Source organism: Halomonas sp. I1, assembly GCF_032334135.1.
Lineage (GTDB): Bacteria > Pseudomonadota > Gammaproteobacteria > Pseudomonadales > Halomonadaceae > Halomonas.
Window position 1 is genome coordinate 1 of sequence record NZ_JAVXUS010000025.1, and the last position, 50,402, is coordinate 50,402.

The 50,402-nt window shown below is 63.0% G+C and carries 45 protein-coding genes; 19 read left to right on the forward strand and 26 right to left on the reverse strand.

Features of this window, described 5'->3' with window-relative positions; translation table 11 throughout:
* Window positions 1–219: 219 nt before the first annotated feature.
* The 6 genes from RSO41_RS17460 to RSO41_RS17485 are packed head-to-tail and all read right to left on the reverse strand — an operon-like array spanning window position 220 to window position 7,608.
* Window positions 220–2,034 (reverse strand): monovalent cation:proton antiporter-2 (CPA2) family protein, encoded by a 1,815-nt coding sequence (locus tag RSO41_RS17460; protein WP_315620525.1) that lies wholly within the window; start codon window positions 2,032–2,034, stop codon window positions 220–222.
* A 28-nt stretch (window positions 2,035–2,062) separates the two neighbouring features.
* Complete coding sequence (locus tag RSO41_RS17465; protein ID WP_315620526.1) at window positions 2,063–2,269, reverse strand: DUF3565 domain-containing protein; 207 nt, start codon at window positions 2,267–2,269, stop codon at window positions 2,063–2,065.
* 17 nt (window positions 2,270–2,286) lie between these two features.
* Window positions 2,287–2,694: an NUDIX domain-containing protein gene (locus RSO41_RS17470; RefSeq protein WP_315620527.1), complete on the reverse strand. Its 408-nt coding sequence runs from the start codon at window positions 2,692–2,694 to the stop codon at window positions 2,287–2,289.
* A gap of 47 nt (window positions 2,695–2,741) precedes the next feature.
* The gene (locus RSO41_RS17475; protein ID WP_315620528.1) at window positions 2,742–3,368 is read right to left on the reverse strand and encodes a CerR family C-terminal domain-containing protein; all 627 of its coding nucleotides are present in this window, start codon (window positions 3,366–3,368) and stop codon (window positions 2,742–2,744) included.
* 3 nt (window positions 3,369–3,371) lie between these two features.
* Window positions 3,372–6,485, reverse strand: coding sequence for an efflux RND transporter permease subunit (locus tag RSO41_RS17480; protein WP_315620529.1), 3,114 nt, complete (start codon window positions 6,483–6,485; stop codon window positions 3,372–3,374).
* A gap of 7 nt (window positions 6,486–6,492) precedes the next feature.
* Window positions 6,493–7,608 carry an efflux RND transporter periplasmic adaptor subunit gene (locus RSO41_RS17485; RefSeq protein ID WP_315620530.1) on the reverse strand — a complete coding sequence of 372 codons (1,116 nt, stop codon included), beginning with the start codon at window positions 7,606–7,608 and terminating at the stop codon, window positions 6,493–6,495.
* Window positions 7,609–8,157: 549 nt separating this feature from the next.
* On the opposite strand from RSO41_RS17485, the gene RSO41_RS17490 reads away from it, so the two are divergent.
* From RSO41_RS17490 to RSO41_RS17505, 4 genes are all read left to right on the forward strand, one after another.
* Window positions 8,158–8,931 (forward strand): SDR family oxidoreductase, encoded by a 774-nt coding sequence (locus RSO41_RS17490; protein ID WP_315620531.1) that lies wholly within the window; start codon window positions 8,158–8,160, stop codon window positions 8,929–8,931.
* Window positions 8,932–9,046: 115 nt separating this feature from the next.
* Window positions 9,047–9,304, forward strand: a complete 258-nt coding sequence (locus tag RSO41_RS17495) for a hypothetical protein (RefSeq protein ID WP_315620532.1) — start codon at window positions 9,047–9,049, stop codon at window positions 9,302–9,304.
* Between the two features lie 58 nt (window positions 9,305–9,362).
* Entirely contained in the window at window positions 9,363–10,544 is a 1,182-nt protein-coding gene (locus RSO41_RS17500; protein ID WP_315620533.1) for a low temperature requirement protein A, read from the forward strand.
* Between the two features lie 4 nt (window positions 10,545–10,548).
* Window positions 10,549–11,466, forward strand: coding sequence for a LysR family transcriptional regulator (locus tag RSO41_RS17505; protein ID WP_315620534.1), 918 nt, complete (start codon window positions 10,549–10,551; stop codon window positions 11,464–11,466).
* On the opposite strand, the gene ada is transcribed toward RSO41_RS17505, so the two are convergent.
* Together ada and RSO41_RS17515 are read right to left on the reverse strand one after the other, a co-directional pair.
* Complete coding sequence (gene ada, locus RSO41_RS17510) at window positions 11,439–12,551, reverse strand: bifunctional DNA-binding transcriptional regulator/O6-methylguanine-DNA methyltransferase Ada (RefSeq protein WP_315620535.1); 1,113 nt, start codon at window positions 12,549–12,551, stop codon at window positions 11,439–11,441. The genes RSO41_RS17505 and ada overlap by 28 nt on opposite strands.
* Window positions 12,552–12,663: 112 nt before the next feature.
* Window positions 12,664–14,721 carry a TonB-dependent receptor gene (locus RSO41_RS17515; RefSeq protein ID WP_315620536.1) on the reverse strand — a complete coding sequence of 686 codons (2,058 nt, stop codon included), beginning with the start codon at window positions 14,719–14,721 and terminating at the stop codon, window positions 12,664–12,666.
* Between the two features lie 214 nt (window positions 14,722–14,935).
* Between RSO41_RS17515 and RSO41_RS17520 the strand changes: the two genes are divergently transcribed.
* Genes RSO41_RS17520 through RSO41_RS17530 form a run of 3 tightly spaced genes read left to right on the forward strand, consistent with a single transcriptional unit; the run spans window position 14,936 to window position 16,086 of the window.
* Complete coding sequence (locus tag RSO41_RS17520; RefSeq protein WP_315620537.1) at window positions 14,936–15,646, forward strand: virulence RhuM family protein; 711 nt, start codon at window positions 14,936–14,938, stop codon at window positions 15,644–15,646.
* Between the two features lie 30 nt (window positions 15,647–15,676).
* Window positions 15,677–15,934 (forward strand): type II toxin-antitoxin system death-on-curing family toxin, encoded by a 258-nt coding sequence (locus RSO41_RS17525; RefSeq protein WP_315620538.1) that lies wholly within the window; start codon window positions 15,677–15,679, stop codon window positions 15,932–15,934.
* Window positions 15,931–16,086, forward strand: a complete 156-nt coding sequence (locus RSO41_RS17530) for a hypothetical protein (protein ID WP_315620539.1) — start codon at window positions 15,931–15,933, stop codon at window positions 16,084–16,086. Before RSO41_RS17525 ends, RSO41_RS17530 begins: the two co-directional genes overlap by 4 nt.
* Before the next feature lie 116 nt (window positions 16,087–16,202).
* Here the strand turns inward: RSO41_RS17530 and RSO41_RS17535 are convergent, their stop codons facing one another.
* The 3 genes from RSO41_RS17535 to RSO41_RS17545 all read right to left on the reverse strand — a co-directional run bounded on the left by RSO41_RS17535 (window position 16,203) and on the right by RSO41_RS17545 (window position 21,054).
* A complete protein-coding gene (locus RSO41_RS17535) occupies window positions 16,203–16,517 on the reverse strand; it encodes a hypothetical protein (RefSeq protein WP_275288458.1) in 315 nt (104 codons plus the stop codon).
* Window positions 16,518–16,775: 258 nt separating this feature from the next.
* Complete coding sequence (locus tag RSO41_RS17540) at window positions 16,776–18,026, reverse strand: ribonucleotide-diphosphate reductase subunit beta (protein ID WP_315620540.1); 1,251 nt, start codon at window positions 18,024–18,026, stop codon at window positions 16,776–16,778.
* 121 nt (window positions 18,027–18,147) lie between these two features.
* A complete protein-coding gene (locus RSO41_RS17545; RefSeq protein ID WP_315620541.1) occupies window positions 18,148–21,054 on the reverse strand; it encodes a ribonucleoside-diphosphate reductase subunit alpha in 2,907 nt (968 codons plus the stop codon).
* A gap of 439 nt (window positions 21,055–21,493) precedes the next feature.
* Between RSO41_RS17545 and RSO41_RS17550 the strand changes: the two genes are divergently transcribed.
* Both RSO41_RS17550 and RSO41_RS17555 read left to right on the forward strand, forming a co-directional pair.
* The gene (locus RSO41_RS17550) at window positions 21,494–22,210 is read left to right on the forward strand and encodes a winged helix-turn-helix domain-containing protein (protein ID WP_315620542.1); all 717 of its coding nucleotides are present in this window, start codon (window positions 21,494–21,496) and stop codon (window positions 22,208–22,210) included.
* The gene (locus RSO41_RS17555; RefSeq protein WP_315620544.1) at window positions 22,210–23,853 is read left to right on the forward strand and encodes an ATP-binding protein; all 1,644 of its coding nucleotides are present in this window, start codon (window positions 22,210–22,212) and stop codon (window positions 23,851–23,853) included. The genes RSO41_RS17550 and RSO41_RS17555 overlap by 1 nt, the downstream gene beginning before the upstream one ends.
* A gap of 24 nt (window positions 23,854–23,877) precedes the next feature.
* On the opposite strand, the gene RSO41_RS17560 is transcribed toward RSO41_RS17555, so the two are convergent.
* Window positions 23,878–24,792 carry a LysR family transcriptional regulator gene (locus RSO41_RS17560; protein WP_315620545.1) on the reverse strand — a complete coding sequence of 305 codons (915 nt, stop codon included), beginning with the start codon at window positions 24,790–24,792 and terminating at the stop codon, window positions 23,878–23,880.
* A 104-nt stretch (window positions 24,793–24,896) separates the two neighbouring features.
* On the opposite strand from RSO41_RS17560, the gene metE reads away from it, so the two are divergent.
* The 3 genes from metE (at window position 24,897) to RSO41_RS17575 (ending at window position 28,916) form a co-directional block, all read left to right on the forward strand.
* Window positions 24,897–27,203, forward strand: coding sequence for a 5-methyltetrahydropteroyltriglutamate--homocysteine S-methyltransferase (gene metE, locus RSO41_RS17565; RefSeq protein ID WP_315620546.1), 2,307 nt, complete (start codon window positions 24,897–24,899; stop codon window positions 27,201–27,203).
* A 122-nt stretch (window positions 27,204–27,325) separates the two neighbouring features.
* Window positions 27,326–28,072 carry a COG3650 family protein gene (locus RSO41_RS17570; protein WP_315620547.1) on the forward strand — a complete coding sequence of 249 codons (747 nt, stop codon included), beginning with the start codon at window positions 27,326–27,328 and terminating at the stop codon, window positions 28,070–28,072.
* Window positions 28,073–28,313: 241 nt separating this feature from the next.
* Window positions 28,314–28,916 (forward strand): FMN-dependent NADH-azoreductase, encoded by a 603-nt coding sequence (locus RSO41_RS17575; RefSeq protein ID WP_315620548.1) that lies wholly within the window; start codon window positions 28,314–28,316, stop codon window positions 28,914–28,916.
* Between the two features lie 225 nt (window positions 28,917–29,141).
* Here the strand turns inward: RSO41_RS17575 and RSO41_RS17580 are convergent, their stop codons facing one another.
* Both RSO41_RS17580 and RSO41_RS17585 read right to left on the reverse strand, forming a co-directional pair.
* Window positions 29,142–30,275: a metal-dependent hydrolase gene (locus tag RSO41_RS17580; protein ID WP_315620549.1), complete on the reverse strand. Its 1,134-nt coding sequence runs from the start codon at window positions 30,273–30,275 to the stop codon at window positions 29,142–29,144.
* 7 nt (window positions 30,276–30,282) lie between these two features.
* Window positions 30,283–30,822: a DNA-3-methyladenine glycosylase I gene (locus RSO41_RS17585; protein ID WP_315620550.1), complete on the reverse strand. Its 540-nt coding sequence runs from the start codon at window positions 30,820–30,822 to the stop codon at window positions 30,283–30,285.
* An 81-nt stretch (window positions 30,823–30,903) separates the two neighbouring features.
* Between RSO41_RS17585 and RSO41_RS17590 the strand changes: the two genes are divergently transcribed.
* A complete protein-coding gene (locus tag RSO41_RS17590; protein WP_315620551.1) occupies window positions 30,904–31,344 on the forward strand; it encodes a VOC family protein in 441 nt (146 codons plus the stop codon).
* Between the two features lie 160 nt (window positions 31,345–31,504).
* On the opposite strand, the gene RSO41_RS17595 is transcribed toward RSO41_RS17590, so the two are convergent.
* Entirely contained in the window at window positions 31,505–31,909 is a 405-nt protein-coding gene (locus tag RSO41_RS17595; protein WP_315620552.1) for a DoxX family protein, read from the reverse strand.
* 133 nt (window positions 31,910–32,042) lie between these two features.
* On the opposite strand from RSO41_RS17595, the gene RSO41_RS17600 reads away from it, so the two are divergent.
* On the forward strand, window positions 32,043–32,486 hold the full coding sequence (locus RSO41_RS17600) for an META domain-containing protein (RefSeq protein ID WP_315620554.1): 444 nt from the start codon (window positions 32,043–32,045) through the stop codon (window positions 32,484–32,486).
* A gap of 75 nt (window positions 32,487–32,561) precedes the next feature.
* Here the strand turns inward: RSO41_RS17600 and RSO41_RS17605 are convergent, their stop codons facing one another.
* On the reverse strand, window positions 32,562–33,500 hold the full coding sequence (locus RSO41_RS17605) for a tetratricopeptide repeat protein (RefSeq protein WP_315620555.1): 939 nt from the start codon (window positions 33,498–33,500) through the stop codon (window positions 32,562–32,564).
* A gap of 187 nt (window positions 33,501–33,687) precedes the next feature.
* Between RSO41_RS17605 and RSO41_RS17610 the strand changes: the two genes are divergently transcribed.
* Window positions 33,688–34,617 (forward strand): LysR family transcriptional regulator, encoded by a 930-nt coding sequence (locus tag RSO41_RS17610; RefSeq protein ID WP_315620556.1) that lies wholly within the window; start codon window positions 33,688–33,690, stop codon window positions 34,615–34,617.
* A gap of 139 nt (window positions 34,618–34,756) precedes the next feature.
* Here the strand turns inward: RSO41_RS17610 and RSO41_RS17615 are convergent, their stop codons facing one another.
* The 9 genes from RSO41_RS17615 to RSO41_RS17655 all read right to left on the reverse strand — a co-directional run bounded on the left by RSO41_RS17615 (window position 34,757) and on the right by RSO41_RS17655 (window position 44,567).
* Window positions 34,757–35,536 (reverse strand): transporter substrate-binding domain-containing protein, encoded by a 780-nt coding sequence (locus RSO41_RS17615; protein WP_315620557.1) that lies wholly within the window; start codon window positions 35,534–35,536, stop codon window positions 34,757–34,759.
* Between the two features lie 225 nt (window positions 35,537–35,761).
* Window positions 35,762–36,649, reverse strand: coding sequence for a VOC family protein (locus RSO41_RS17620; protein ID WP_315620558.1), 888 nt, complete (start codon window positions 36,647–36,649; stop codon window positions 35,762–35,764).
* A complete protein-coding gene (locus tag RSO41_RS17625) occupies window positions 36,646–38,214 on the reverse strand; it encodes an aldehyde dehydrogenase family protein (RefSeq protein WP_315620559.1) in 1,569 nt (522 codons plus the stop codon). The genes RSO41_RS17620 and RSO41_RS17625 overlap by 4 nt, the downstream gene beginning before the upstream one ends.
* On the reverse strand, window positions 38,211–39,167 hold the full coding sequence (locus RSO41_RS17630) for an NAD(P)-dependent oxidoreductase (RefSeq protein ID WP_315620560.1): 957 nt from the start codon (window positions 39,165–39,167) through the stop codon (window positions 38,211–38,213). Before RSO41_RS17630 ends, RSO41_RS17625 begins: the two co-directional genes overlap by 4 nt.
* Complete coding sequence (locus tag RSO41_RS17635) at window positions 39,164–40,483, reverse strand: TRAP transporter large permease (RefSeq protein ID WP_315620561.1); 1,320 nt, start codon at window positions 40,481–40,483, stop codon at window positions 39,164–39,166. Before RSO41_RS17635 ends, RSO41_RS17630 begins: the two co-directional genes overlap by 4 nt.
* Complete coding sequence (locus tag RSO41_RS17640; protein ID WP_315620563.1) at window positions 40,480–40,968, reverse strand: TRAP transporter small permease; 489 nt, start codon at window positions 40,966–40,968, stop codon at window positions 40,480–40,482. The genes RSO41_RS17635 and RSO41_RS17640 overlap by 4 nt, the downstream gene beginning before the upstream one ends.
* A gap of 54 nt (window positions 40,969–41,022) precedes the next feature.
* Window positions 41,023–42,021: a TRAP transporter substrate-binding protein DctP gene (gene dctP, locus RSO41_RS17645; RefSeq protein ID WP_315620564.1), complete on the reverse strand. Its 999-nt coding sequence runs from the start codon at window positions 42,019–42,021 to the stop codon at window positions 41,023–41,025.
* A 57-nt stretch (window positions 42,022–42,078) separates the two neighbouring features.
* Entirely contained in the window at window positions 42,079–43,263 is a 1,185-nt protein-coding gene (locus tag RSO41_RS17650) for a M20 aminoacylase family protein (protein ID WP_315620565.1), read from the reverse strand.
* An 11-nt stretch (window positions 43,264–43,274) separates the two neighbouring features.
* A complete protein-coding gene (locus tag RSO41_RS17655; protein ID WP_315620567.1) occupies window positions 43,275–44,567 on the reverse strand; it encodes a DUF3100 domain-containing protein in 1,293 nt (430 codons plus the stop codon).
* 274 nt (window positions 44,568–44,841) lie between these two features.
* Between RSO41_RS17655 and RSO41_RS17660 the strand changes: the two genes are divergently transcribed.
* The 4 genes from RSO41_RS17660 (at window position 44,842) to RSO41_RS17675 (ending at window position 47,862) form a co-directional block, all read left to right on the forward strand.
* Window positions 44,842–45,699 (forward strand): ABC transporter substrate-binding protein, encoded by an 858-nt coding sequence (locus tag RSO41_RS17660; RefSeq protein WP_315620568.1) that lies wholly within the window; start codon window positions 44,842–44,844, stop codon window positions 45,697–45,699.
* Between the two features lie 62 nt (window positions 45,700–45,761).
* Window positions 45,762–46,430 carry an amino acid ABC transporter permease gene (locus RSO41_RS17665; protein WP_275288482.1) on the forward strand — a complete coding sequence of 223 codons (669 nt, stop codon included), beginning with the start codon at window positions 45,762–45,764 and terminating at the stop codon, window positions 46,428–46,430.
* Between the two features lie 34 nt (window positions 46,431–46,464).
* Window positions 46,465–47,190 carry an amino acid ABC transporter ATP-binding protein gene (locus RSO41_RS17670; protein WP_410000356.1) on the forward strand — a complete coding sequence of 242 codons (726 nt, stop codon included), beginning with the start codon at window positions 46,465–46,467 and terminating at the stop codon, window positions 47,188–47,190.
* 3 nt (window positions 47,191–47,193) lie between these two features.
* Window positions 47,194–47,862, forward strand: coding sequence for an amino acid ABC transporter permease (locus RSO41_RS17675; RefSeq protein ID WP_315620570.1), 669 nt, complete (start codon window positions 47,194–47,196; stop codon window positions 47,860–47,862).
* Window positions 47,863–47,999: 137 nt separating this feature from the next.
* Here RSO41_RS17675 and RSO41_RS17680 read toward each other — a convergent pair whose 3' ends face one another.
* Window positions 48,000–50,006: a VWA domain-containing protein gene (locus RSO41_RS17680; RefSeq protein ID WP_315620572.1), complete on the reverse strand. Its 2,007-nt coding sequence runs from the start codon at window positions 50,004–50,006 to the stop codon at window positions 48,000–48,002.
* Window positions 50,007–50,402 lie beyond the last annotated feature (396 nt).

The window sequence follows — 50,402 nt, forward strand, 5'->3', positions numbered from 1 at the left end:
CCGCAGATCCAACCCCTGGGCAGACCCTGGAAAGAGAGTTCGAACACCAGGATTGGCCGGTATTCGATCGGTGCTACGACCTACGAGCAACGAGCTACGAGCTACGAGCTACGAGCTACGAGCTACGAGCTACGAGCTACGAGCTACGAGCCGGGCGGCGCCAACATACTGCTCGCCGCTCGCCGCTCGCCGCTCGCCGCTTGCCGCTCGCCGCTCGCCTCACGCCTCATGCCCCGGCGGTGGGGCTTCGGTGACCACGTCTTCGTCGGCTTCGAACAGCTCTTCCAGTTCCTTGGCGGCCTGCTGCGCGGTCTGGATCTGTCGGGCTTCGTCGCCGAAGGTTTCCATCTGGCGCATCAGGGTGGTCGCGTCGTGGCGGCGGAAGGTGTCCACTGTATGCTGTGCGCGCTGACGGTCGATGCCGAGTGCCACCAGGACCTCCCGGGTCAGCTCGAGGCTGGCCGGCAGCAGGTCGCGGACGATGTCCTGGACACCCGCACGCATCAGCAACTGGGCGTGATGGCGGTTGCGGGCCCGGGCGAACAGGCGCAGCCGCGGGAAGCGGCGTTGTACGCGCTGAACGATGCGCAGCGATGCCTCGACATCGGAGATGGCGATCACCAGGATGCGGGCCCGGTCGGCGCCGGCGGCTTCCAGCAGGTCGAGCCGAGAGGCGTCGCCGAAGTAGATCTCGTTGCCATAGCGGCGCACGAAGGCGACATGTTCGGCGTTGATGTCGAGAATGGTATAGGGAATGTTCAGCCCCTGCAGCGTACGTCCGATGATCTGACCGAAACGGCCGAACCCGGCGATGATGATCTCCGGCGAGGTGTCGGCAGGGCGGTCGTACTCGTGCTTCGGTGTGGCCGGCGCGAACCGTGGTCGGACCAGTCGAGCATGGAGCTGGAAAAGCACCGGCGTGGCGGCCATCGACAGCGAGACCACCAGGATCAGCAGACCGACCAGGTCGGGCGCCAGCAGGGTCGCGGCGCCGGCGGCGGTGAGCAGCACAAAGGCGAATTCGCCGCCCTGGGATAGCAGCGTGCCGAGGTTCAGGGCATCGCGCCAGTCGGTGCCGTAGGCGCGGGCGGCGATCACCACGCTCGACCACTTGGCCACTAGCAGCAGCGCCGTAAGGCCCAGCACCAGGCCGGGGCGTTCGGTCAGCAGGCCAATCTGGGCGGTCATGCCCACGGCCATGAAGAACAGCCCCAGCAGCAGGCCGCGGAAGGGCTCGATGTCGGCCTCGATGCTGTGCCGGTACTCGGAGTCGGCCAGCAGCACGCCGGCGACGAAGGCGCCGAGGGCCATGGACAGGCCGGCCAGCTCCATCGACAGGGCGGCGCCGATCACCACCAGCAGGGAGGTGCCGGCGAACACCTGCCGGCTGCGCGTGGCGGCGGCGAAGCGGAACAACGGCCGCAGCAGGTAGCGCCCGCCGACAATCAGGGCAATGAAGGCACCCACGCCGATCAAGGCATCGCGCAGCATGCTGTCCCAGCCGTCCGCCATGGCGGCACCACCGGCCAGCAGTGGAATGGCGGCCAGCACCGGGATCGCCGCCATGTCCTGAAAGAGCAGCAGCGCGAAGCCGAGGCGGCCATGTCGCGTGGTCAGTTCGCCCTTCTCGCCGAGCAGCTGGAGCACCAGGGGCGTGGAACACAGTCCCAGGCTGAATCCCGCCACCAGGGCGGCGGGCGGTGAGAGCCCCAGCATCAGGGCGAGGCCGCCCAGCGCCAGGCTGGTGATCAGCATCTGCAGGCCGCCGAATCCGAATACCGGCTTGCGCATCAGCTTCAGGCGAGCGGGCTTGAGTTCCAGGCCGATGACGAACAGCAGGAAGACGATACCCACTTCGGAGAACTGCAGCACCGCTTCGGCGTCGGGGACCAGGCCCAATACCGAGGGGCCGATGATGACGCCGGCGATCAGGTAACCGAGGACCTCGCCGAGGCCGAGACGCTTGGCCAGCGGCACGATCAGCACGGCGGCAGCGAGGAAGATCAGGCAGTTGTAGAGCAGGTCGATGGCCACGCGATCACTCCGTCGATGGGGCAGGCATTCAATGTCGGTCCCGAGGTTCTCCACGCTCGCACTTGCGGCACGCCAAGGCGAGGCCGAGTCGAGAGCGACGTCCTTCTTCGGTCAATACCCAGGGGCGTTCGGTCCAGGGGGGCTGATGCCGTACGTGCTGGTCGTGGCCGCAGGCGAGTTCCGCCACCCAGTGGCCTTCCTCGTCGCGATGATAGCCGATGATCGCCTGATGCATCTGTCGGGCGTGGTGATTCAGGCCGCCGGGGCACCAGCCCGGGGAAGCACCACATCCCGGGTCAGGGGCGCCAGCGGCAATGTCAGGGCAGTGTCGGGCGTTGCCCAACGCAGCTCGGCGATCTCCGCGGCGGCCCGGGGCGGGCCGTCCAGCTCAACACGAAACAGGTGGGCGCTCAGCTGGTGGCCGGGCTCGTTGGCCGCCGGGGCGGTGAACTCGCCGAGGAACTCGAGGCGGCGGGGCCGACACCCGAGTTCCTCGAACACCTCCCGTGACAGAGCGTCAGCCGGTGACTCTCGGGGCTCGATCTTGCCACCGGCCTGCATGAAGGCGGTGGTATCGTGCTTGCGGACCAGCAGCAGGCGTCCTGTCTCGTCTTCGATCAGGGCGGCGGCGATATGCAGAGAGGGCGCGGCGGCGGGCATGGCGGACTCCGAAGGTGATGACCGCGCCATTCTAGCATTGTCGGTCGTCAGGCCGGGATATCGTAGAGGCGCAGGTGCGAGACGACCACGTCTTCGATGGTGGTCAGGGTATCGGCATCGAAGGACGTCAGGGACAGGCGTCGCAGCAGCGGCTCCCGCGCGATCAGGAAGAACACCATCTGGCCGACCAGAGTGTGGGTTTCGAGCGTCGTGATCGGATCATCGGCGTCGCGCCCGGTGAGGCGGGCGATCAGTTGGCTCAGTGTCACCTGGATCACGCCGAAGGCCTGATCCTGCAGGATGTCGAAGGCCTCGCTGGGGTGGACCTGCTCACGCATCACCATCAATAACCAATGGCGGCACTCGACGTCCGTGGCGAAGGTCCTCACCATGCGACGCACGATGACCTCGAGGGTCGCTCGGGCGGTGTCTCGGTCGTCGGGGGAAATGAGGGAGTCGTCGATGCCCAGGCGTTCGCGCAGCGCCCCGGCGATGTGGCGGGCCGCGGCCAGGTAGAGGCCGTGCTTGTTGTCGAAGTAGTAGGCGATGGAACCGATATTGGCCCGGGCCTCGTCGGCCAGCATGCGGGTGGTGGTGGCCTTGTAGCCGTACTCGCCGAACAGCCGGATGCCGGCCTGGATCAGGCGGTCTCGGGTGGTGTCCTCGGTGGTCATGGTTCAGGCACCTCCGTCGTGGTCGGCGGTGTCGATGCCGAAGAAAAGGGTGTAGAGCACCGGCACGACCCCGAGGCTCATGATGGTACCGATGCCCAGCCCGAAGGCCATGGCGGCAGCCATGCCGTAGAACAGCGGGTCTCGACCGGCGATCAACGGTAGAAAGCCCAGAATCGTGGTAATCGCCGACATCAGGATCGGCCTGAGCCGGCGCGCCGAGGCACGAACCACGGCATCCCGGGCGGGGGCGTCGGCGGCCAGGGCGCGGCGCTCGATGTCGATGCGATCGATCAACACGATGGCATTGTTGATGATGATGCCGGCCAGGCTGTAGAGGCCGAGCATCACCATGAAACCGAAGTCGGCCCGAGTGGCCAGTAACCCCAGGGCTACGCCGACGATCACCAGCGGGATGGTGGCGACGATCAGCAGGGGGCGCTTGAAGGAGTTGAACTGGGCGACCAGCAAGATGAAGATCAGGCCGATGCACAGCGGCAGGTTGGCCTGCAGTGCCGCCTGGCCTTCTGCCGACTCCTTCACCACGCCGTCGAACTCGATCCAGTGGCCGGGCGGCAGGTCCGCCTCGAGTGCCCGCAGTGCCGGCTCGACCCGGGGAACCATGTCCTCGGCGGTGAGGTGCCGGTTGCGCCCCTCGACGGTGATGGTGCGCACCAGGTTCTCGCGGTCGATCCGGTAGTAGCCGTTGTCCAGTCGGACTTCGGCGACCTGACTCAGGGGTACGCCCTCGCCGGCAGCTTCCACGGGGTAGACGGTCAATGACTCGAGACGCTGGATGCTGGCGCGTTGTCGTTCGTCGTAGCGCATCATCACCGGGATGATGTCGTCGCCTTCGCGGTAGTGGCTGAGGTGGTAGCCGTCGATGGCGCTGCTCAGCGAACGAGCGACATCCTCGGAGGTGATGCCGGCGCTGCGGGCCCGGGCCTGGTCGACGTCGATGGTCAACGAAGGGATACGCGCCTCCCAGCTCTGGCGAATGTCCTGCGCGCCATCGACGTCGCCGAGAATGGCTTCCACTCGCTTGGCAGCGTTGAACAGCACCTCTCGATCCGGTCCCTTGACCTGAACCTGGAGCAATGTGCTGTCGGAGGGGCCCAGGAACATTCGGGTGACCTGGGGCGAGAGGTCCGGGTGGTGAGTGGCCAGGTAATGGCGTGTCGCGCGGATCACTGCGTCGACTCGGTCACGGTCGGCCACGTTGAGTACCATGAACCCCTTGTTGGGTGCCGGGTCGATGGGCGTCAGCGACAGCACGAAACGCGGACCACCGAAGCCCGAGTAGGCGGCCACGCTGGTGAGGTCGTCACGTAACGACGGCGTTTCGAGCAAGGCCTCGCTGAGCTCGCCGACGCGTCGGTCGGTGGCATTGGCGGCGATATCCGAGGGGAAGTCGATGGTCACCAGAACCTGGCTGCGGTCCGAGTCGGGAAAGAACTTCTGGGGCACCAGTTGCATCATGCCTACGCCCCCTGCCAGGGCCAGCCCCATGAGAGTCAGGAAAATCGTTCGGTGATGAAGCACGCGTCGCAGCAGCCGGGCGTAGCGCTCCGATACCCAGCGGAACAGTCTATCGGACAGGGTCGGGGCAGTGTTGTCTTTCCGCGCCGTGACGGGCGCTTTGAGGAATCGGTGGCACAGGGTCGGCGTCACCGTCAGCGACAGGAACCAGGAGCTCAACAGGGTGATGGCGATGACGATCGAGATCGAGCGGGTATACTCGCCGGCGACATGCTCGGCCAGCATCAGCGGCAGGAAGACCAGAATGGTGGTCAGGGTCGAGGAAAACAGCGGCATGGCCAGCTCGCCGCCGGTCTCGGCCAGTGCCTGATCCCGGGTGGCGCCGGCCTCCAGCCGGGTCTTGAAGTCCTCGGCGATGACGATGGCGTTGTCCACCAGCAGGCCCAGGGCGATCACCAGGGTGGCCAGGCTGGCTCGCTGCAGGGTCATCTCGGTCAGACCCATGATCGCCAGGGTGACCAGCATGACCGCAGGAATGATCGATCCGACGATCAAGCCCGTGCGCAGGCCGAGGAACAGCACCACCACGGCGAGCACGATGACCAGCGTCTGCATGACGCTGGATGTCACTCCGTAGACAGCGTTGGCGACCTGCTCGGGCTGGAAGGTCATGATATCGAGCGCATAGCCGGCCGGCAGCGTGTCGCGCACTTCGTTCAGGCGTGTTTCGATGGCGCGGCCATAGTCGAGCACGCTTTCGCCCTCGAGCATGGAAATGGCGAAGACGATGGCCGGCTTGCCGTTGAAGTAGGCGGTACGGTTGGCGGGGTCCTCGTAGCCGCGCTGAATCTCGCCCAGGTCGCGTAGCCTCAGGGTACCGCCTTCGGGCAGGCGGATTTCGGTGTCGCCCAGGGCATCGAGGTTCTCGAACTCGCCGGTCACCTCCAGGGCCAGGCGTTGCTCGCCGCTTTTCAGCACGCCGCCCGGTGGGTAGATGTTGCGACTCTGGATCTGGCCTGCCAGCTCCGAGGGAGACAGGTCGAGCTCGGCGAGACGCGCTTCGCCGATGTCGATGAAGATGCGTTGCTCCTGGATGCCGAGCAGCTCGACCTTCTTGGTGCCCTCCACGCCGTAGAGGGCGGCGCGGACGTGTTCGGCGATCTCCTGTTGGTCGGCCTGGGGAAAGTCGCCAGCGGTCAGCGCTGCGGTGACCACCGCCACATCGCCGAAATCGTCGTTGATGACCGGGTCCTGGGTACCCTCGGGCAACTGCGGCGTCGTCGCCTCGACCTTCTTGCGCAACTCGTCCCAGATCTGTTCGAGATCGAAGTAGCGGTCCTTGATTTCCACATGCAGAATCGAGCGGCCGCGCATGGACGTCGAGCGGATGCGCTCCACCTCGCCGATGGTGCGGATGCGCTCTTCCAGGGGCTTGCTGATGTTCTGCTCCACCTGTTCCGCCGGCAGGCCCGGATAGTCGGTGGTCACCAGCGCTTCACGAATGGTGATCTCCGGATCCTCCCGAGCCGGCATGGCGAAATAGCTGAAAATGCCGTAGAGCATGGCCACCAGGGTGGCCAGGTAGAGGACGGGTCGGCGTCGGTGGGCGAGCTGGCTGAGGTTCATGGTGGCCCCGGTCATGGTCGAGTCAGTTGTAGCGTTCCGGCCCCTGGTCGAGCAGGCTCACGACCTGTCCCGGGTCGACGAATTCGGTACCCCGGGCGACGATGCGCTCGTCCGGCGCCAATTCGCCGCGCACCTTGGCGCGTTCTTCGCCGATATCGACCACCGTCACCTCGACGTTCTCGAGGCGGCCATCCTCGTCGATACGCAGGACGTGCGCATGTTGCTCGTCGTCATAGACCAGGGCGGTGAGGGGAATGGGAAGAAGAGAGGCGTCTTGCGCTGCGCCAGCCAGCGATAGCTCGACTTCGGCGGTCATGCCGGCACGCACACCCTCGGGTGGTTCATCCAGGGAGAGAATGACGGGATAGTCGTTGGAGGAGCGAGGCTGGGTGCCCAACTGGGTGAGCGTGGCCGGCAGGGTGCCGCCACCCAGGGCGGGGAAGCCGATGCTGTGGGTCGTACCGGTCGACAAGGCGTCGACCAGGGTCTCGGGCACACTGGTTGCTACCTCGAAGCCTTCTCGGTCGGAGATGATCTCGAGAATCGCCTGGTTGGCGGCGACCCGCTCCGAGGGTTCGGCCTGGCGCGCACTGACCGAGCCCTCGAAGGGAGCGTTCAGCGTGGTCTGCGCGAGGTCGCGTTCGGCCAGCTCCTGGGCGGCGACGGCAGACGCGTGGCGCGATTCGGCGGTATCCAGTCCCGCCCGGGCAGTGTCGAGCTGTGTATCGCTGACGTAGCCCTTCTCGGCGAGGCTCGACTGGCGACGATAATCCTGGCGTTTCTCGATCAGCGAGGCCTCTGCCTCGCGGGCCTCGGCTTGACGTTGCCGAGCCACCAGGCGATAGCGTTCGTCATCGAGGGTGGCCAGGGGGGCTCCGGCCTCGAAGCGGTCGCCTACATCCACGGCAATACGCTCGATCTTGCCGGCAATCTCGAAGCTCAACGTGGCGCGCTCGGCGGCCTGGACCCGCCCGGAGAGGCGGGTGATGTCGGCGCCGTTGCCGGCCTGAATCACATGGCTGTCTACTACCGTTGGTATCTCGGCAGTGGATGAGGTGTCCGGCGAACAGCCGGCCAGCGGCAAGACGAGACCGAGCAGGAGCGAGACAAGCGTCGGCGATCGGTACGCGCGGGGCATGGTGGGCGATCCTCGAGTGCGGAACGGTCAGGCGCTGTCGAGGCGCCTGATGTCTCGAGGCAGTGTATTAATCAAATGATTAAATCGCAAGGCAGAAAAGAGTGAAGCACTCCGTCAGGGGGCCGTCGATGTCATCGGCCGGCCTGCTGGACCGGTGTCATGCCGGCTGCAGGCTCGGCCCTGGGCCAAGGGGCCTCAGTTGTCTTCCGGCTTCCTGTAGTGCCCGGGCACCGTGACACGGTCGCCATTGGCTGTCTGACGTACGTGGGTCGGGACGTAGACGCGCTTGATGACGCTCTTGCGATCACTCATGGGAACCTCCTTGCTTGCCATCAACGCCATGGTTCGACCGTACAGTAGCCATAAAAGCGGGTGAGAATCAATATTGTTTTTAAAAGAGAGACGAGGCGTTGTCTGAGTGGGCATGGGCACCGTCCATGGATTGTTGGTTACTCATGGATGCTGTTGGCAGAAATAGCGCATTATCTTGCCTGCGTCGCCACCTAGACTGTGTAGCCGTCACTGACTGGTACAGAAAGGAGGCACTCCATGGTGGATCGTACACTCGACGGCAAGGTGGTCCTGATCGCTGGCGGCGCCAAGAATCTCGGTGGCTTGCTGGCGCGGGATCTCGCGGAACATGGCGCTGGCGCGGTGGCCATTCACTACAACAGTGACGGCACGCGCCAGGCCGCCGAGGAAACCCGGGATGCGGTCAAGGCGTTGGGCGCTGATGCCGACCTCTTCCAGGGGGACCTGACCCATGCCGATAATGTCACCGCGCTCTTCGACGCGGTTTCTCGCCGGTTCGGCAAGGTGGATATCGCTATCAATACCGTGGGCATGGTGCTCAAGAAGCCGATGCTGGAGATCAGCGAGGCCGAATACGACACCATGTTCGACATCAACGCCAAGAGTGCCTTCTTCTTTCTCAAGGAGGCCGGGCGTGTGCTGGAGGATCACGGCAAGATCGTGACGCTGGTGACCTCGCTGCTCGGCGCCTTCACGTCCTTCTACTCCACCTATGCCGGTGGCAAGGCGCCGGTGGAGCACTTCACTCGGGCGGCAGCCCAGGAGTTTGGCGAGCGCGGCATCTCGGTGACGGCGGTCGGGCCCGGCCCCATGGATACGCCCTTCTTCTATGGCCAGGAAGGCGAGGAGGCCGTGGCCTTCCACAAGAGCGCCGCTGCCTTGTCGGCATTCAGCAAGACCGGGCTGACGGATATCGAGGATGTGGTTCCGTTGATTCGTCACTTGGTGACCGATGGCTGGTGGATGACGGGTCAGACCCTGTTGACCAATGGCGGCTATACCACCAAGTGAGCCGGAGTAGGCCAGGCAGGACGCCTGGCCTTGCTGTGCTCTGCGTTCTGCGGTACGCCTGTCGGCATTCAACGGCTAAGCTAGGAAACATGTCATTGGCTTTCAGGGAGGAAAGATGCGCACCTTGTTGATTCTGTTGATAGGCATCGTGGCGGTGTGGCTGCTCGTACGATACTGTCCGCGGGCGCATCGGCGCCCAGCAGCGGCGGCATTTTCACTGGCCTGGCTGGTGGCCTGTGGCTGGAATCTCGCCATCGGCCTTTCACATGGCTATGCGCTCGGCGAGGAACTGGCGATTCACGCCGTGTTGTTCGCCATACCCGTCGGACTGGCGTGGTGGCGCCTCGGGCGTCGAGCACCCCCCGCTTCGTGAGAGCCCGCTTTGCCGGAATGACGTCCATTTTCGTTTTTCGCGTCGATTGGGAGTCTGCATGACATCGGAACGTCCCCATCCCTTGATGCGGCCTCGTGATGGGCATGAGGCCGCCGTCAGCTATGTCGAGCTGCTGTTTGACCTGATCTATGTGTTTGCCATCATCCAGGTCTCGCATTTCCTGCTGGATAACCTGAGCCTGCTGGGCGCGGCCCAGGCGCTGGTGTTGTGGTTTGCGGTCTGGCTGGGCTGGCAGTACAGCGGCTGGGTGACCAACTGGTTCGACCCGGACACCACGCCCATCCGGTTGTTGCTGTTCGTCACCATGGCCCTGGCTCTGCTGATGGCGGCGGCGCTGCCGGAGGCCTTTGGTTCCCGTGGCCTGGTATTCGCCGGCTGTTTCGCGGCGATGCAGGTGGGGCGCTCGTTGTTCATTCTGTGGAGCCTCAGAGGGCATGGCCTGGCCGACTTGACGGCCAACTATCAACGTATTCTCGGCTGGGGCGCTCTGGGCGCCGTGTTCTGGCTGGCAGGCGGCCTGGCGGAAGGGCCGATGCGTCTCGTTCTCTGGGCGCTGGCAGTCGCCTGTGAATACGTGTCGCCGATGTTCGGCTTCCGCCTGCCGGGGCTGGGGCGTTCCTACACACGGCACTGGAATATCGAGGGCGGCCATCTGATCGAGCGGTGTGCGCTGTTCATGATCATCGCGCTGGGCGAGACGATCCTGATCACCGGGGCCACCCTGGCCGGTGTCGGCGATTGGAGCCTCGGTACCCTGCTGGCCTTCGGCGTCGCCTTTCTGGAGACCGTGGCCATGTGGTGGGTGTACTTCCACATCGCCATTCGTGATGCCTCCCGGGTGATTACCGAATCCGACGATCCCGGCCGGATCGGCGCCTACTTCCATTATGTGCACGTCATCATTCTGGGTAGCGTGATCCTCTGTGCGGTCGGCAGCGAGCTGGTGATCGCTCATCCGGTCGGACACCTGACGGCCACGGTGACGAATGTACTGCTGGCCGGTCCCATGTTGTTCCTGGCGGGCATGGCGATCTACAAGTTCGTCGTCTACGGGCGGCTACCGTTGTCTCACCTGGCCGGTCTGGTCCTGATACCCGTACTCCTGTTGTCCCTGACGGTTTCGCACAGCCCGCTTGTGTTGCAGGGAGTCAGCGCCGTGCTGCTGCTGGGCGTGGGCACCTGGGAAATGCTGTCGCGACGCGGTGTACTGCGGATCTGATGTCATGGACAGGATCGATCAGTGGCGGGCCTTCATCCGGGTAGCGGAGATGGAAAGTTTTACGCGGGCCTCCGTGGCGCTGGCGTGGCCTCGGGCGACCGTGTCGCTTGCCGTGCGGCGAGTCGAGGAAACGCTCGGTGTGCGGCTGTTGCATCGCACCACGCGCAAGGTGCGGCTGACACCGGATGGTGAATGTTTCCTGCAGCGGGCCAGGGCCCTGGTGGCGGAAGCGGAGGAGCTCGAGCGACTGTTCCGGCACCCGAGCGAGGAGGCCTCGGGAAGACTGGTCGTCGATGTGCCGAGCCGCGTGGCCCGGCGACTCGTCGCGCCGGCGCTGTGGCAACTGCTGGAGCGGCATCCCCGGTTGCAGGTCGTTCTGGGGGCCACGGATCGCCATGTCGACCCGGTGGCCGAGGGCGTCGATTGCATCGTGCGTTTCGGATCGCTTCCAGACAGCGATCTGGTCGCGCGCCGGTTGGGGCGGGTGGCGTTGGTGAACTGCGCCAGTCCCGACTATCTCAAACGCCACGGAATGCCTCGTCAGGTCGAGGACCTCGCCACCGGGCACCTCATGGTGGGATATGTCGCGCCGCATAGTGGTCGCGAAGAAAGCTTCGAGGTGGTCGAAGAGGGGCAGGTCCGGAATGTCGAGCTATCGAGCCGGGTCGTGGTCAACAATGCCGAGAACTATATTGCCTGCTGCCGGGCCGGGCTCGGTCTCATCCAGGTACCGCGTTTCGATGTCGACGACCTGCTCCGCGGTGGTGAGCTTGTCGAGGTCTTGCCCCAGTACCGAGCCGAGGGCCTGGAGGTCTCGCTGCTGTATCCGCATCGTCGGCATCGCGCGGTGCGCATCGATGTCTTCATGGACTGGTTCGCCGCCATCATGGCGCCCTACTTCGAGACGTCCTCGCCGTCGTGATCTCTCGGGTGGTCGACCTCCCGGTCCAGCAGGGTGCGTTTGCGTTCGATGCCCCAGCGATAGCCGGAGAGGTCGCCGTCCCGGCGTACGACCCGATGGCAGGGAATCGCCACGGCCAACGGGTTGGCCGCGCAGGCTCGGGCAACGGCACGCACTGCGGCCGGTGAACCGATGCGCTCGGCGATCTTGGTGTAGCTCGCGGTAGAGCCGGCGGGGATCTCGCGCAGCGCCTGCCAGACACGTTGCTGGAAGGCCGTGCCACGGATGTCCAGGGGCAGCTCGGTGCCCAGAGCGGGATCGTCGATCAGGCCGACCACTCGAGCGATCCAGTCCTTGAAGTCGTCTCCGCCGGCCGTGAGCTCGGCCCGCGGGAAGCGATCCTGGAGGTCGCGGACCAGGGGGGCGGGGGCGTCGCCCAGCAGAATGGCGCAGACGCCGCGCGTGCTGCACGCCACCAGAACCGAGCCCAGCGAACACTCGCCAACGGCGAAGCGGATGGTGGTATCTCGACCGCCGCCCTTGTAGGCCGTCGGTGTCATGCCGAGCATGGCGTCGGCATTCTCGTAGAAGCGGCCGCTGGAGCGGAAGCCGGCCCCATGGATGGCCCGGGTGACGTCGCCGTCCGGGGTGTTCAGCGCCTCGCGTACCCGACGCGCCTGGTGTGCCCTGGCATAGGCCTTGGGGGTGAGGCCGGTGACGGCCTTGAAACGGTGGTGCAGGTAGGAAGGACTCAGTCCGACCCGCTCCGCCAGTTCGAGCAGCCCGAGCGGCTCGTCGGCCTGCTCGATGATCCGGCAGGCCCGTTCGACGAGTGCGGCGATCGGCGTGTCGGCCGAGGGGGCATTCGGCGCGCAGCGCTTGCAGGGGCGGTAGCCTGCCGCCTCCGCGTCCTGCGGGCTGTCATGGAAGGAGACGTTCTCCGGTTTTGCCCGACGCGACGGGCAGGAGGGGCGGCAATAGACGCCGGTGGTGAGCACCGCGTAGACGAAGCTGCCGTCCGCAGAGGCGTCACGCTGGAGCACCGCCTGCCAGCGGCGGTCGCGCTCGGTGTCGATGGGGCGCTGTGTTGCCATGGTGAGGGTCATCCCGGTGTCCTCTCATTGTGGGTCATGTGCCGAGTAAAGGACACCGGGAGGGGCGGCGCACTCCGCTGCTGACTTTTCAATCTCGCTCAGCCGGGTGCGCAGGGTCGGGCGGTCAGAAGGTCAGCTCCAGGCCCGCATAGACACTGCGGTCCGGTGCCGTGGAGAAGTAGCGCCCGCGCTGGTCGTTGATGACGATATTGTCGTAGTGCTCGCGGTCGAACAGGTTCTGCACGCCGACGTAGGCCTTGAGCAGGGTATCGTTGCTCAGCCGCCAGCTGTCGCCGGCGCGCAGGTTGGCCAGCCAGACATCATCCACCTTCACACTGTTGGCGTCGTCGGCATACATCGAACCGACGTAGCGGGTCTCCAGGGTGGCGAAGCGCTCGCCGGTGCCCTGCCAGGTCAACTGGTTGACCCAGGTACGCTCGGGCAGGCCCGGGATGCGGTTGTTGGCGTGATCATTACCGGCGTCGTCCACGTAGTCCTGGAACTCGTAGCGCGCCAGCGTCAGGGCGCTGTCGAGCCGCCAGTCGTCGGCGAACTGCCAGCCCAGAGCCATTTCCAGGCCGTCCTGACGGCTGCGTCCGGCATTGCGATAGAAGTCGCGGCCATCGCTGTTCTTGTAGGCAATCAGCGAGTCGCGCACCCGGGTCGAGAACAGCGCGATGTCGTAGTCCAGGCCGCTGTCGATGAAGTGGCCGCGCAGGCCGAGCTCGCGATTCCAGGCCTTCTGCGGCTCGATATCGGGGTTGAAGCCGCCGACGCCGGCCGGGTTGGCGAACTCGGTGAAGGTCGGGGTCTCGTAGGCGGTACCCACCGAGAGGTAGGCCTGGTGGTTGGGCAGGTAGCGATAGTTCACCCCGGCGCTGCCACTCCACTGGTCGAAGGTGCGATCGCCGCTGTTGTCGCCGTCGCTCAGGTAGTCGTCATCGATGTCGAAGTCGATGTGGTCGAAGCGGGTGCCGAGCGAGAGGGTCCAGCGGTCGGTCAGGTCGAGGTCGCCCTGGGCGAAGGCTCCCAGTGAGGAGGCTGCCTGGGTCTCGTCGGCGACGCGGTCCTGATGGTCGCCGTCGATGGTGACGTCGTCGCGGTGGCGGTCATCCTCCTGGCGGGCCACCTCGACCCCGGCGACGTAGCTCAGCGGCAGTCCGCCGAGCGACAGGGACTGGCGATATTCGGCGTTGGCACCGTAGTAGTCGCGGTCATAGGCGACGAAGCTGTCGCCGGCATAGGCGAGCTGCTGTGCGAAATCGCGCTGCAGATAGAAACCGCGCAGCGTCAGCTCGCCCGGGCCGGCGGCGCGGTCTTCATACTCGAGGCCGAGGACCTGTTGGTCGACCGTCTGTCCGGCGTCGATGCGGGTCGGCGAATAGAAGTTGCTGTCGATCGTGCCTTTCCGGTCCTCGGACACGGCCTCGGCGGTCAAACCGCCAGGATCCTCCGAGCGCGGGTTGTCGAGCAGGTTGACGATGGCGGTGAGGGAACGGTCGTCGTCGAGCTGGCGCTTCAGCTTGGCGTTGAGCAAGTATTTCTCGACGTTGCTGTGGTCGCGATAGCCATCCATGTCCAGCGCCGAGACGCTGACATGGTGCGACCAGGGGCCGTCGACGCCACCGTGGCTGACGTTCAGCTTGCGATAGCCGTCGCTGCCGCCTTCGACGCGCAGGCTGGCGCCGGGATCGCTCTCGCCGTCGGCGGTGGTGACGTCGATCACCCCGCCGGCGGCGTTACCGTACTGCACCGCCGCCGGGCCACGAATGACCTCGATGCGCTGGGCGCTGTCGAGGTCGATGGCGTCGAGCTGGGCCTGGCCGTCGGGCAGGGTGTAGGGAATGCCGTCGACCCGCACTCTGATGCCCCGCACGCCCCAGGGAGTGCGAGCGCCGAAGCCGCGGATCGACACCCGTTCGCCCTGGACGAAGTTGTGGCGATTCTGGAGGTAGAGGCCGGGAACGGTGGCCAGTGCTTCGCCGAGGCGCTCACGCTGCTGGCCCTGGGCGATCGTCTCGCGATCCACCACCGAGACGGCGGCGGGGGTATCGTAGAGTTCGCGGTCGAGGCGCGGGGCGCTGACCTCGAGGGGATCCAGCGTGACGGGTTGGGCCAGGGCCATTCCGGAAACGCTCAGGGTACCGGCGACGAGGAGGAAAGGCACGGCACGGTGGGGCATGAGGCAACCTCAAGATGCGTAGACAGGTAAGATGCGTAGAAAGATAGTGCGCAAATTATCTCACCGGAGCGCCTCGACAACAAATCGGACCATTGCTTTACAATGGACCGGGAAGGAAAGCCTTTTCTAGCTCAGTCAAGTGGCTATCCGCCGTCTTGACGAGCAGGCCTATCGCGCTTGAGGAGGCTAATCACCTCAGCCAAGGGTAGCTGGAATGACGGAAGACAACCCCATTCTCATTTATGAGGGCGCCGACAGGGCCGTCGAGGTACGGTTGGATGCCAGTCAAGCGACAATCTGGATGACTCAGGCGCAAATGGCGGATTTGTTTGACGTCAAGCCGCAGAACATCACCATGCATCTGAGGAACGTCTACGAGGAAGGCGATCTGGTTGAAGAGGCAACCTGTAAGGATTTCTTACAAGTTCAGCGGGAAGGCGCGCGCGAGGTCAAGCGCAAGCGTAAGCACTATAGCCTGGATGCGGTGATTTCAGTCGGTTATCGGGTCAGCTCAGCGCGGGCGACCGACTTCAGAATATGGGCCACCCGCATCCTGCGCGAGCATCTTACCCAGGGCTGGACGCTGAACCAACAGCGCTTCGAGGAGAATGCCCGTGAACTGGAAGCCGCGTTGGTTCTGGTGCGAAAGACAGCTCAAAGCCCCGCACTGGACACCGATAGCGGTCGCGGGCTGGTGGATATAGTCAGCCGCTATGCCCAGACCTTTCTGTTGCTGCAACGCTATGATGAGGGCCTGTTGGCCGAGCCGCGAGCCCAGTCAGGCGGCACGCTACCGGCTGTGGCGGAGGCACGTGCCGCGCTGGATGGGCTCAAGGCCGAGCTGGTGACGCGCGGCGAAGCTACCGAGTTGTTTGCCCGCGACCGGGGCGATGGCCTGGCGTCGCTGCTGGGCAACCTGGACTAGAGTGTATTCGGCGAGCCTGCCTATCCCAGCGTGGAAGCCAAGACCGCGCATCTTTTGTACTTTGTCATCAAGAATCATCCGTTCGCCGATGGCAACAAGCGCAGCGCTGCCTTTCTATTCGTGGATTTTCTCCACCGCAATGGCCGTCTGCTCAATGCCGACGGTGAGCCGATGATCAACGATGTGGGGTTGGCTGCCCTGACCCTGCTGGTGGCCGAGTCCGCCCCTGGCAATAAGGAGACCATGATCCGCTTGATCATGAACATGCTTGCGGGAGCCGACCAGTGAGTGACGCTACTGGTGTTGGTGAGCTGGATACCGGCAAGCTACCGCAGTTGATCGAGCTGAAGTATCGCAGTGTGGGAGATGCGATCAGAGAGTTGGGGCCGGCGGACCAGATCCGTGAGGTGTTTGTCGGGTTTCAGCGGCATTTGTACTGAGGCCCTTTTATTTCTCGATGCAAATGTTGGTCGGGACTTCTCCAGGAATGCATGTCGTGCTATCGAAGGTAGGTGAAGGTCCACCATCCCCATGAGCGGGGATGGTGGCGGGAGGTTCAGTGGTAGCGCCGGGCCTCGTCCTCGAGGCGCGTGAAGCGGACCGGCGGGCTGTACTCTTCGCCTTCGGGGGCGCGTTCGGGGGCGGGCCTGACGCGCCAGCCTCGATGGGTCGCCCACTCCTTGAGCCCTCGATAGTCGAGCAGCGGGTACTCGCGGGTGTAGGGATTCGGCGATGACGAGGGAAAGGCGTAGGCCACATGCGGATAGTGGGCGAAGGCGTCTTCGCCACCATGCGCGGCCAGGGCGCGATCCAGGGCCGACTGCCAGTCATGGGCGTCGCGTCGGGTGCCGTTAGCTTGGGATACATGCATCGGATTGCCCTCCATTGATACACCTGTGCCAGGGCCTTGCCCGGACGGCGTGGGTGCCGGTGGCACCGGGGCTGCCGGGAGCCATGAAAAACGCCCCGCCCGGCGGGACCGGGTGGGGCGTCATCATCGGGGAGGAGCCGGGGCACTGAGTGGCCCGGCTCCCGTGCGACGGAGGCCGGTGGGTATGCACCATGAGGTGCGGTCGCACGGTGAATGTCGAGGCTGCCACCATCTTGATGCCTCCCGCCGATGAGCTGGTCAGTCCCAGCTCAGTGCGCCGCCGACCTGATATTCGGTGACGCGGGTTTCGAAGAAGTTCTTCTCCTTGCGCAGATCGATGATCTCGCTCATCCAGGGGAAGGGGTTCTGTGCACCGGGGTATTGCTCCTTGAGGCCGATCTGGGCCAGGCGACGGTTGCAGATGAAGTGCAGGTACTCTTCCATGATCGCCGCGTTCATGCCCAGCACGCCGCGCGGCATGGAGTCGCGGGCGTAGGCGATCTCCAGCTCGGTGCCCTCGATGATCATCTGGGTGCATTCATCCTGGAATTCCGGCGTCCACAGGTGCGGGTTCTCGATCTTGATCTGGTTGATCATGTCGACGCCGAAGTTCAGATGCATGGACTCGTCGCGCAGGATGTACTGGAACTGCTCGGCGACGCCGGTCATCTTGTTGCGACGGCCCATGGAAAGGATCTGGCTGAAGCCGCAGTAGAAGAAGATGCCCTCGGTTACGCAGTAGAAAGCGACCAGGTTGCGCAACAGTTCCTGATCGGTCTCCGGGGTGCCGGTGTGAAAGTCGGGGCGCGCCAGCGACTGGGTATGCTTGAGGCTCCAGGCGGACTTGGCGGCGACCGAGGGCACCTCGCGGTACATGTTGAAGACTTCGCCTTCGTCCATGGCCAGCGACTCCACGCAGTACTGGTAGGCGTGGGTATGAATGGCCTCCTCGAAGGCCTGGCGCAGCAGGTACTGGCGGCACTCCGGATTGGTGATCAGGCGGTAGAGCGCCAGCACCAGGTTGTTGGCGACCAAGGAGTCGGCCGTGGAGAAGTAGCCCAGGCTGCGTTCGACGATGCGCCGCTCGTCATCGGTGAGGCCATCGGCGCTCTTCCACAGCGCGATGTCGGCGTTCATGTTCACTTCCTGGGGCATCCAGTGGTTGGCGCTGCCATCCAGGTATTTCTGCCAGGCCCACTCGTACTTGAAGGGCACCAGCTGGTTGAGGTCGGCGCGGGCGTTGATCATCTTCTTGTCGTCGACCTCGATGCGCGCCGCGCCCATCTCCAGCTCTTCCAGGCCGGCGGCCACATCGAGCTCGTCGATGGACTGTCGGGCACGGGTCAGGCGGTCCTGCTCGGCGACCTGGTAGGTGCCGGCGCTGTCGCGGACCTCTGCCGTGGCGGGCGCCTCGGGAGCGGGCTGGGCCGCCGGTTGGGGAGCGGGGGCCGGCTGGGGCTGCTCGGCAACCGCGCTGTCGTCTTCGTGAAAATCGTCCCAATCGATCATGAGTCGTCCTGTTCTATCGCTGGTGGCGTCAACGCATGACGCGGGTCGCTATCTTTGTTGGCTTCGAGCTTCGAGCCACTCGCTGCTCGAAACTCGTCGCTCGTGACTGGCGCGAAGCGCCTTACTGACAGGCCTCGCAGCCCAGCTCGTCGATCTCGCCCGCCGAGGGCGCCCGGGAGCCGCTGCCGCTCTTGCCCTGCAGGAAATCGTCGACGCCGCGTGGCTCCTGTGCCTGGGGCGTGGCTTCGGGGGCGGGCGCCGGGGCCGTGGACGGCGAGGCGTTGCTCACGGCATTGAGATTGCCGCGATCGACCGTGGACTTCTCCACTGAGGTGGCGCCCAGGGCGCGCAGGTAGTAAGTGGTCTTGAGGCCGCGGAACCAGGCCATGCGATAGGTCACATCGAGCTTCTTGCCGGAGACGCCCTGGATGTAGAGGTTCAGCGACTGGGCCTGGTCGATCCACTTCTGGCGACGCGCGGCGGCCTCCACCAGCCACTTGGGCTCCGTCTCGAAGGCGGTGGCGTACTTGGCCTTGAGGTCCTCGGGAACGCGGTCGATGGCCTGCACACTGCCGTCGTAGTACTTGAGGTCGTTGATCATCACCTCGTCCCACAGACCGCGATCCTTGAGGTCGTTGACCATGTAGGCGTTGACCACGGTGAACTCGCCCGACAGGTTCGATTTCACGAACAGGTTTTGGTAAGTCGGCTCGATCGACTGCGAGACGCCGCAGATGTTGGAGATGGTCGCGGTCGGGGCGATGGCCATGACGTTGGAGTTGCGCATGCCCTGGCTGGCGATCTTGTCGCGAATGCGCCCCCAGTCCTGGGTGGCGGAGGTGTCGACCTCGATGTACTTCTCGCCGCGCTCCTGCTTCAGGTTCTCGATGGAGTCGATGGGCAGGATGCCTCGGCTCCACAGCGAGCCTTCGTAGCTTTCATAGTGCCCGCGTTCGGCGGCCAGATCGCTGGAGGCCTCGATGGCGTGGTAGCTGACCAGCTCCATGGAGGTGTCGGCGAAGGTCACGGCCTGCTCGGAGGCGTAGGCGATGTCCTGGGCATAGAGGGCATCCTGGAAGCCCATGATGCCCAGTCCCACCGGACGGTGCTTGAAGTTGGAGCGCTCTGCCTGGGGCACCGCGTAGTAGTTGATGTCGATGACATTGTCGAGCATGCGCACCGCGGTGCGTACGGTCTTCTTCAGCTTGTCGCCGTCGAATTGGCCACCCACCACGTGCTGGGCCAGGTTGATGGAGCCCAGGTTGCACACCGCGATCTCGTCGGGGCTGGTATTCAAGGTGATCTCGGTGCACAGGTTGGAACTGTGGACCACGCCGGCATGCTGCTGCGGACTGCGCAGGTTGCAGGGGTCCTTGAAGGTGATCCACGGGTGGCCGGTCTCGAACAGCATTGACAGCATCCGGCGCCACAGGTCCTTGGCGCGGACGCGCTTGAACAGCTTGAGTTGGCCGTTGCGTGTCATCTCCTCGTATTCCTGGTAGCGCTTTTCGAAGGCGGCGCCGTACAGGTCGTGGAGGTCCGGGCAGGTGGCCGGTGAGAACAGCGTCCACTCGCCATCGTCGAAGACACGCTTCATGAACAGGTCCGGCACCCAGTTGGCGGTGTTCATATCGTGGGTGCGGCGGCGGTCGTCGCCGGTGTTCTTGCGCAGCTCGAGGAATTCCTCGATGTCGAGGTGCCAGGTCTCGAGGTAGGCGCAGACGGCACCCTTGCGTTTGCCGCCCTGGTTGACGGCCACGGCGGTATCGTTGACGACCTTGAGGAAGGGCACCACGCCCTGGGACTTGCCGTTGGTGCCCTTGATGTAGGAGCCCAAGGCGCGCACCGGGGTCCAGTCGTTGCCGAGGCCGCCGGCCCACTTGGAGAGCAGGGCGTTGTCACGAATGGCGCTGTAGATGTTGTCCAGGTCGTCCGGCACCGTGGTCAGGTAGCAGGAGGAGAGCTGACTGCGCACGGTGCCCGAGTTGAACAGTGTCGGCGTGGAGGCCATGTAGTCGAAGCTGGAGAGCAGCTCGTAGAACTCGATGGCGCGTGCCTCGCGGTCATCCTCGTTGAGTGACAGGCCCATGGCGACGCGCATGAACATTACCTGGGGCAGCTCGTAGCGCACCTCGTCGCGGTGGATGAAGTAGCGGTCGTACAGGGTCTGCAGGCCCAGGTAGGTGAACTGAGCGTCGCGGGTGTGATCCAGGGCGTCACCCAGTCGCTCGAGGTCGAACTCGGCGAGCTGCGGGTCGAGTTGTTCGAACTCGATGCCGCGGGCGATATAGGCCTGGAAGGCCGGCTTGTAGAAGTCGGCCATCTCCTGGTAGGTCGCTTCGTCGGCGATGCCCAGGAACGACAGCGCTTCACGGCGCAGGTTGTCCTGCAGCAGCCGTGCGGTGACGTAGGTGTAGTTGGGATCCTTTTCGACCAGGGTGCGCGCGGTCATCATCAGCGCCTGGGAAACGCCGTCGACGGTCACGCCGTCGTAGAGGTTCTTCAGCGAGTCCTCGACGATCTTGGCCGGTTCGACATTGGCCAGGTTCTCGCAGGCGTCGAAGACCAGGGTCTCGACCCGGCCGAGGTCCAACGGGCGGGTGCTGCCATCGGGGGCGGTGACGTTCAGCGATGGATGCGGCTTGGCGATGTCGGCGCCGGACTCGGCCCGGGCGCGCGCATGTTCCTCGCGGTAGAGCACGTAGGCGCGTGCCACTTTTTGCTCGCCGGCGCGCATCAGGGCAAGCTCGACCTGGTCCTGGATGTCTTCGATATGCAGGGTGCCGCCGTCGGGCATGCGACGCAGGAAGGCCTGCTCGATGTTCTCCGAGGCGCGCTGGACGAAGTCACGGACCCGCGAGGAGGTCGCGGCATTGTCGCCTTCCACGGCGATGAAGGCCTTGCTCAGGGCCACCGCGATCTTGCCGCCATCGAAGGACACCACGTCGCCGGTGCGCTTGATGACACGCAGCGTCTGCGGGGCGGTAACGGAGACGGACGGATGGTCCGGGGTAACGGGGGTATCCATGGCGCCGGGGTTCCCTACCTTAGGAGTCGAAAAATGGGTGGTGAAGACCGCCGTTGAGCGGTTGTTGACAGGATTTTTGAAAGTTGCTAAGGGCACACTATCTTGTGCGCCAGTCCAGTTGGAACACAAGATAGTGTGCTTTTCTCAGGGCTTCAAGTGGATAAGTTGTGGATGATCTGTGGCCATCCAGGGGGCGTTTTGCGGGGTCTCGACGAGCCCCCATGGTTGAGCCGATCATGCGGTTTCAGTGTGTCCCTGGTTCGAGCGTAAGAGGCGTATGTCGAGTATCCTTTATCCTTGGCGCGTCCTTTCCTGCCGGCAAGGGTGCCGCCAGCCCGGCGCCGATCATTGTCGGGCCTCTGGACGGAGGCGCCTGTTTCGGGTGTCGTGCAGCGACGCTCCGTTGACCGATCACTGCCTGTCGAGGTGACGACCGAGAATGGAAGCTAGCGTAGACCCCCCTGGCATGGAACATGTACTGATCATCGAAGACGATGAGCGGCTGGCCGAGCTGACCCGAGACTACCTGGCGGCCAATGGCTTTCGTGTGACGCTGGAGGCCGATGGTGCCCGAGGGGTGCAAGGCATCCTCGATCTGCAGCCGGACCTGGTGATCCTCGACCTCATGCTGCCGGGCGAGGATGGTCTGTCGATCTGTCGACGGGTGCGCTCGGAGTACCCCGGTCCGATCCTGATGCTCACCGCCCGCACCGATGACATGGACCAGGTGCTGGGGCTCGAGATGGGAGCGGATGACTATGTGGCCAAGCCGGTACAGCCCCGGGTGCTGCTGGCGCGCATGCGGGCTCTGTTGCGTCGCACTGAGCCGCTGGGTAGCGGTAATGCCGAGGCCCGCCTGTTCTTTCATGACCTCGAAATCGACAGTGGCACGCGTGAGGCTTGGTTGGGAGGCGAGCGTATCGATCTGACCAGTGCCGAATTCGACCTGCTCTGGCTGCTCGCCAGTCACGCAGGGCGTGTACTGACACGGGAAGAGATCTTCGCGCAACTGCGTGGCATCAAGTACGATGGCCAGGATCGTTCCATCGATGTGCGGGTGTCGCGGATCCGGCCCAAGATCGGTGACGACCCGCATCATCCGCATCGCATCAAGACGGTGCGCAGCAAGGGCTACCTGTTCGTTCGAGACGCCTGATGCCTCTGTTTCGCATGCTGCCGCGCGCCTTGGTCGACAGCACTTTCCTGCGGGTCTATGTACTGCTGGCTCTCGCCCTGTTATTGGCCATCGGGCTGTCCCTTTCGGCCATTTCGCTGGTCGACAAGGTGCGTCTGGAGCAGTACCGCGAGCGGTTGGCCGAGGTGCCGATGACGCTCTTCGCCGAACGCCTGGTGGCCATGCCCGAGGCACGTCGGGCTGCCTGGCTGGCGAAGAGTGGCGAGCGGCTCGACATCGACCTGACCCTGCATGAGCGTCGCGATTATCCACTGGGGTATTTCGAACGTATGCGCCTGTCCGAAGGCCACACCCTGGTGCGTCGTACCACGAACGGGACCTGGGAGCTGCATCGTCGGCTACCCGGCGACTCCCGCCTGTTGCGAGCCGAAATGGGCGAGGTGAGCGAGGCACAGTTGAAAGGGCTGGTACGCGTGCTGGCGGCGTGGTTGCGGGGGCTCGAGCCGGAGGTCCGGCAAGATTGGCTGTCGCGCCTGGGCAATCCGGCAGTGCCCTTGACGCTCGAGGCCCCACCGCCGCCTCGGGATACCATCGCGTGGCGCGATGGAGCGCAGGAGGGCGACATCGTGACACGCTTGTACCCTGCGGACGGCGCATTGTCGCTGTATCTGCGAATCCCCGGGGCGTCTCCGGAGACCGGCTGGCTCGCCATCGGTCCGCTACGTCCCTATCAGTCACCGTCTGTTCCGGTGCTGTCGCTGGTGGTGGTGATGGTGCTCGGTATCCTGGCGGTGGTCATTTATCTGATCGTGCGTGGCGTGGAATCGCGCATGACGCGCCTTGAACAGGCCGCTACGCGAATTGCCGGTGGACGTCTGGATACCCGCGTCAAGGTCCACAGCGGGGACTTCCTTGGGCGTCTGGGGATGGCCTTCAATGGCATGGCGGCGCAGGTCCAGTTATTGCTGCGGGCCCAGCAGGACATGACCCGGGCGGTATCCCACGAGCTGCGCACGCCAGTGGCGCGGATTCGTTTCGCGGTCCAGATGGTCGAGGACATGACCGATGATCCTGCGGTGCAGCGCCAGTTGCGCGGCGTGGATGACGATATCGCCGAGCTGGATGCCCTGGTCGATGAAATCCTCACCTATGCGCGGCTCGACAGTCATGCCGCCAATGGCGTGGGGTTCGAGACCGAGCCGGTGGCGGCGCGCGCTCTGGCCGAACGGGTCATCACGTCCTTGAGAGATCTGCACGATCATCTCGATATCGCGCTAGTCGCCGGCCCCGATGTCGAGGTGACGGCCGAGCCTCGCTATCTGCAGCGTGCCTTGCAGAATCTGGTTAGCAACGCCTGCCGCCATGCGGCATCCCGGGTCCGGGTGAGCGTGGAGGGGGAGGTCGGTCTGGTACGCTTCGATGTCGAGGACGATGGTCCCGGGGTGCCGGAGCGTGCACGTCGCGAGATATTCAAGCCCTTCGCTCGCCTCGACGACAGTCGCGACCGACGATCGGGCGGCTATGGTCTGGGCCTGTCCATCGTGAACAAGGTCATGGCCTGGCACGGCGGCAGCGTGATGGTGGATACCAGTCCGGCACTGGGCGGGGCGCGCTTCACCCTGCTGATGCCTCGGCGAGACACCTCCGCTGTCCGGGACGCATGAGCGCTTGTCGGGAAGGAGCGCTTCTCAAGCCGGTTTGATGCCCTCCAATACCGCGAAGGAGGTTTCCCGGGCAGTGCGCAGGAAATCTTCCATCCAGGGAGCCTCTCTGGTGTCTTCGCGGATTGCCGCAAACAAGGTGCTCCACACGCCATGCTCACCGAGTGCCACCGCCTTGACGTAGTCGCGCTCCAGGTACTCGGTCAGTGCCCAGTTGGGCAGCGCGCAGACGCCCCGGCCGCTGGCCACCAGTTGCATCATCATGATGGTCAACTCGGCGGTACGTATCTCCTTGGGCTTGACGCCGGCGGGGTCGAGGAACTGGGTGAAGATATCCAGGCGGGCATGCTCCACGGGGTAGGTGATGAGTGTCTCCTCGACCAGGTTGTCCGGGGTCACGAAGTGACGGCCGGCCAGGGAATGCTGTCGGGAGACCGCAAGCAATCCCTCGTAGCGAAACAGTGGCTCGTAATGGACGCCGGGCAGCGGCTGTGGATCAGCGGTGATCACCAGGTCGAGTTGCTCACGGGCCAGCGCCGGAAGCGGATCGAAATGATGGCCGCCGGGAATATCGACCTCCACCTCGGGCCAGTGGTCGCGGAAATGGTCCACGGTAGGCATCAGCCACTGGAAACAGCTATGGCATTCGATGGCCATGTGCAGCCGGCCCTGCTCGTTGCCAGCCAGGCGTGCCAGGTCGCGTTCGGCCATGCGTACCTGGGGCAGTACCTGTTCAGCGAGGGCCAGCAGACGTAGGCCGGCGCGAGTGAAGGTGACCGGCCGGGTCTTGCGCAGGAACAGCGGGCTGCCCAGCCGTTCTTCCAGGTCCTTGATCTGGTGGGATAGCGCCGATTGGGTCAGATGTACGCGTTCGGCGGCCTCCACCAGTGAGCCGGCATCTCGCAGGGCGATCAGGGTACGGAGGTGGCGAAGTTCGAGCATGATCGTGAGCTTTTTTCATGTTCAGGATTAATAAGTTTAGTTTGATTCAGTCGTAATGGCTAGCGAGACTGGTCGCGATCAATCAAACCGCTCAGGACTCCACCATGACGCTGACACACGTACTCGGTTATCCGCGCATAGGCGCGGATCGCGAACTGAAGAAGGCTACCGAAGCTTATTGGAAAGGCGATCTTGGTCGCCAGGCGCTCGAGAACGAGGGCCGCGAGCTGCGCAAGCGCCATTGGGCGGCGCAGCGTGACGCCGGCCTCGATCTGGTCACCGTGGGTGACTTCGCCTTCTATGACCAGGTGCTCAATGTCTCGGTGTTGCTGGGCGCGGTGCCGGCGCGATTCGGCGCCGAGGACGAGCTGGCCGGCGGGGAGGTCGATCTTGACACTGCTTTTCGCATGGCCAGGGGAAGGGCGCCCAGCGGCGAGCCTGCTGCCGCCTGTGAGATGACCAAGTATTTCGATACCAACTACCACTACCTGGTACCCGAGCTGCATGCCGATCAGCGTTTTCGACTGGCCAGTTCGCGCCTGTTCGACGAGGTCGAGGAGGCGAAAGCGGAGGGGCATGCGGTCAAGGTGGCGCTGACCGGCCCGCTGACATGGCTGTGGCTGGGCAAGGGGCGTGGCGATCAGGCTGAGGACGTCGATCGCCTCGCGTTGCTCGACGGGGTGCTGGACGTCTATGGGCAGGTGCTCGCCAGGCTTGCCGACCAGGGCGTCGAATGGGTGCAACTCGACGAGCCCGCCCTGGTGCAGGATCTGCCCACAGACTGGAAGCAGGCGTTCGAGCGTGCCTACCATCAACTGCAATCGGCGCCGGTGAAACTGCTGCTGGCCACCTACTTCGGTGGTCTGGGCGATAACCTGTCGCTGGCCGTCGGCCTGCCGGCGGATGGCCTGCACCTGGATGCGGTTCGGGCGCCGGACCAGGTCGAGACGGTGGTCGACCGACTGCTGCCCCACAAGGTGCTGTCGCTGGGCGTCATCGATGGCCGCAATATCTGGCGGGCTGATCTGGTGGCGTTGCGCGAGCGCCTGGCGCCGCTCAAGGCGCGCCTGGGCGAGCGCCTCTGGGTGGCGCCGAGCTGCTCGCTGCTGCATGTGCCGGTGGATCTGGCTGCCGAGACGGACCTTGATGCCGAGCTCAAGAGCTGGCTGGCTTTCGCCCGGCAGAAGCTCGACGAGACGGTGGTGCTGGGCCGTGCGTTGAGCGAGCGTCTCGCGGCCGAAGACGAGACCTTTCTGGCCGATGCCTCCGCGGCGCTTGCCACGCGTCGCGAGTCGCCGCGCATCCATCGTCCGGCAGTGACCGAGCGGCTGTCGGCAGTGAGTGCCGCCGACAGCGAGCGTGATCATCCCTATGTCGAGCGGGCGCGTGCCCAGCGTCGTCACCTGGCGCTGCCGTTGTTCCCGACCACGACCATCGGCTCCTTTCCGCAGACCGCGGAGATCCGCCAGACGCGCCGGGCCCATAAGCAGGGTGAGCTGTCCGACGCCGACTACGAGACGCGCATGCAGGCCGAGATCGCCGAGGCGGTGTCCCGTCAGGAAGCCCAGGGCATCGATATGCTGGTTCACGGCGAAGCCGAGCGTAACGACATGGTCGAATATTTCGGCGAGCAGCTCGATGGTTTCGCCTTTACCCGCTATGGCTGGGTGCAGAGCTATGGCTCCCGTTGCGTCAAGCCGCCGGTGCTGTTCGGTGACGTGGCGCGTCCCGAGCCGATGACAGTGCGCTGGAGTCGCTATGCCCAGTCGCTGACCGACAAGCCGATGAAAGGCATGCTCACCGGTCCCGTGACCATCCTGCAGTGGTCCTTCGTGCGCGACGACCAACCCCGCGAGACCACCTGCCGGCAGATCGCCCTGGCTCTGCGGGATGAAGTGGCCGACCTGGAAGCGGCGGGTATCCACGCTATTCAGATCGATGAGCCGGCGCTGCGCGAGGGGCTCCCGCTGCGCCAGGCCGAGTGGCAGGGCTATCTCGACTGGGCGGTCGACTGCTTCCGGCTGAGTGCCGCCGTGGCCGATGATGCGACCCAGATCCACACTCACATGTGTTATTCGGAGTTCAATGACATCATCGCTTCCATCGCCGCGCTGGACGCCGATGTCATTACCATCGAGACCTCGCGTTCCGACATGGAGCTACTCGATGCCTTCCGTGATTTCGACTATCCCAACGAGATCGGGCCGGGTGTCTATGATATCCACTCGCCGAATATCCCCGAGGTCGACTGGATGGTGCAATTGATGGAAAAGGCGGCCGAGCGGATCCCTGTCGAGCGTCTCTGGGTCAATCCGGATTGTGGCCTCAAGACCCGTGGTTGGGCCGAGGTCGAACCGGCGCTGGCCAATATGGTTGAGGCAGCACGACGCCTGAGACAGCGTCATGGCTGAGGGCCAGTGACCCGAAAGCCTGTCACGATGCATGACGAACAACCGCCGGGTGGCGTCAATCTGTCCGGCGGTTTTGTTATCCTGCCGGTACGATGGATATTGACCCTACAAGGATATTTGCCATGCCCCGCATTCCCGTCGCCGCCTGTCGGCATCTCGGTGCTTCTCTGCTGATTCTTGGCCTGGCCGGTTGTGCCGCGTCCTCTCCCGAGCCGGATGTCGCGCCGCCACCGCCCAAGGCGGATACGTCGGGCGACGCGGCCAGGGCGCCTCTGCTGCCCTCGGCGCTGTTTCCCGGCGATGCCGAACACGTCGTCGGCTGGCGCTGCACGCCGGATCAAGGCCTGGTGACCGCCCACAACGAAGACGACCTGCGTCTGTGGTCGGCGCATGGTGCCTATCGCTTGAACCCGGCTGTGGTGGCCAGTGGTGACCGTTACGAGCAGGGGGAGCTGAGCTTCTGGTCGAAAGGTGACGAGGCCGTGGTCGAGAGTTCCCGGGGTCGCCTGGAGTGTCGGCAGGATACCCGACATCGGGCCCTGACCCGGGCGTCGCATCCCGACGTGATGTTCCAGGCCCGTGGCAACGAGCCGGGGTGGCACATCGAGCTGGCCAACGACACGCCACGGATTGCCATGTCGCTGGACTATGGCGAGCGTGAAGTGACCTTGCCCTATCGGGTGACTTCGCTGGATAACGAGACGGGACGGGTGACGCTGGCCAGCGGTCAGGCGGCACGCCCCTTCGAACTGCGCATCGAGGCGCGCGCCTGTTTCGACGACATGAGCGGACAGCCCTGGCCGGCCCGGGTGACTTTGACGTTGAATGATCGGGTTTATCGCGGGTGTGGGCAAGGCATAGCCCCTTAGATGTAGGGCTATCGCAGTTGGATCTGTCGACGGATCAGCCCGAGCGACAAAGCTTAACTGCAATAACCCTGCCCTTGGATGTGGGGAAAGTGTCTACGCTCGCCGACTTTTCGACATTCAGCACGAGACGCCTTGTTCGAATATTTCGAAAGTTAGGAGTGGTTTTTCCCGCTTATCATCGACAAAAGCGAATATATACTGGTGACCATTCTTCCATGTCTGCTGTATGAAGGAGATCACCATGACCACTCGCGTTCTCGTTCTGACGTCTTCCATTCTCGATGGCAATTCCCTGGCGCTGGCCGAGCACTTCAAGGCACAGATTGCCCGGCGCGATGACATCGAGGTCACCACGCGCGACTTGGTCGCCGATGAGCTTCCTCACCTGGGGTTGCCGGAGCTTTCCAGCTGGCAGGTGTCGGCGGATGAGCGCACGCCCGAGCAGCGCGAGCTGGCGGCGCTTTCCGACACCTTGATCGATGAGCTCCGGGCCCACGATGTTCTGGTGCTGGCGGTGCCGCTCTACAATCTGGGCATTCCTTCACAGATGAAGGCCTGGTTCGATCGCATCCTGCGCGCCGGTGTCACCTTCCGTTACACCGAGAACGGACCCCAGGGCCTGCTCGAGGGCAAGCGGGCGATGATTCTCGCGGCCCGGGGCGGACAGTATGCCGGTACCGAACTCGACAGTCAGACGCCGCATCTCAAGCACATGCTCGGCTTGATCGGTATTACCGAGGTCGACACCGTATTCGCCGAGGGCCTGGCCATGGGTGAGGCGCAGCGCGATGCCTCCATGGGCGAGGCGCGTCAGGCGATTGACGGGCTGGCGACTCGCCTTTGAGGGAAACACTGCTTAAATGCCTGCGCGTGCAAATCGCTGTGCTATAGCCGCCATCCTTGGCGGCTACCCTGCGGGCCCGTCTAAAGACGGTTCAAATTCGCTCCTGGCGAATTTGTGCGCGGTGCTCGAAAGCTCGCCTAACTGACTGTTATGTCTCGCTTTCTGTGCTCCGTGCGCCTTGCGATTCACTACGCTCGCCAATTTATGCAGCGTTTCCTAAGGTCATTACCTCGGTTCAGGGCGTTCGGCGGGCGGTCTTTCGGCCGCCCGCCTGCCGTCGTGGGCGGGTTGCCGGCATGGGGCGGGCACTTCGACGATCCATTCCCGGGGCACGAAACGGCTGGTGCACAGCATGGGCTCCGGGGCCAGGATGCGTCCCACGAGGCGCCGCATGGCAGCGCCGTCGTCGCCACCCGCTTCGGGTAGCTGTCGGGTCGTCGCCAGGGGCTGCCACTCCACACCCTGTCGCTCGGCCAGGGCGTAACGAAACGGGTGGAACCCCGGGAAACCGAGCCGCAGGTCGGTGGCCACCAGGGTCTCGCGTTCGTCCCGCGTGACGCTGTCGAAACGCAGGAAGGGGCCGGCGAACCAGTCCAGGCGCCGACCGGCATCGCTGGCCAATGCGACGGGTTCCAGGCTGGCACCTCGCGAAAAGGTTTCCAGGGTCGGCGAATGGTCGCCGTCGAAGACGCCGACCAGTGTCTCGTGGTAGTCATTGTCATCGATGATGGTGGCGCGCCACAGCAGGATGTTGAAGGGCGTCGGTTGTATCAGGCGTGGCGACTCGGCGAGGCCGTGTTCGGCCAGTACCGGCGTCAGGCGGTGGTCGACCAGGGTCTTGGCACCCAGCGAGACGATCAGATAGGCACAGGACAAGGCCAGGCCCCAGGTCGGAGCGCGGTACCCGTTGCCGGTGATCAGCGCCACGATGAGGCCGGCCAGCAGCGGGAGGCTGTATAACGGATCGATGATGAACACCAGGGGCCATGCCGTGGGGTGCACATCCAGAGGCCACCAGATCTGTGTCCCGTAGGTGGTCATGGCGTCGAGCAATGGGTGGGTCATCAAACAGAGCCCGAAGAAGGCCAGCCAGCGGCCGAGCCCGATGTCTCGCAGTGGTGTCAGTCGCCGAACGAGCAGGGCCAATGTCGTTGCCAGGCCGGCCAGGACGAACAGTGAATGACTGAACCCCCGGTGGCGCGTGACATTGGCCACGGCGTCGCCATAGTCGATGACCACGTCCAGGTCCGGCAGCGTTCCCAGCACGGCGCCGAACAGCACGGCTCGGCGCCCCAGGTGCCGACCCAGCACGGCGCCCCCGATGGCGGCACCCAGGGCGGCTTGCGTTACCGAATCCATGGCGCTCTCACGTCTCTCGGGTCCAGGGTGGTGCGGCAGCGAGAATGCGTCGCTGAACCGGGCAGTCGTCGCGATGGGCGCCGGGCAGATACCCGGTACTCATCAGGAATTCGCCGACGATCTCGGGGCCGGTGAAGCGGAAGGTGCGTTTGAAGAGCTTCACCCAGTCACCGTGCGACAGCGGATGTTGCCGATCCAGCCAGGCACGGAAGCTTCCATGCTCCTCGCGCAGCGTCTGTATCACGCCGGCGTTATGGATCGTGGCTGCCACCTTGAGCCGATTGCGAATGATGCCGGCGTCGTTCAACAGGCGGGCTTGATCCGCTTCGCCATAGGCGGCAACCCGGTCGATGGCGAAGTCGTCGAAAGCCTTGCGAAAGGCGTCGCGCTTTTTCAGGACGGTGAGCCACGACAGGCCGGCCTGGTTGATTTCCAGTACCAGGCGCTCGAAAAGGGCATCGTCGTCTTCCACCGGGAAGCCATATTCGTGGTCATGATAGGGGCCGTGAAACGGGTGGTCCGGTGCAAAGTCACAATAGTCGCTCATGGGGTATCGATCTCGTCGCGGAGGTGGCGGATCGGTGACAGAATGCCCCTATTCGCTCTCACTGTGAACAAGGAGATTCTCATGCAATACCTGCATACCATGGTTCGGGTTGCCGATCTCGAGGCATCCCTGCATTTCTATTGCGATCTGCTGGGGCTCAAGGAAGTGCGCCGCAAGGAGAGTGAAAAGGGGCGCTTCACCCTGGTGTTTCTCGCGGCACCTTCCGACGAGGCGCGATCGACGGAGCTTCAGGCCCCGGAGCTCGAGCTGACCTGGAACTGGGACCCCGAGACCTATACCGGGGGGCGCAACTTCGGCCACCTGGCCTATCGCGTCGACGACATCTACGCACTTTGCCAGCACCTGCAGGACAATGGGGTGACCATCAATCGGCCGCCGCGCGATGGCCACATGGCCTTCGTGCGCAGCCCCGACGGAATCTCCGTCGAGCTGCTGCAGGCCGGTGAGGCCCTGGAGCCGCAGGAACCCTGGGTGTCCATGGAGAATACCGGCACCTGGTGAGAGGGTGTTTACAGACTACTGCGCTCGACGACCCTCAGGGATGTGGGAAGTGCTTGGGTTCGCGACGTAAATCTACCCTTCCGCGCTGGGCCTGTAACGGAGAGTCAGAAAAGCGCCGCCGGGGAAACCGCTGGCGGCGCCGTCATGAGGGGATTTGGTGTCAATCGGGTCGGACTGCCATGCGGCCGCTGCCGAGGAACACCAGGGCCAGGGCGCTGAGCAGGAACATGCCTTGCAGTTCCAGCGCCCAGCCGCCGTTGTCACCGAGGCGGAAGAGTTCGCCCATGTGTACCAGAACCACGGCGACCAGCATGTTGCCGGCCATCAGTAGCCCCGCCAGTCGGGTTCGCCAGCCGAGAATGGCCATCACCGGGGCGAGCACTTCGCCGATCAGCACGCCATAGGCCAGCCATGACGGTAGTCCTTGATTGGCCAGCAGGTTCTCGATCCACCCCAGAGTGCCAGGGTCGAGCAGCTTGGCGATGCCGTGGAGCAATATCAATCCTCCCACGGCGAGACGCAGAATCAATTTGCCGAGAGCGTCGTTGTGCAGGGCGTCGAGCATGCAGTCTTCCTTTATCGGGATCGGTGATACCAGCATTGTCCTGATGACCGTGCTGGGGCAAGCTGATGCGCTCAGGCCTTGATGGTGCAGGGGCCTCCGGCTCGCATTCCCCAGTCGCAAGGAAGATAGCACGATGATCATGACGTTACGCCATACCCTGATGATGACCGCCATTGCCGTGGGGCTGGCTGGCTGCGCCAGTGAGCCGGAGACGGACGTCGCTCCGGATGGCGATGTCTCGGGCCCAGTGGTGGGGCCGCGTTGGAACCTGCTGCTGGTGGGCACCAGCGAACGCCTGGATTTGTCGCCCACGCCGCATTTCCGGATTACGCCCGATGGCAGGGTCAGCGGCCATGACGGCTGTAATCAGTTCGGGGGGACTGTCGAGCTCGACGACGAGAATCGCATCGAATTCGGTGAGCTGAGGTCGACCATGATGGCATGTCCGGACATGCAAGATGCCGAGCGCGTCACGGCCATGCTCGATGAGGCCTACCGCTATCTGATCGACCACGACAGGCTGGTGTTCTTCGGCCCCGATCAACGCGTGTTGGGCGGGTTCCAGCGCGCCGATTGATGAGCACTGAATGAGGCGACCACATCGACCGCCCCGAGGCGGTCGATGTGGAAGAGTACGCACCCGCTCACGGGATCAGTAGAGCAGGGCGAACAGCTTGCGTCGGTAGGCGACGGTCAGGGGATGATCGGCCCCCAGGGCATCGAAGACGCGCAGCAGCGTCTTGCGGGCGGCGTCGTCACCGTAGGCACGATCCGAACGCATCAACGTCAGCAGGCTCTCGAGGCCGGCCTCGTACTGGCCATCGGCGACCTGACGCAGGGCCCGCTGATAGCGAGCCTCGCTATCGTCGCGCTCTCCCAGGGCAGCGATTTCCTCGGCGGAAGGCGCCTCCTCACCGAACTCGATACTGGCGCGCACGCCCCGTGCCGCTGGGGCATCGCGTTCCTCCGGCGGCAAGGCCTCGAGCAACTGCCGTGCCTGCTGCGGCTCGCCATCGGCCACCAGGGCGCGAGCCAGCTCCACCTGATAGGCGGTATGGTCGGGCCACTGCTGTACCAGTTCCTCGTAGATGCGGCGAGCGGTGGCACTGTCGCCGGCCTCGAGGGCAGCAGCGGCCTGTTCCTCGGGGCTTTGCTGCGCGCCCTCGGGGGCCTGGAAGTACTTGCCGAGCCACTCGCGGATGGCCTGCTCCGGCTGAGCTCCCTGCAATTGGTCCACCAAGCCACCCTGGCTGACCAGCTTGATGTCCGGCGCCGACTGGACGCCCAACTGGCCCGCGATGTCCGGGTTGTCGTCGATGTTGAGCTTGCCGAGGATGAAGGCACCGTTGTGCTCCCGGGTCAGCTTCTCCAGCACGGGCACCAGACTCTGGCTGGGCTCCGACGATGGTGCCCAGCAGGTGAGCAGCACGGGAATCTGCATGGAGGTTTCGAGCAGCTGCTGGATATTGCCGCGATCGACGTCGAGGATGACATCGGCATCGGATGGCTGGCCCTGGGAGGGGGCGGTGTTCTGTTCCGTGGCGCCGTCGGAAGTGAGCGGCTCGCCGGTACGAGGGTCGACGATCGGCATGGTGTCAGGCCTTGAAGATGAGTGAGTTTGCCATGGAAGATGCGGGTGACACGGGCTGGATTCAAGGGGGATGCATCGTGATGGGCGTGTTGCCTCCCTATCCTCGAGGGATTGGCAACCGTTCATGCTTCTCTGAGGAACCGGTTTTCTCGATACTTGGCTACCCCTCTTTCCAGGAGAGAAGACGATGGAGATACCTCACCAGCGCCTGATCTATTTCCAGCTGACGGTGGAGACCGGGTCCATCCGTGCGGCCGCTTTGCGACTGGATATCGCCCCTTCGGCCGTGAGTCGACAGATCGGGCTGCTGGAGTCGGCTCTGGACGCTACCGTGCTGGAGAGGAGGCGCGATGGCGTGCACCCCACGCCGGTAGGCGACATGCTGCTCGACTACTGTCAGCGGCGTACCATGCTGGATCGCCGCTTCAGTGATGAGCTGGATGCCTACCAGCGCCTGGAGACGGGGCAGATCACCCTGTGCGTGGGCGAAGGCTTTGTCGGTGATCTGATCGATCATCCGTTGCGTGAGTTCACGGAGGCGTATCGCGGCATTCGTCTGGAGGTCGATACCGGCAGCACCCGGCGAATCATCGAGTCGGTGGTCAACGATGAAGCACACATCGGGTTGATGTACCACGAGCAGGTCCATCCCCATCTGCGCTTCTGGCATTCCACCCGTCAGCCCTTGATGTTGTTAATGGCGCCGCAGCATCCCCTGGCGGCGAGCGATGAGCCGGTTACCCTCGACACTCTGGCCCAGCATCCGTTGGCACTGTGGCACCCGGGCCATGGGGTGCGCGAGTTGGTTGACCTGGCCTTCCGGGAGGCAAACCATCGACCCATCGTGGGTATTCAGACGGGATCGCTGGAAGTATTGAAACACTCGGCGCGGGCGTCGCTTTGCGTGACGCTGTTGCCACGCTTCGCTGCTGCCCGGGAATTGGAGGAAGGCACGCTGGTGGCTCGCGACGTGGTGGGCAAGCACTTCGGCCAAGCCAATGCCCATATGGTGACTCGTATCGGGCGTCGCATGCCGCGTGCAGGATTGCAGTTGCTGCGCCATCTGCAACAGTGGATGAGCGCCTTCCGCTGCGAGGATACCACCCTCGACGGCTGAGCGTGCCGGAACGGACGTGCCCCGGTAAAAGCCGGGGCCTAGTGCCCTGTATCAAAAGTGGACTGTAGAATTCTGGCGGCGCCTGGCCTGACGGTCCAATGCGCTCGCCACCTCTTCAACGAACGTCCGAAACAGGACACTAGATCTTGATGTCGTAGTCGACGTACTTATGCATCAATTCGTCGTAAGTACCGTCTCGCTTGATCTGCTGCAACGCTTCATTGAACTGTTCCGCCAAGGTCTCGTTACGAGGGTGGAAGGCGACCGCCACGCCATGTCCGAAATAACTCTTGGGCTCTCGGATCAACGGCGAGCTGGTGACAACGTCGCTGTCTTCTGCGTCGACGTCGAGTGCTGACAGTGCGAGCGGGTAATACATGAAGGCGGTGTCGAGACGGCCCGTCCTGATGTCCAGAGCCAGATCTTCGCCAGTGTCATAGCGCCGTACGTCGACGATCTCTCCATAGGTATCGGTGATGTAATTATCGCGGATGGTGCCACGCTGCACGCCGACTGTCAGACCCTCCAGCGCGTCCTGGTTCTCGATATCGACCTGGTTGCCCGCCTGGGTCACCCAGACGCTGGGGTTGCTGTAGTAGGGCTCGGAGAACAGCACCTTGTGGCGGCGCTCTTCGGTGATCGCCATCGATGACATGATGGCGTCGTACTTGCGGGCCAGCAGGCCCGGTATGATGCCGTCCCAGCCTTGTTCTACCCATTCGCACTTGCGTTCGATGCGCCGGCACACTTCCTCACCCAGCTCGACCTCGAAGCCTGTCAGAGTGCCATCGGGCAGTCGGTATTCGAAGGGCTCGAAGGGGATGTCCACGGCGAGCCTCAGTGGATCATCGGCGTAGGACGGCATGGCAAACAGTAGCGCAGCGAGCGTGGCCGGCAGTCCTGACAGTGGACGAAACATCGTACCTTCCTTGTGTTGTTATGTGGGATTGTCATAAAGCTATCATGCCGCCCGTCGTCGGGTCATGGCAGAAGACTCGAAGTCCTGTGCCTCTCAGCCGTCGGTGTGCCTTTCATGCGGCAGGGGGCGACAAGTGTCTCTTATGTGCTCATCTTGGCCTTCTGGAACGGTCGACTCGCTTCTCCAGTCTTCCTATGGGGCGCCGGTGACAAGGCTGTCGTGAGATTATCGCGAGGTCGCCGAACGCTCCTCGAAGCACAGCAGGGTACCGCCCAGTACCGCTGGTGCGATGTCGCAACGCTCCCGTGATACCGGTTGCCAGATTACATCATGTGCGGCCCAGTGGGCTTGGGCCGTGGCAATTGACTCACACGCCAGGCTCAGCGCTACGCCACGAGTTGGGTGGGGCTCGATGTCATTCAGCAGCGGGAAGCGTGTTGCGAGGGCCGACGGCGTGAGCAGATAGATGTTGCCCTTCTCGGTCTCGATGCAGTAGCCCCCCTCGCAGGGATGCACAGCCTGCTCACCGTGTATGGTGCGAAACGCATTGGTGTCCTGTTCGGGTGCGGCGCTGACATACCATACGGCGGTTATACCCTTGGCGGTGTTGGGGTGGTGCTCTAACGATGAGTCGGTTCGGAATAGCTCTGGTCGCAGTTGCTGGCACAGGAATTGGGTGAGGTAGGGGGCCCGAGTGTCGTGCAGGATGTCGAGCGATACCCCGACCTCCTCGGTGCGGCCGCCCGGCAAGTGGGCCTGTCGACGAAATACGATTGGCGATGGTGGTCTGGCGCCGCGCAGGATCAGTGTTTGGTGATCCTGAGCCATGTCCTCGCTCTCGAGCGCCAGCATGGCGATCCCTTCGCCGAGCTGGAGCCGGTCAGCCACTTGCTGTCCGAACTGGAAGCCGTTGGCATCGCGATAGGCGAGTAACTCCGGGCGCCCGATGCCAATCAGCTCGATGAAATTGTCGGGGAAGAACAGCAAGTAATTGTCCGTTCCCCAGGGGTGCCGGTGCCGTGGGTTCAGACGAAAGCCGAGCCGTCGAGCTTGATCGGCGGCGGCTTCCAGGTCATGGACGGCGACCAGGGGATGATCGATACCGAGGCTCATCGGGTGTTCTCCTGACGCGGTTGACTACCCCCATACCCCATGGCGTCGGGGGCGGTTTCGACCCATACGCTGCGGGGAATGCTGTATTCGTGCAGGCCGTCGAGGCCGCTGGAGCGCCCGTATCCACTGTCACCGAAGCCTCCGAAGGGGGACATCACGCTGATGTTCTTGTAGCTGTTGATCCAGACGGTGCCGGCGCGCAGGCGATGAGCGGTGCGCATCGCCTTGCCGGTATCTCGACTCCATACGGCGCCAGCGAGCCCGAAGCGTGTGCCATTGGCCAAGGCAATAGCGTCATCTTCATCCTTGAAGGGCATGATCACCAACACCGGACCGAAGACTTCCTCGTTGGCGATCGCCATATCGGGCGTGACATCGGTCAGAATCGTAGGGGCCAGAAAGTAACCTTCGGCGGCGTCCGCCGGCAGATGGCTCGGCGCGCTGCCGCCGGTCAGCAGGGTGGCTCCTTGGGACACTGCTTCGTCGATGACCTGGTGGACCCGGCGCAACTGGGCTGCATTCTGTAGGGGCCCCATGCGCGTGGTGTCGTCATCGGGCAGGCCCACGGCGATGGTTTCCGCTGCACGTGCCAGACGCCCGGGGAGTTCTTCCATCAGGCTATCCTGGAGCAGTAGACGCGAACCGGCCACACAGCTTTGTCCTGCTGCAGCAAAGATCGCCGCCTGGGCACCGATGACGGCATCGTCGATGGCGGCATCCTCAAAGACGATATTCGCCGATTTACCCCCCAGCTCCAGGACGCTCGGCACTAGACGATGCGCCCCAGCCTCGGCAATGCGGCGCCCGGTCTCGGGGGAGCCGACGAATACCAGCTTGGCAATGTCGGAGTGCGACGTCAGGGCCTTGCCAGTGGTATGGCCCAGGCCATTGACGATACTGATCAGTCCCTCGGGTAACCGGCCGCCTCGCTCGAGCAGCATGGCGAGTATCACCGAGGTCAAGGGGGTCAGCTCCGAAGGCTTGAGCACGGCTGCATTGCCGGCGGCGAGGGCTGGGGCGAGCTGCCAGCCGCAGGTGAACATCGGAGCATTCCAGGGAGTGATCTGACCGATTACGCCGTAGGGAATGCGCTGGACGTAGTTGAGGTGAGAGGTGGGGACGTCGATAACCTCGCCGTGTTGCTTGTCGCACCAGCCTGCGTAGTACTCGAACATTTCCCGAACCTTGCCCACTTCGCCACGGCAGTCGCGCAGGGGCTTGCCGGCGATCAGGCTTTCGAGTCGAGCCAGGCTCTCCTCATGGCCTTCGAGCCCTCGTGCGGCACCTTGCATGCGCCGACCGCGTTCGCTGGCACTCATTGCGAGCCATGCCTGTTGCGCGGTGGTCGCGGCCTGCACGGCCTCATCGACGAGTTGCTGGTCGGCGTCTCGATAGTAGAGCAGTGGCAGGTTGGTGACTGGGTCGAGTAATGTGATGCTCTCGCCTACTCCCCGGACGGGTTGCCCGGCGATCCAGTTGGTCATTGGCGCCTCGGCGTCACTCATGCCGTAGGCGTCGAGTAACTGTGCCACGTTTTCGCGGTTTCGCTGGTTAAGGAGATTCATTGTTGATCGTCCTCCCGATGTTCAGAAACGCCTCGGTCGGCGGCTTCGAGCATTCGGTGCGCTACGCAGTTGAAGTCTTCGGCGTCAGGGAGCGCCTCAGGGGCGGCATGCCAGGTATCCAGGACATGCTTCAGAAGGCCGTCCGGCAGGCCCAGTTCGTGAGCTGTCCGATAAGCCAGATGCAAGTCCTTGCGCATCAATCCCATCGTGAATCCTGAATCGAAGCTGCCCGAGAGAATCCAGCGGGGAAAGTTGATCTCGCTGACGGCGCTGCGGCCAGAACCACTGTTGAGTCCTTGCAAGCAGGCTTCTGGATCAACCCCTGCGCGGCGTGCCATGGCAACAGCTTCGGCCGTGGTGAGGAGGTGGGCCGCACATAGGTAGTTGTTGGCTAGCTTGACGACATGGCCGCTACCCGGGCCACCGACGTGGGTTGTTTTCACTGCCAAGGCGTCCAGCACGGGACGCATGCGCTCCACCGTGGCGGTAGCGCCGCCCAACAGCATACCCAGTTGGCCATTGATGGCGCCGGCGGGCCCGCCGCTCACAGGGGCGTCGAGCCAGGCCAGGCCGGCTTTCTCGACGTCGGCGGCCAACTGGCGGGAGATGACAGGGTCGCTGGTGGACGTATCCATGATGACGCTGTCGGTCTCCGCTCGGAGGAGTAAGCCCTGAGAGCCCTTCAGGACCTCACGCACGTGCTCCGAGGTTGGCAGAGAGAGTAGATAGACATCGCTATGGCCGATCGATTCCGGTGACAGGGTCGTGATGCCATCGTCGCTCAGCCGCTGCCGAGCCCCTGCATCGATATCGCTTCCCACGACGGTGAAACCGGCGCGGTGCAGCGTGAGCGCCATGCCTCGGCCCATGTTGCCGAGCCCAACGACGGTGATGGTCATATCGGTCAAGGTGGTCTCCTTTTGGTTGATTTCCTTTGTTCGATTCGTTTTCACCCGATGCCCAGCAGCCAGCGTGGCAGCATCAGGGAAACCCAGGGCAGGAATGTCACCAGCAGCAGGATGGGCAAGTGACCCAGCAAGGTGAGCTTGAGAGTGGGAACGAGATATTCTGAGAGCTGGCTCTTGCCGATGCCTCCGGCCATGAACAGCAACGGAGCACAGGGAGGCGTGACATTGCCAAGCCCCAGGTTGGTCCCGACGATGGCGGCAAAGTGCAGCGGGTGAAGATCTAGCTGTTGTGCCACGGGCCAGAGCACCACGGCCGCCACGATGCTGCCGGACACGTCGTCGATCAGCATGCCGATCGCCAGCAATACCAGGTTCAGGATCAGCAGGGAGGCCCACGGTGAATCGGTGATTCCCAGCAAGGCGTCGCTGATTTGTCCAGGGATTTGCTCGAGAAGCATGGCGCGGCTCATGATCGCCAAGGCAAACAGGATGACGATGATGGCGCCGGAAATACGCGCGGCATTGACAACTTCACGGCCAATGCCTGCCGGTTCGAGCCCCCGATAGACCACCGTACCGATGATGATGACGTACCCTACGGCGACGGCTGCGGCTTCGGTCGGCGTGAACAGGCCGCTGTATATGCCCCCCAGCATCAAGACCGGCATGAATAGTGCCCAGGCGGCGTGACGGAAGGTGTGAGTGACTCGCTGCAGGTACGTTGTGGTATCGGGCGATTCGATGGTCATGCCGCCGTCTGGCCCGGAGGCCGGCTCGGAGGGGGCATAGCGCATGTTGAGGAGGCAATACATCAGGGCGATCAACACGCCGGGCACCAGTGTGGCGAGAAATGCGGCAGTGACCGGGATGCCGGTCATGAGAGCAAAGACGATCATGGGAATGCTGGGGGGGATAAGCTGTGCCAGCACCGAGGAGCAGGCGACCAGAGACACCGCATAGCCTCGGTGGTAGCCACGCTCCGTCATACGTTCGATCATCAAGCCGCCGATGGCAGCGATGGCTGACGAGCCACTGCCGGAAATGGCGCCGACCAGCGTGCAGGTGATGACAGTGACAGCTCCGATCCCACCTCGAAGCCGTCCCACCACCGCTTCGATGAAGGCCAGCAATCGCTCCGCCACACTGCTGGCCTTCATCAATTGACCGGCTAGAACGAACAGTGGGAGCGCCAGAAGGGCGAAGCTGCCGACTTGCCAGAATGCCTGGGCGAGCATGTAATCCAGTGGACGTCCAGATATCCAGATAAATGCCAGAGCCCCCATGCCGAAGGCGTATGCGACAGGAATTCCCGACAGCAGCAACATGACGATAGCGAAAAGCAGCAGGCCGAATAGCATCATGCTCGGCGCTCCTCTATCAGCCGCAGACACTGGCGCAGCGAAAAGAGGGTCGCCAGCAGGAAGCCGCATGCCATGGAAGCGGCCCACAACCAGGTCGGCCAGCTCATGTATGTGCTGGTTCGTCCAGATTCGAACAAGGACAGGGTGTACTGAAGGGCTAACCAGCAGAAGATGGTATTGGCTATCAGTGTGAAGCCTGTTTCATAGACGGCCAGCAACCACCTGCCGCGTGGCGATGTCACGAGCAGGTCGGCAATGCCTCCACGGATTTGCTCCCCTGACCGAGTGGCTAAGGCCATACCGAGGAAATAGAACCATACGCCGAGCAGTACGCCGACCTCTTCGATCCCGAGAAAGCCGCTTTCCATCATGTAGCGCATGATGACTTGAGCCAGCATCAGCCCCGTCAAGGCGATACCGCCAAATACCGTCAGGCCATTCACGCAGCCTGACAGACTGGTGACGAAGCGTCTCGAGAGGGTCATTGAATGTCTCCAGATAGCGGTGGGCACCTTGCCCACCGCTGGGTCAGAAACTGGTCAGGGTGTGGAGGTCGTTGCTTCACGCACGGTATTGATAAGCGCCTGGCCGACTTGTTCTTCCATCCAAGGCCAGACCTCGTCACGAGCCAGGGATTGGGCTTGCGTCATTTCTGCTTCGCTCAGCTCGACGATTTCGACACCGGCCTCGCGAATCTTCGACTTGAAGTTTTCGCTGGTGTCCCGGGCCTGCTCCCAGGCGACGTCCAGGGCGTCATCACGTGCCTCCAGGATGGCCTGTTGCTGTGCTTCGGGGAGGCTGTCCCACCATTGCTGATTGACCACCCACGCGCCTTGCTCGAAGGAGTCGTTGGTGAGGATGTAAGAGGACAGGACATCACGCATCTGCCAGATTTCCGCAGGAGTGGCGTAGGCTCGTCCATCGACCGTTCCGAGCTGCAGGGCGGTATACAATTCGGCATAAGGCATGGGGACGGGGGAGAAGCCGAATGTCTTGAATTGCTCGACACCGATTGCGACCGGTGCCACGCGGAGCTTGATTCCCTGGGCATCATCGGGGAAGGCTGTGGGCACGCGATCGTCACCCTTGCGCATGGCCAAACCATAGAAATCCACCGGGATGATGCCGAGTAGTTTCATGTCCAGGTCGGCGTAAATTTCTTCGTATAGCGGGAATAGACTGCCGTCGATACGGATAGCGCTTTCCGCACTCTCCCAGTCCTCGAAGGCATAGGGTAGCAGGGTAATATCGAGTCGCTTGTCGAGGTCGGAGGCCGCATAGGTCATTGACATGGGCAATGCCCCTTGTGAAACCTGCTCGAAGAGCGAAGTCCAGTCGCCGAGGTCTCCCGCGGGATGGTATTCGATATTCAGTCCGGCTTCGTCGGGAAGAGCATCCATGAACGCCTGCGCCGTGGTGTGCATGATGTGGTCTTCCGGCATCGGAGTGGCCAGGATCAGCGACTCCTGCGCCTGAGCGGCAGTGCTGAGGCCCAGAGTAATGGCGGCAGTCATGGTGCTTAAGCGAAATGCTGACATGATCGTCTCTCTTTGTTGGTGTTGGGTAGAAGCCAGCGTGACGGCGTGGGTTGAGTATCAAGTCGTCGGTTGCTTACCAAGTAACTGCTCGACGAGCTGCACCCAGTAACTCACACCAATGGGCGATAATTGGTCGTTGAAGTCGTAATGGGGGTTATGCAGGGCAGGGCTGTTTTCGCCGTTGCCAAGCCAGATGTAGGCGCCAGGGCGCTCGTTCAACATGAAGGCGAAGTCCTCCGATGCCATGCTGGGTGGCAGGTCGCGATGCACCCGAGTGATTTCCGGCATGGCGTCGAGCACTGCGGTACAGTGCTGGGCGTGCTCTGGGGAGTTGAACGTCGCCGGGTAACGTGGCTGGTAGTCAAGGTCGGCTTCCAGACGGTAGAAGTGTGCCTGGGCTTGCACGGCATCGCTGAAACGCTGCGCCAGGTGCTGGCGCAACTTCTCGTCGAAGCAGCGCAGGGTGCCGCGTAGCTCAACGGTCTGGGGAATGACGTTGAAGGCGTCGCCAGCGTGGAACTGAGTGACGCTGAGCACCGCCGTCTGGTGGGCGGGAGTCTCTCGGCTGATCAATCCTTGCAACTGGTTGACCAGTTGGCAGGCGGCGAGGAGGGTGTCGCTGCCCAGGTGCGGCATGGCCGCATGGCAGCCATGGCCTTTGAGCTTGAGGGTGAAGACGTCGAAGGCCGCCATCACAGCGGTGTCGTGTACGGCTGCTTCGCCCACCGGGAGCCCTGGCCAGTTGTGTACTCCGTAGACGGCCTCCATCGGAAAGCGCTCGAAGAGGCCTTCTTCGACCATCACCCGACCGCCGCCTTCACTCTCCTCGGCGGGCTGGAAGATGAAGTGAACGCGTCCGGCAAAATCCGGTTTCCGGGCCAGCCGACATGCTGCGCCAAGCAACATGGTGGTATGGCCATCGTGGCCACAGGCGTGCATCTTGCCTCGAGTCTTTGAAGCGTAGGGCAGATCGTTGGCCTCGGTGATATCCAGGGCATCGATATCGGCGCGCAGGCCGATGGTCGGGCCCGGTCCTTGACGTCCCTCCAGCGTGGCGACGATACCGGTCCCTCCGCCGAGGCCGGTGATGAACTCGAGGCCAGCCTCGCGGAGGATCTCGGCTATCCGATGGCTGGTGCGATGTTCCTCGAAAGCCGTCTCGGGATGGCGGTGAAAGTCTTGCCGCCAGTTGAGCAGTGTCTCGGCTTCGCAGGGCGGAAAGGCATTGGCGGTAATGGTCATTCGGTCCTCGCTCACAGCAGTAGGTCGGCGATCACGGCGGAGGCGATGAAGGTGCCGGTGAATACCAGCAAGGCGATGAGTATCAGCTTCCAGCCAGCCTGCCGGAACATGGTCAACTCCCGGGAGGAGAGTGCCAGGCCTGCATAGGCCAGTACCGGCGTGACGATGGCCAGGAAGCTGACCGCGCCGAGCTGCTCGACCAGCCAGGCGTTGCCCGGGATCCAGGGCAGCGTCATCAGGATGCTGACCAGCGAGACCCAGGCTACTCCCGGTAAATAGAAGGGCGCGTAGCGGGTTACTACCAGGCCGATCATGGTCATCACGTAGAGAATCAGCATGCCCGGCAGCGCCTCGATCAAGCTGGCACCATTGATGGTGTTGGCGATCCAGGCAACGACGCAGGCCGCCGCCATGACGATGGCGGTCTTGCCCAGGTGCTGCTCGGGACGTTCTTCCCGGGGGGTATCGCTCACCTCGTTGGCGGTGATCTGGGCGCCCACGGGCTTGGCCTGCCGCTTGCCGGTCAGCAGCGTGTAAAGCTTCTCGGCGATGGGAAGAGCGATGAACAGCGACAGATAGAGGCCGGTGGCGTAGGTCATCAGGTTGCTGGCGCCGGCAAAGGCGAGCAGTTCATCCTTCATTTCCGGCAGTGAACCGGCGATGGCCGCCGAGCAGGCGGCAACCATGCTGCCACTACCCACGCCGCATGCCATGGCCAGGGCGCGCGGGTCGAGAATGTCCAGCGAGGTCAGGTAACCGGCCATCAGGGCGAACCATAGAGTGCCGAACATGGTGCCGACCACGTAGGTTCCCATCACGCCGATGCCCTCGGGCCCCTTGAGTCCATACTTGTCGGAGATCACTGCGATGTTGGGCTCGCGGGCGATGGAATAAGTGGCACCGATGGCCTCACGACCCATCTTGAAGACGAGCACGGCGACAGGCAGTGCAATCAGCATGGTACCCAGGTTGCCCAGTTCCTGGAGAATCAGTGCCGGTCCGGCATTGATGAGATCCTCGATGGCAGGGCCGATGGTCGAGCCAAAACGAGCAATGAATGGCATGATCGACAGCAGGATCAATGGCCCGGCGGCCTGGCTAAGCTCCTTGGGAAGCCATTTGCCAGCGGTGCGTGTCACGTTTGGATTAGTGATTACGCCGATGATGAAGGCGTAGAACAGCGGTAGCAGAAGCAGGGTTCCCGGGCCCATGGGGACTCGGAGTATGCCGATGGCCTCGGAGATCAGCGATATGGCGATGACCAGCGCATGGAGGCGCCAGTCCAGCAGCTTGGAAAGGGGCATGGGTCGTCCTTCCTGATCGGTTTGTGGTTATTGCTATGCCAGCGGCGTGTCCGTTGAAGTATTGTAAAGGCTCCTGAGCTAATTAAAGGCAGATGGTGTTCTTATTTTTAGAATGCTGGGCGGACTGCGTGGCTTGCCGAAGAACTGGCCGCTGATTCAGCGTTTTCACGAATAAGTCACGAAGTGGAAGTTTCTCGTCGATTTGACAGTCGTGAAACGACGCACACATATTGGTGTGGCGAAATAATAAAACTCACCAATAAGCGAGAGAGTCATGAAAGGAATAAACGCATCGCTTCTACCTGCGGCCCTTCTGGGAACCATGGTCATCGGTAGCGGGCTGGCCACGACCGCCGCCGCGCAGGATTCTTACACGGTTGGTGTCGAGGCCTCTTTCCCACCGTGGGCCTATGTAGAAGGTGGGGAGTTCAAGGGGATCGCCATTGATGCCATGGAGGCAATCGCCGAGGAGAGGGGTATCGAAATCGAGTTTCAGGATATGCCTTTTCCATCGTTGATCCCGGCCTTGGCGGCCGAAAAAATCGATATCCTTGCTACCGGGCTTACCGTTACGGAAGAGCGTAGTGAGAATATCGACTTCACTATTCCCTGGTGGGAAACCAACGATGTCGTGCTGGTGCCCGAGGATTCCGAGAAAAATGTATTTACTGCCGTGTGCTGTGGGGCTCGGATCGGCGTCCAGGGCGGGTCTTCTCAGCAAGCCTGGATGGAGGAGAACGTGCTGAATGCCAGTGACATCGATGTCGAACTGGCCAAGTACGATAATTATGTTACTGCAGTGGACGACATGGCGATCGGCCGTATCTCTTCGGTCATCGTCGATGACACGTCTGCCCAGGAGTACATCAATGCCGGTAAGCCGGTGAAAATGGCTGGCAAGATTTATATCCGTGCCCCTCTGGCGTTGGCGGTATCCAAGGGCGATCCTCAGGAGGTCCTGGGGGATCTCAATCAGGGTATCCTCGCTATCTATGAATCCGGCGAGTGGGGCGAGATCATCGAGGAATATATCCCAGGGGTTTCCATTCCCTCCATCCCGGGGCACATGCCCGATTTTGTCGATACCTACCAGAAACCGGTGGCCGGCCTTCCCGATCTCGGTAACGAATAAATCACTATGAGGATGGGCGTTTTTCCACAAGGAAAGGCGCCTTTTGCTTCAGGGAAGCCGGTATGGATATCTACGACGTACTTTTGCGTGACTTTCCCTTTCTTCTGAAAGGGTTAGGGGTGGCCATCGTCCTTTTGGCCGCTTTGTTGCTGATTGGCTTTGTACTGGGCATGGGGATCTGCCTGGTACAGCTATATGGCCCGAAATCCCGGTTAGTGCAGTGGCCATTGGTGCTCTATGAGCGCGTCTTTCGGGGTGTGCCGATCATCATCATGTTGTTCATCTTCTTCTATGGTATTTCGGGGATCTTCGATATCTCGGCTTTCGGGGCTGCGATATTGGCCATGGGACTCCGCTCCGCGGCCTATCAGTCGCAGATTTTCCGCAGTGCCTTCCAGTCAGTACCGGCTGGGCAAATGATGGCCGCTCGTGCCATGGGCATGTCCAAGGCCAAGGCGATTCGTCATATCGTCTTTCCACAGGCAGCTCGGCATGCCATTGGCCCCTGGACCAATGAGTTCTCCTCGGAGATCAAGGAGACTTCACTGGCTTATGTCATTGGGGTGGTCGAGCTGACTCGTCAGGCACATTACATCATCACCAGCACCCAGGGTAACGTGCTGACCGTGTTTGCCGTCGTGGCATTGTTGTATTTCATCCTCAATCGGACAGGCAACAGCCTGCTATATGCCTTCGAACGCAAGCTGGCCGTGCCGGGCTTCGAAAAATAATGCGAGAGGGACGCCAAGAATGGCCGATGACCTGATTCTAGATGTACAGAATGTGATGAAAGCCTATGACGGTCTTGCAGTACTGAAAGGTATCGGCTTTGGGCTGAGAAAAGGTGAGACCAAGGTGCTGATCGGACCCTCGGGGTCGGGCAAGAGTACACTGCTTCGTTGTATCAATTATCTAACGGTGCCGGATGCCGGACGTATTTACCTCAACGGTGAGGAAGTGCTGGATGCCAACATCGATGCCATGAGGGCGCGCATGGGATTCGTTTTCCAGGACTTCAATCTTTTTTCCCATCTGACCGTTCTCGACAACGTGAGTATTTGTCAGATCAAGGTCAACGGTACGGACAAGGAAACCGCCATCCGGCGTGCATACAGAGAATTGGAGCGGGTTGGCCTGGAAGAGAAGGCCAATGCCTACCCAGCCGAGCTCTCCGGTGGTCAACAGCAGCGGGTTTCCATCGCCAGGGCCCTGGCGATGGACCCGGACGTACTGCTGTTCGATGAGCCCACATCGGCGCTGGATCCGGAACTGACCGGTGAGGTGGTGAGGGTGATGCAGCAACTGGCCAATGAGGGCATGACGATGGTGGTGGTGACGCATGAGATGAGTTTTGCCCGGCAGGCGGCGGATGAAATCATCTTCATGGAGAACGGATACATCGTAGAGCAAGGGGCGCCCACGGCATTGTTCAAGGCCGCCACCAACGAGCGTACTCGCGCTTTCCTCAACGTCATTGCAGAGCACGGGTGAACCATGCAGGAATTCATCGCGTTCGGTATTGAGTGGTTGCCTGAACTGCTCAAGGGCGTACCGGTCACGCTGGCGTTGTGGGTGATCGCCATCACGCTGGGGTTCTTTCTGGGCCTGGTGCTGTGCTGGGCCAGGGTATACGGCAATCGGCTCTTCTACTGGATTGGCACTGTCTATGTGGAGCTGTTTCGCGGGACTCCCATGCTGGTCCAGATGTTCTTCATTTATCTGGGGTTGCCCCATGTGGGCATTGTCTTCGATGCTTTCACCGCGGCCGTGATCGCCATCACCCTCAACAGCGCCGCTTACCAGGCAGAATATTTCCGAGGTTCGGTGCTGTCGGTACCCAAAGGCCAATTAGTGGCCGCGCGGGCCTGTGGCATGACCCAGTGGCAGGCAATTCGCCATATCATGCTGCCCCAGGCGTTGCGTCGAGTGATTCCTCAGTGGTCCAACGAGGCGATCATTGAGCTCAAGTTCACTTCCATTGCCTATACCATCGGCGTGGTAGAGATTACCGCCATCGCTTCGGACATCGGCTCACGCACTTTGGACTTCTTCCTGGTCTTTCTCTGGGCGGGGATCATCTACCTGGCGCTGACCTCCACCGTGGCAAGTTTACTGGGGTTGCTCGAACGGCGTACGTATGTGCCTGGGGTGACAAATGTATGAATGTAGATCATGTCACATCTTGGAGGAGCCCCGAGGCTGTTGCCCGCGGGGCTCCAAGCGTGCGGCCGGCCTGAATCGATAGCGGGACATCACGTTTTGTGATTAGCCACTGGCGTTCCGGCCTTGCCCGATAAGTCTTATTCCACCTTGATCACCTTGCGTGACAGCACCTCCCGGTTCGCCACGTCCAGAAAGCGAAGTTCGTACAAGCCGGGCTCCTCCGGCAGGGGGATCTGCACCGGCGGTTCGCCGGAGATCTTGACCGCTTCCACCCAGGTGAAGATTGCCTGATTGCTCCGCGCCAAGGTGATTCGCTGATCGGTGCTGTCGCTTTTCACACTCCAGTCCACCTCGATCACCGTGCCGGGCGCTGCCGTGTCCGGTGCGCTCAGGCTGGCGCCGCTTTCCAGCGCTGCATTGGTGGCAAGTACCTCGATCATGTGACGTGCCATCGTCCGGTCGCCTTCCTTGAGCACGTAGCGGAGCTCGTATAGCCCCTTCTCCGCCGGCGCCTGGAGCATTTCCTTGCTCTTGTCGCGGACGCGGAAGTAGTGGGTGTAGCTGCCTTCCTCGGCGCCCATCGGCACGATGGTGATGTAATCCTCGCCATCGACCGCGCCGGTCCATTGGACAGGGATTTTTGTGCCGGCTCTGACTTCGTCCGGCCCGCTGATGGTGACCTCCGGCTCGGTGATCTCGATGGGCTGGCGGGCCAGCGTTCGGCCGCCTTCCTTGAGCACGTAGCGCAGCTCATATAGGCCGGTTTCCGCCGGGGCCTGCAACGTCTTCGTGCTTTCGTCGCGGACGCGGAAGTAGTTGGTGTAGCTGCCTTCCTCGGCGCCCATTGGCACGATGGTGATGTAATCCTCGCCATCGACCGCGTCGGTCCACTCGACCGGGAACCGCCCGCCCGCCAGTGCCGTTTCCGGTCCGCTGACGGTAACCTCCGGCTCGGTGATCTCGATGGGCTGGCGGGCCAGCGTCCGGCCGCCTTCCTTGAGCACGTAGCGCAGCTCGTATAGGCCGGTTTCCGCCGGGGCCTGCAACGTCTTCGTGCTTTCGTCGCGGACGCGGAAATAGTTGGTGTAGCTGCCTTCCTCGGCGCCCATTGGCACGATGGTGATGTAATCCTCGCCGTCGACCGCGCCGGCCCACTCGACCGGGAACCGCTCGCCCGCCAGTGCCGTTTCCGGCCCGCTGACGGTGACATCCGGTTCGGTGACCTCTATTGCTGCGGTGCCGAGCACGATGTCGTCCTCTGACGCCATGTAACGCAGCTCATACATGCCGGTATCGGCCGGGATGCGTATATCGCCTTCTTCCCTGTCCTTCACGCGAATATAGTTGTCGTACTCACCCGCTTCGGTTCCCGTGGGCACGATGGTGACATAATCCCTTTTGTCGAGGACTTTGTCCCAGCTGACGCGGACAAGCGAACCGGCGCGGGCTGCTTCGGGGCCGCTGACGATCACCTCGGGACGTGCCGGTTTCGGCTCGGGCCTGGGGGTGGACACGGCAGTGCCCACGGCGCTTAACGCCTGTCCCAGCTCTTCGGCATTGCCGGCCTCGATATATTGCCCGCCGGTCTTCTCGGCCACACAGGACAGGGCGCTCGTATCCGCATCTCCGAGGCCGAAGCCCACCACGTGCGCGGTGAATCCGATACCACCATTTTCCAGCGTTTCGGCCAGCGCACAGGGGTCGCGTTCACAGCTCTCCAGTCCATCCGAGATAAGGACCACGGTGGCGGGTGTATCGATGTAGGAAAGCTCGGTCGCGGCCTGCTCAACGGCGCTGGTCAAGGGGGTCTTGCCCGTGGGGGTGACCGTTCCGACCCGATCCAGGATCTCGGCGCGTGTTCCTTCGCTCGGTACGACCATGGTTTCCATATCGGTGCAATCGCCGCGGCGGCGGTGACCATAGGCCATTAGCCCGACCTTGCGGCTTTCGGTCCACTCCCCCAGCAGGTTTTCCATCCCGTTCCGGGCAATGTCGATCTTGGCGGTGCCGTCGATCTGGCCCCACATGGAATTCGAACCGTCAAAAACGATCATCACGCTCTCATCCGCCGCATTGACGGAGGCAGCAAACGCCATCCACCCGGCAAGCGCGAGGACGGTCGATCTCAAGGTGACCTTCTTCATCTCGGGCTCCTCCCTTGGTCGTAGGCTGGAGCGAGTTACCGCCACGCTCCTTCAGGTCGCGGGAATGTCCCCGACATCTGCTCCAGCATAGCCTCCCATGCCGGGTTGGGGGCTGGCCGGTGGTGGGAATTGCTGCGGCGCGCCGGAAGGCCGACAGGATGGTCGAGAGTTGCTGGGAGGCCTCGCATGGGGCGACCGCGTGATGGGGCTCATGGAACAGAGGGGGACGATGTGCGTACCTGGTCGATCGGGCGTCCCCTGGCGAGAAGGTTGATCGCGTTTGGGATACAAAAAAAGCCGGTTCCCTGAGGAACCGGCCTTCTCGATATTGGGTAGCGGGGACCGCCGGACTTGAGAGAGCGAACCGATGACCTTCCCGGGGTTGTCGAGTATCGA

Bases quoted from the DNA above. Each gene is read 5' to 3' on its own strand.
- RSO41_RS17595 (WP_315620552.1), bottom strand. From the start codon at position 31,909: ATGCTCGACGCCCTGCACAACGACGCTCTCGGCAAATTGATTCTGCGT.
- RSO41_RS17650 (WP_315620565.1), bottom strand. From the start codon at position 43,263: ATGACCATTACCGCCAATGCCTTTCCGCCCTGCGAAGCCGAGACACTG.
- RSO41_RS17585 (WP_315620550.1), bottom strand. From the start codon at position 30,822: ATGAGCGACTATTGTGACTTTGCACCGGACCACCCGTTTCACGGCCCC.
- RSO41_RS17505 (WP_315620534.1), top strand. From the start codon at position 10,549: ATGGACAGGATCGATCAGTGGCGGGCCTTCATCCGGGTAGCGGAGATG.
- RSO41_RS17680 (WP_315620572.1), bottom strand. From the start codon at position 50,006: ATGAAGAAGGTCACCTTGAGATCGACCGTCCTCGCGCTTGCCGGGTGG.
- RSO41_RS17580 (WP_315620549.1), bottom strand. From the start codon at position 30,275: ATGGATTCGGTAACGCAAGCCGCCCTGGGTGCCGCCATCGGGGGCGCC.
- RSO41_RS17570 (WP_315620547.1), top strand. From the start codon at position 27,326: ATGCCCCGCATTCCCGTCGCCGCCTGTCGGCATCTCGGTGCTTCTCTG.
- RSO41_RS17520 (WP_315620537.1), top strand. From the start codon at position 14,936: ATGACGGAAGACAACCCCATTCTCATTTATGAGGGCGCCGACAGGGCC.
- RSO41_RS17590 (WP_315620551.1), top strand. From the start codon at position 30,904: ATGCAATACCTGCATACCATGGTTCGGGTTGCCGATCTCGAGGCATCC.
- dctP (WP_315620564.1), bottom strand. From the start codon at position 42,021: ATGTCAGCATTTCGCTTAAGCACCATGACTGCCGCCATTACTCTGGGC.
- RSO41_RS17470 (WP_315620527.1), bottom strand. From the start codon at position 2,694: ATGCCCGCCGCCGCGCCCTCTCTGCATATCGCCGCCGCCCTGATCGAA.
- RSO41_RS17610 (WP_315620556.1), top strand. From the start codon at position 33,688: ATGGAGATACCTCACCAGCGCCTGATCTATTTCCAGCTGACGGTGGAG.
- RSO41_RS17545 (WP_315620541.1), bottom strand. From the start codon at position 21,054: ATGGATACCCCCGTTACCCCGGACCATCCGTCCGTCTCCGTTACCGCC.
- RSO41_RS17665 (WP_275288482.1), top strand. From the start codon at position 45,762: ATGGATATCTACGACGTACTTTTGCGTGACTTTCCCTTTCTTCTGAAA.
- RSO41_RS17600 (WP_315620554.1), top strand. From the start codon at position 32,043: ATGATCATGACGTTACGCCATACCCTGATGATGACCGCCATTGCCGTG.
- ada (WP_315620535.1), bottom strand. From the start codon at position 12,551: ATGACCCTCACCATGGCAACACAGCGCCCCATCGACACCGAGCGCGAC.
- RSO41_RS17485 (WP_315620530.1), bottom strand. From the start codon at position 7,608: ATGCCCCGCGCGTACCGATCGCCGACGCTTGTCTCGCTCCTGCTCGGT.
- RSO41_RS17655 (WP_315620567.1), bottom strand. From the start codon at position 44,567: ATGCCCCTTTCCAAGCTGCTGGACTGGCGCCTCCATGCGCTGGTCATC.
- RSO41_RS17625 (WP_315620559.1), bottom strand. From the start codon at position 38,214: ATGAATCTCCTTAACCAGCGAAACCGCGAAAACGTGGCACAGTTACTC.
- RSO41_RS17615 (WP_315620557.1), bottom strand. From the start codon at position 35,536: ATGTTTCGTCCACTGTCAGGACTGCCGGCCACGCTCGCTGCGCTACTG.
- RSO41_RS17490 (WP_315620531.1), top strand. From the start codon at position 8,158: ATGGTGGATCGTACACTCGACGGCAAGGTGGTCCTGATCGCTGGCGGC.
- RSO41_RS17540 (WP_315620540.1), bottom strand. From the start codon at position 18,026: ATGATCGATTGGGACGATTTTCACGAAGACGACAGCGCGGTTGCCGAG.
- RSO41_RS17605 (WP_315620555.1), bottom strand. From the start codon at position 33,500: ATGCCGATCGTCGACCCTCGTACCGGCGAGCCGCTCACTTCCGACGGC.
- RSO41_RS17465 (WP_315620526.1), bottom strand. From the start codon at position 2,269: ATGCATCAGGCGATCATCGGCTATCATCGCGACGAGGAAGGCCACTGG.
- RSO41_RS17515 (WP_315620536.1), bottom strand. From the start codon at position 14,721: ATGCCCCACCGTGCCGTGCCTTTCCTCCTCGTCGCCGGTACCCTGAGC.
- RSO41_RS17550 (WP_315620542.1), top strand. From the start codon at position 21,494: ATGGAAGCTAGCGTAGACCCCCCTGGCATGGAACATGTACTGATCATC.
- RSO41_RS17675 (WP_315620570.1), top strand. From the start codon at position 47,194: ATGCAGGAATTCATCGCGTTCGGTATTGAGTGGTTGCCTGAACTGCTC.
- RSO41_RS17640 (WP_315620563.1), bottom strand. From the start codon at position 40,968: ATGACCCTCTCGAGACGCTTCGTCACCAGTCTGTCAGGCTGCGTGAAT.
- RSO41_RS17560 (WP_315620545.1), bottom strand. From the start codon at position 24,792: ATGCTCGAACTTCGCCACCTCCGTACCCTGATCGCCCTGCGAGATGCC.
- RSO41_RS17620 (WP_315620558.1), bottom strand. From the start codon at position 36,649: ATGAGCCTCGGTATCGATCATCCCCTGGTCGCCGTCCATGACCTGGAA.
- RSO41_RS17555 (WP_315620544.1), top strand. From the start codon at position 22,210: ATGCCTCTGTTTCGCATGCTGCCGCGCGCCTTGGTCGACAGCACTTTC.
- RSO41_RS17480 (WP_315620529.1), bottom strand. From the start codon at position 6,485: ATGACCGGGGCCACCATGAACCTCAGCCAGCTCGCCCACCGACGCCGA.
- RSO41_RS17475 (WP_315620528.1), bottom strand. From the start codon at position 3,368: ATGACCACCGAGGACACCACCCGAGACCGCCTGATCCAGGCCGGCATC.
- metE (WP_315620546.1), top strand. From the start codon at position 24,897: ATGACGCTGACACACGTACTCGGTTATCCGCGCATAGGCGCGGATCGC.
- RSO41_RS17535 (WP_275288458.1), bottom strand. From the start codon at position 16,517: ATGCATGTATCCCAAGCTAACGGCACCCGACGCGACGCCCATGACTGG.
- RSO41_RS17660 (WP_315620568.1), top strand. From the start codon at position 44,842: ATGAAAGGAATAAACGCATCGCTTCTACCTGCGGCCCTTCTGGGAACC.
- RSO41_RS17500 (WP_315620533.1), top strand. From the start codon at position 9,363: ATGACATCGGAACGTCCCCATCCCTTGATGCGGCCTCGTGATGGGCAT.
- RSO41_RS17575 (WP_315620548.1), top strand. From the start codon at position 28,314: ATGACCACTCGCGTTCTCGTTCTGACGTCTTCCATTCTCGATGGCAAT.
- RSO41_RS17635 (WP_315620561.1), bottom strand. From the start codon at position 40,483: ATGATGCTATTCGGCCTGCTGCTTTTCGCTATCGTCATGTTGCTGCTG.
- RSO41_RS17495 (WP_315620532.1), top strand. From the start codon at position 9,047: ATGCGCACCTTGTTGATTCTGTTGATAGGCATCGTGGCGGTGTGGCTG.